The organism is Pseudomonas sp. RIT409 (assembly GCF_003052515.2).
Lineage (GTDB): Bacteria > Pseudomonadota > Gammaproteobacteria > Pseudomonadales > Pseudomonadaceae > Aquipseudomonas.
The window spans coordinates 54658-109859 of the sequence record NZ_QARE02000015.1 but is presented as its reverse complement, the minus strand read 5'-3'; the positions used below and the strand labels follow the sequence as shown (position 1 = coordinate 109859).

Below are 55202 nucleotides of genomic sequence, written 5' to 3'. Positions count from 1 at the left end.
ATCGGTCCGTTGGCAGGGGCCTGGATCGACAAACACGACAAGCGTCGTCTGCTGCTGATTGCACAGACCTTACTGGCCTGCCAGTCACTGTTTCTGGCGGTGATGATCTGGCTGGGCGCCATGAGCACGGGATGGCTCATCGCGATGGCTGCCTTGCTGGGCTTTCTCAACGCGTTCGAAACGCCCTTGCGGCAGTCGCTGATCAGCAGTTTCGTTGCCGATCCGGCCGACCTGCCCAACGCCCTTGCGCTGAATGCGATGTTGATCAACGCGGCGCGGTTCGTCGGCCCTCCGCTGGCGGGCGCGCTGATCGCCTACAGCGGTGAGGCGGTGTGTTTTCTGGTCACGACCGGTGCCTATTCACTGCTGCTGTTTGCGCTGTTCAAGGTCAAAGGTGCGCCTAGCGCACGCGTCGCAGGCAATACCGGGCGGATCTTCCGGGAAGGCCTGAGCTATATGTGGGGCACCCTGGAGGTGCGCCGGTTGTTGCTCGGCGTCGTCGTGGTCAATCTGCTGTCGTCGATCTACGCGGTCTTGCTGCCGGTGATCACGCGGGTGTCCTACCACGGTGACGCCACCACGCTTGGCTGGCTATGGGGTGCGGCAGGCGCAGGCGCATTCGTGGCGTCAGTGGGTCTGGCCCTGGGTGGCTCGCTCACTCGGCTCAGCCGGTTCATCGTGGGTGCCACGGCCTGTTGTGTGCTGGGGCTCGGCGGCATGGCGTTCGACATTCCGTTGAGCTTGGCGATGGTGTCGTTGGCACTGTTGGGGTTCGGCATCACCGTCAATAACGTCAGCAGTAATATGCTCCTGCAAAGCCAAGCACCGGCCGAGTTGAGAGGCAGGGTGATCGCGTTCTACATATCGATGCGCTTTGGCTTCGAAGCGGTGGGAGGGCTGTTGGCCGGCGTCGTTGCGGTGGGTCTGGGAGCACCCGCGACGATGGGCGTGGCGGGTGTATTGCTGGCGGGGTATCTGGTGCTTGACCGCTTCTATGCGAAGAAGCGGTCAAAGGGCGAGAGCACTAGTGCTTCATAGCCGGTTCCGGTGCGGCGGCAGTCAACGCCTGGCGCTTGGCCGGATCGCCCAGCCACAGCATCAGGCAGGCCCCGAGCATCAGGATCGACGCCACGGCATAGAAGGGCACTGAGAACGATTGGGTGGCGTCTTTGATCAGGCCGATCATGAACGGGCCGGCGAAGCCGCCCAGATTGCCGATCGAAACGATCAGCGCCAACCCGCCTGCCGCTGCACGACCAGTCAGGAACGTGGACGGGATCGCCCAGAAGGTCGCCTGGAACGAGAGGTTGCTGGCGACCGCCATGGCCAGGAAGGCAACCTTCAGGACCGGGTGATCGGTCAGCCCGGCGGCGACCAGCGATACCGCGGCCAAGCTCAGTGCACTGACCACGTAGGGCAAGCGCTGCTTGCTGCGGTTGGCCAGCCGTGCCCAGACGGTCATGCAAATGGCGCCCAGAATGTAGGGCAGGGCGGCGACCAGGCCAACCGTGCTGTTTTCCATGCCCAGGCTCTTGATGATCTGCGGCATCCAAATGCCGATCCCGATCGAGCCGACGATGCAGCAGAAGTTGATCGCCGCCAGGACGAAAACCTTTGGATTGGTCAGTGCGCCGCGCAGGGTATTGCCGTGGGATGCGCTGATCGACGCCTGCTCGCTGCTCAGTTTGTTGTCGAGCCAGGCCTTTTCCCGAGCGCTCAGCCAGCGCGCCTTGGCGGGTGAGTCGACCAGCACGAACAGGCAGGCGATGCCAAGCAAGACGGCTGGCAGGGCTTCGGCCACCAGCAGGAATTGCCAGTTTTTAAGACCCAGCACGCCGTGCATATCCAGCAGCCAACCGGAGAGCGGCGAGCCGAAAATATTGGCGGTCGGAATGCCCAGCAGGAACGCGGCCGTGGCCTTGGCGCGCCATTTTCCCGGGAACCAGTAGGTAAAGTACAGGTACACCCCGGGGGTGAAACCGGCCTCCGCCACGCCCAGCAGGAAGCGCATGATACTGAAGCTGATCGGGCCAGTGGCGAACGCCGTTCCGATCGAAATCAAGCCCCAGGTGATCATGATCCGGGCGATCCACACCCGTGCGCCGAAGCGCTGCATCAGCAGGTTGCTGGGAATCTCGAAAATGAAATAGCCGAAAAAGAACAGCCCCGCTGCCCAGCCGAACAGAGTGGCGGTCAGGCCCAGGTCCTTGTTCATGCTGATGGCGGCGAAGCCGACGTTGGTCCGGTCGAGGTAACTGATCACGTAGCAGATAAAGATGAAGGGTACGATGCGCAGCAAAACGCGGCGCAGCAGCTTTTCACCTTCGGCGTCTGTGAGTGGAGCGTTGGTCGAATGTTCCTGGGTCATGGCGTCACTTCTTTTATCGTTGTTTTGGCGGACTGTGTGGGGTGTCGCGGGGCGTGTTCAGCTGTGTGAATACATCTCCAGGCCGGGTGTGGGTGTGCGAACCTGCAGGATCGAACCGGTTTCGGATTCGGTGATGTAAAGCGTGCGGCCGTCTTCGCCGCCGAACGCCAGGTTGGTGTTGCTGATGCCTTCGCACGAGACGTAGCGCTGCAGCGGTTCGCCGACCTTGGACAGGCGCCAGACGGAGCCGAAGCCGGTGTGGGCGATGTACAGATTGCTTTGATCGTCCAGTGCCAGCCCGTCGGGGCCGCCCAGGCCGCCGTGCAACTGCGCGAACACACCCACCTTGCTGACGATCGAGCCGTTGCCCAGCGGGATGCGCCAGATTTGCTGAGCGCGGGTCACGGCGATCAGCAAATGATTGAGCTTGGGGTCGAAGACGATGCCGTTAGGGCTGGGAATGGTATTGATCAGGCATGTCAGGTTGCCAGCGGTGTCCAGTTTGTAGACCCGGCCGGTGGGGTCTTGCAGGCCGGTCTGGCCCTGATCCGTGAAGTACAGATCGCCGGCGGGCGAAAACACCAGGTCGTTCACGCCCTTGAAGCCTTCCGAACCCGCGGACTCCAGCAGCGGCTCGATCTTCCCGGTGCGGGGATCCAGCAGCATGATGCCGCGCTTGTAATCGGTGATGAAAATGCGACCGTCCCTGTGGATCTTCAAGCCATTCGGCCAGCCGTCGTATTCACACACCAGGGTCCACTCGCCCGCGGGTGAGATTCTGAAGATGCGTCCGTAGGGGATGTCGGTGACATACAAGTTGCCTTCGCGATCGAAGGACGGCCCCTCCAGGAACGAATCGATGACCTTCCCCTGGCGATTGGCATTGGCCCATGCCGTCGGACGCGGATTGCGAAAGTGGTCGGGCAGACGGGTGAAGACGGTTGTTTCAGTGATCTGAGGGGCGGGAAAGAAGCTCATGAACGCTCCTGATGCAATCAGCCGGGACGCCGGGTTTTTATTTAAATAGAACTGCATTTCAAAAATAAAGCATTTTGAAAGGCCGCGCGAGTGCTTTTAAGCACTGATCGTCGGGATGCTCGGATGACGCCTAGGGGAGTTTGCGCAGATTTTGCAATTCTGTTCTACAAGCCTAATCCCCGCCAAGGGCGCCTCGGGTTCATCCTGAGGCGCTCGTGGAGCGGTCGGCTGTTTGCAGAGGGTCAATGGGTGATGGCGATCCCTTATTGCACCGGTTTGATCAATTGCAGTTGCTGGCGGTAGTCATCCGTCACCTGTCTGGCCTGGCTGTTGCTGGTCACGACGCGCGGCGTAATCAGCACGATCAACTCAGTCCGCTTCTTGCTTTTGCTGGTGGTGCCGAACAGCCAGCGCAGCCCCGGTATGCGCCCCAGGTAGGGCACCGATGAGGCGGTGTCGCTATTGTCCTGTTTGATCAAACCACCCAGAAGGACGGTTTGCCCGCTCTGCACGGCGACCTGAGTGGACACCGAGCGAGTGGAGATGCGCGGGTTTCCGTTGTTGTCGGTCGTCGCGGTGTTGTCGGCGTCGCTGACCTGCTGCTGGATGTCCATGTACACCAGACCGCCGGGGTTGATGCGTGGAACGACGTCCAGGATGACCCCGGTCTGGACATATTCGACGCTGCTCAGCGTGGTGTTGGACACGTTGGTGTTGACCGTCGTCTGGCTGATGGGAATGTTGTCGCCGACCTGGATTTGCGCCTGCTGGTTATTCATGACCACCAGCGACGGGGCGGACAGCACCTGCGTGCGGCCGTTGGTTTCCAGCGCATGCAGTGCCACCTGCAGGTTGTTGCTGACGAACGAATAGAACAGCGAATCCGTGGCGCCGAGGCCGGCGCCGCCGCCCCCGAGCGCGCCTTGACTGCCGGGGGTGTTGGCGACCGTGGTACTGCCGGAATTACCGGCGAGCTTGCCCAGGTACCATTGCACGCCCAAGTCCAGCTCACCGCTGAGGTTGACCTCGAGAATCCGCGTCTCGATCTGCACCTGCATCGGTGCATTGTCCAGCCGCTTGATCGCAGACTCGATTTCAGCCCATTGCGCGGGACGGGTGCGAATCAGCAACTGGTTGCTGCTCTTTTGCGCGGTGATGCGGGTGCTGTCATCGAGGCGCTGGCGCGCGCCGGATGACGAGTCGGCGGTTTCGCTGTCCGTACCCTCTACGCCGCCGGCGTCATCATCGGTCGGTTCGTCTTCTTCTTCGGCGAGCGGCTGCACGTTACCCTGCCCGTTGCCGTTGAGTGTGCCATTGCCGTTCAACCCCATGCCTGACGCCGTGCCGATTCCTTGTCCGGCCCCTCCGAATCCCATGCCCGTGCCCCCTGAGCTGCCATTGAGCGAAGACAGGGAGCGGGTCCGCAAACCGGGTGCGACCCGGGCCGCGCTGTCGTCCTTGATCTGGCCGTTGCCGTAGATCTGGCGCAGGTATCGGGCAAGGTCCGTGGCCTTCATGTTCCGTACGTCGTAGACGTACATCTGCGGTTCGTTACCGCCGCCTTCGTCGATGGTGTGAATCCAGTCACCGACTTCGCTCAGATAACGAGGCTGCGCGGAAAACGCCACGACCGAGTTGGTGCGCTCAATCGGCAGGAAGCGCACCATCCCCGCCATGGGCATGCCGCTGTCGGGGCCGAACATCTTCTTGAGTTCCGGCATCAGTTCGCCGACGGTCGCGCGCTGCAGGCCGTAGACCCCAACGGACATCCCTTTGAGCCAGTCGACATCGAAGGTGTCGATGGTGTCCTGATAGTTGGCCAGTTCGTCGGGCGTGCCGGCCAGGCTGAGCACGTTGCGTCCCGGGTCGACGAGCAGAAAGGCGTTGTCCCTGGCAAAGGGCTTGAGCAGCTTCTGCATTTCGGTGGCCGAGATGTAATGCAGGGGGAACAGGCGCGCCGAGAGGCCGCTGGACGGTCGCGCCACCGGCATCTCCGGCACCAGTTTGCCGGCCACGGCCTGATTGGCCGGAAGAATTACGTAGCGGTCGCCTTGGCGAATCATCGCGTTGTCAGTCCATGACAACAGGGTTTCCAGGATGGACAGCGCCTGTTGTTTGTTGACTGGCTTTGACGTGGAAAAGCTGACGTCGCCTTTGACGCCTTGGGCAATGCTGTAGTTTTCGTGCAGCAGATCCCCCATCACGCTGTTGATCACCGCTTCGATGGGCTGATTGGTGAAGTTGAAGACGATATCGCCGCTGGGCTGCGCAGCACCGGCCGATGGGGCTGCGGGGCTGTGCACGAATGTTTGGCTTCCCCGAATGATCTGCTGGCGCGGCACCGTCCTGGCGTCCGGATTCGACGGCGCAGATTGCGGGGGCACGTCGGCTACCGGCCCGCGCTGGGAGCCGGTGCCTTGCAATGCTTCGTGCATCAGTGCCGGGTCGTTTTCGAAGTGGCGGGGCGTCTCGGCGCAACCGGCCAGTGCGATGGCGGCGGCCAGGCAAATCATCGGGCTGCGCAAATGGAACACGTGAAGGTGGCGATCGTTCATGGTGTGCGTACGTCTGGAAGGGTAATAGGGGGAACGTTTGAGGGCGGTGGCAGGCGAAGCAAAGGCAGGCGCAGCTCGCGGGTCTGACCCTGATGGCTGAAAGTCGCCTGCTGAGGTGTCGCAGCGGTGAGGGTCCAGCCGTTATCGAGCGTGCTGCCGACGGCCAGTTTCAGGTTGCGTTTGTCTGGCATGCGCAGGAGCACCCATTGAGCTTGTCCTTCGATGATCACGCCGCTGAGGCGAATGCCGTCCAGGGATGAGGGCTGATTCTTGCCGGTTACCAGGTCCGGCTTGCGGTCGGGGCTGAACATCGACTGCTGCCAGACCAGCGCCACGGCCTGAGGGGGTATCGGCTCAATGGTCGGGGGCCTGGCAGCGGGGGCCCATTCACGGGTTTCGCCCGCTGGCAGCCACTCAGGGGTTTGACCAGCGCCCAGGAGCAGACCGACGGTGGTTACCGTCAGAAGGGCGGTCCCTGCCAAGAGCGTCAGGGTCAGGGTATCGAGCCTCATGCTTCGGGGGCCTCGCTGGGTGCGGACTGTTCGCGTTGTGGTCCTGGGGACGATGGAGTCGGTGCCTGTTGCAGGTAGCCGCGCAGCAGCAGGTGCACCTGCAGACGCCCGGCACCGCCCGTGGCGGGAGCCGATGTGGCGCGGCGCAGGCTCAGGGTGTCGACGAATAGAAAGGGCTGGCCGTATTCAATGTCGTGCAGCAGGTTGGCCAGAGGCTCCAACGCGCACTCCAGGGTCAGGCTGACTTTGACTTGGCGGTAGGGCTCGGCGCTGTCGTGCTCCGGGGTGATCGGCATGCGTTGGGTGACTTGGCAGCCCGGGCCTTCCGAGGCATGCGCTTTCACCAGGTCCAGGCTGCGTTGCATCAGGTCTGCGGCCACTGCACCCGGGTCTTCGCCCGGCAACAGGCTGCTGCGGCTGGAAGGGTCCCGGCGCGCAGCCTGCAGGCGCTGTTCCAGGCCGTCGCGTTCTGCCAGGACGGCGGCGTAACGTTGCTGTTGGGTGCGCAGGGCGTCAGCCTGTTCCTCCAGCTCATTCAACGGGTCGAGGAACCAGCTTTGTACCAGCAGCCACCATGCCGCCCACAGCAGCAGGGCCAGGACGATGAGCGCCGCCCCGCGGCGCTCTCGACGAGTCAGTTCACGGCGCATCGACCGCCTCCTTGCGCAGGTGCGCACGCAGCGAAAACCGGTCTTTTCCGGTCTGGGCGTCGGGTTGGATGATGCCTTGGAACTGCGCGTCGCTCAGGGTCTTGCAGTCTTTCATGCGAGCGATCAGCGCGCTGGCCTTGGCACTTTGACCGGAGAGCGATACGCCGCCGCCGTCGCTGATTTCCAGCTGCTCGACCCAAGTGTCGGCACCCAAGCATCCCGTCAGGTCCACCAGTACGCTGGACAGCGTCGGCTGCGCCGCTTTTTGCTGAGCCAGGTAGCGAGCAGCCCCCTGGGTATTGATCAGTTCACGGCGCAGATCCTGGACGGCTCGGACATCATCCCGTTGCGCATCGACGGCGCGCTGCATGGCCTCGACCCTGGTTTGACGCGCATCGAGCCAGAGCACCATGCAGCTCACCACCAGTGCACCGCACACCAGCGTCAGGTAGCCGCTCAACCGTGCGTGGGCCTTGCGTGGCGGGCGCTGATCGACCGGCAACAGGTCGATGCCCAACCGTTGCCCCTGTGCATTGCAGCCATCGACCGCATGCAGCACCAGGCCTTGCGCACGGCAGGCATCGAGTATCGGCTGCAAACGCTCGCGCAGCACGGCCACCAGGAGCACCTGAACCCATGCGCCATCCTTGCCGGTGACGCGGGCGACGTACTGCAGTTGGTCGCGAGGGAAGGGCGTGTACTTGTCGAGCTCGAAACCGATGACGGTCTGCAGATCCCGCATTGCAGCGGCTGGCAGGTTCAGGGTCTGAATCAGCAGCAGATTCGCAGGCAACGTCAGGACCAGGCGATCTTCGTCCGCTGCGTCAACGGGGAGACTGAGCGGCCATTCGATCACGCGTTCACGGGCCTGCGCCAGCCAGCGGTCACGGACAGCGGCAGGGAGCAGCGCCTGCAGCTCATTCAGCCAGGCGCGCCAGGCCTGTTGGGCGAGGCTCCCATCCCACTGGCTGTGCAGGCGGGCCTGGAGCGGGGCGAACCGCTTGGAAAGTAAATGCTTCATTCTTGCCAGCGCAGGACCCGATAAGGCCTGGCACCCTCCTTCGATGGGTTGAGTAACAGCGTGACGATCAGCGTCGCGTTAAAACCGCCGGGCAATGTCGCCTGGCTCTGTACGGTGACGACGGGGCCCGCGTCTTGGGCAGCGGAGCTGGCCTGAGGCAGGTTCAGGACCCGCCGCAACCAGCCCGATGCCAACGCAGCATCCGGTGCTGGCAGCCCGCTCCACAGGGTCAGGTGCGCGCTGGCGCACTGGTAAACCCGTTGATCCATTGCCGGTAATTCCCGGACCTCCTCGACCGTGCGCAGCGGCTGACGGTCTGCGCCCCGTCGTTGGTTCAGTGCGCCCGAAACGGCCTGTGCCTGTGCGTTCGATCCACCACACGCCAGCACCAGACGCATGAACGACTCGACGGGCGCAGCATTCACGTCCAGCTTTCCAGCCTCACTGACCAGGCTGACGGCCAGGGTCGCGTCGTCGAAGCGCAGCGCATGAGGCTGCCCGTCGGCCAGCCAGTGACGATGCGGGTCGCGATCCAACTGTGCGGTCACCGCCATGGCCAGGCCTGCTTCAGCGGCCAGGACGGCCTGGGTATGCTGGCGCTGCCACAGAGCCTGACGGTTCTGCAGATGCACCCACCCCAACAGCCCGGCGAGCAGCGTGCTCAGCAGCGCCAGCACCCAGAGAACGAGCAACAGGGCCACGCCGCGTTGACGCGTCATAACGTTCGGGCCTCTGACGACAAGTCCAGTCGCAGATCGATACTCTGCTGTGGCCAAGGCACGGGGCCCGCCAGTTGCACGTCGATCCTCACGCTCACCGGCAAACGCCCCGGCCACGGCCAGTGATCGAGCCAGTCCGTGGCCACGCCCTGGGGGGAAATCCCGCGATAGCTGAATGCAAGGCTGCTGACCTGGTGCAACAGCACCTGAGGCTCATCCTGTGCAGGCAGCAAGCGTTGGTCACTCAGGCGTTCCAGATTGACTTGCAAGCGATGCCCTGCCGCGAGCGAAACGCTGTAGCGGTACAAACCGCCGCCGAGCCAAGGCATCAACGGCGCATAAAAGCGCAGGCTGTGAGCGTGCCCCTCGAACACCGGCGCTGACGCGGGGCCCTCCGCACCGGCGGCCAGTGGCAAGGCCTGGCCGATGGCAGTGCGCAGAAAATTCTGGGTCGAACGCACTTCGTCCAGTCGTGTACTGAAACGCTCAGCCTTGCCCAGTGCGCGGTTGGCGCCGGTGAGTCCGGCTGCGACCAGCGTCAGCAGCACACCCAGCAGGCTCAGGACCACGAGCACTTCGAGCAGCGTAAAACCCTGGGTGCGGTGCTTCATCGGTCCGCCCTGGTTCCGGCGCTGCGCACTTGCAGCGTGCTGTAATGCACATGTCGGGTCCCCTCGCTGACCTGAAGGTCCAGCCGCCATGTGGCCAGCGGTGCTTGACTCGCCGGCGCGGCGCTGACCTCCAGCCGCCATTTCGCGCCTGACCTGTCGCCCTCTGTCACGCCGGCCCGCAGGCGGCTCGAACGCGCTTCATCCATCAATGACCGGGCGATCAGGCTCAGCCGATCGCTGCGCTGGGTCTGCTGCAGGGCGCGGGCGCTCTGACCGAAGGCGACCACCAGCACGCTGCTGCAGACCGCCAGCACCGCAAGGGCGGCGAGCATCTCCAGCAGGGTGAAACCGCGCTGAGCGCTCAATTGAGCGCCCGCAACTGCACGTTGCCGGTGAGCCAGTTGATATCGACCCGCCATCGCTTGTCATTGCGTGTCAAGAGCACATGCCCGCCGCTGGCTCCGCCGTCCGGATAGAACTCAAAGGCCGAGCCAAGTCCTTCCGCCGTTTGCAATTGCACGTGCATGTCGCTGGGCAGCCGTCGGACTTTTTGCAAGGGACCCTGAAACTGCCCGTCTTTCAGATCGAAACGCGTCTGCGCCGGTTGCCCGGTAACGATGGCCTGAACCCGCGCCGCGCGGAGTGCCTGCACCACTTCACTCAGCGCTCGCCGCTCGCTGGCGGCATGCAGACCTTTGCCCACGCCATAGCCCACCAGCGCGACGCTGATGCCGATCAGTACGATCACCACCAGCAATTCGAACAGGGTGAAGCCGCGGGCGCGGGGCAGGGCACGCATGTTATTCCCAGTTACCGAGGTCGGCTTTGTAGCCATCGCCGCCGGGCTGGCCGTCCTGGCCATAGAAAATCAGATCGAAGCTGCCGTGCTCACCGGGGTAGCGATAGCCGAATGCATGACCGAACGGGTCCTTGAGGTCCGACGACTTCGCGTAAGGCCCTGCCCAGCCAGTGGCATTGGCCGGTTTGGTCACCAGTTGCTGCAGGTTGGCCGGCGGTGACCCGACATCCAGCCCATAGCTTTCGATTTTCATGCTCAAGCTGGCGAGCTGTGCCTTGCCGGCGCCGTATTTGCCTTTATCCACGTTGCCGCCGACCTGACGCACGACGATGGTGGCGACGATGCCCAGCAGCACGATCACCGCGAGCATTTCCAACAGGGTGAAGCCGCCTTGGCGACGGCCAGGCGCTGAGGTGAATCGAGTCATGTATAAGTCCTCAAATGTTACTGGTCAGGCTCATCAGGGGGAGCATGATGGCAAGCATGATCACGGCGACCATGACGGCCATGATCACGGTCAGGCTGGGCACCAGCGCGGCGAGCAGGCGGTCGATGCCACGCTTGGCCTCAAGGTCGAAAACATCGGCGATCTTGAGCAGCATGCTGTCGAGGTTGCCGGCCTGTTCGCCGACCTCGATCATCTGCAGTGCGAGCTCCGGCAGCAGCGGCTGCTCGCCGAACGCCTGGGCGAGGGTGCCGCCGCCTTTGACCCAGTCGGTCGCTTGCTGAACCTGGGCGCGAAGGGCATGGTTGCCGCACACCTGGCGCACGATGTTCATCGCCTGCAGCAGTGCGACGCCGTTGCTCAACAACGTGCCGAGCGTGCGCGCCAGCCTCGCGGCTTCGATGCGTTGCAGCAGGGGGCCAATCACCTTCAGCGAGAGCAGACGACGATCGTGCCGCTGGCGGCGCCGCGGATCCCGTCGCAGCACTGCGATGCCCCATAACGTCGCAACGAGGGCGCCCAACACCATGAGGCCGTACGCGCTGAAAAACTCACCCAGGCCGAGGATGGCTTGAGTAATCCACGGAATGGGTACGCCCAGGTCCCGGAAGATCGGTACGAATTGCGGGACGACATAGGCCAGCAGCAGGGCCAGCGAACCGAGTACCCCCACCACGAGAAAAATCGGATAAATCAGCGCGTTGACTACCTCGCCGCGCAGCTTCTGACTGCGCTCCAGGTAGTCGCCCAGTTGGCTCAAGGTGTGCTCCAGCGAGCCTCCGGCTTCGCCCGCGCGCACCATGCTGACGTACAGACTGGAAAACTGACCGTGCTCCTCTTCAAGCGCCTGGCTCAACGGTTTGCCGGCCTTGACCTGTTCGCGCACGCGTTCGAAGAGTGCCAGACGTTTAGGGTCATGCTTTTGTCTGATCAGGGTCGACAGCGCGCGCTCCAGCGGTTGACCGGCACCGATCAGGGTGGCCAGTTGCTGCGTGAAGCTGACCAGGGCCGGGCCATTGAGCACGCTACGGCGCATGGCCGCACGCAGCCCGACCGGGGCGCCAGCCTCCAGACTCAGCAGTAGCAGATTGCGCTGTTGAAGACTCGCTACGGCGGCATCTCGATCGCTTGCTTCGAGCGTGCCGTTGTGTGCGACGCCATCGGCGTCCAGTGCGCGGTACTTGAAATGGGCCATGGTCATTCGCTGCGCGTCACGCGCAGGACCTCTTCCAGGGAAGTCACCCCGGCCACGGCTTGTCGCAGGCCTTCTTCATAGAGCGTGCGCAATCCACCGCGTCGGGCGGCCTGTTCCAGGGTGGCCGCGTCTGCCTGACGCATGAGCAGGCTGCGCAGTTCTTCTGTCATGACCAGCAACTCGGTGATTGCGCTGCGCCCGTGGTAACCGCCGCCAGGCAGGTCGCTGTCAGGGCGGTACAGCATGATCGGGCGCTGATCGGTAAAGCGCTCCAGGCCGTGCTCCGCCACCAGTTCGGCCGGTGCTTCGAAAGCGATCCTCGTCACGGGGTCGAGTCGGCGCACCAATCGCTGGGCCAGAATACCTTTGACCGTGGAGGCGATCAGGTAGCTTTCCACGCCCATGTCAAGTAACCGGGTGATACTCGCCGCGGCGCTGTTGGTGTGCAGGGTCGACAGCACCAGGTGGCCGGTGAGCGACGACTGAATCGCAATGCGGCAGGTTTCCAGATCGCGCATCTCGCCGATCATGATCACGTCCGGGTCCTGCCGCACGATGGAACGCAGCGCTCCAGCGAAGTCCAGCCCGATGGAGGGCTTGACCTGAATTTGGTTGATGCCCTCGAGCTGGTACTCGACCGGGTCTTCGACGGTGATGATCTTGCGCTCGGCGGTGTTGAGCCGTGACAGTGCGGTGTACAGCGTAGTGGTCTTGCCTGAGCCGGTAGGGCCGGTGACCAGCAGGATGCCGTGGGGGTTTTCCAGGACGTCCAAAAAGCGTTGCAGGCGTTCGCCATCCATGCCCAAGCTGGGAAAGTCGAAGCTGACGTTCTGGCGATCCAGCAAACGCATGACCACGGACTCGCCGAAGCTGGTGGGCACGGTACTGACCCGCAGGTCCAGCTCCTTGCCCTGAATGCGCAGCATGATCCGACCGTCCTGCGGCAGGCGCCGCTCGGCGATGTCCAGCCGCGCCATGATTTTCAAACGGGAAATGATCGCCGCCGATGAGCTCGACGGCGGGGCCTCGGCCTCGTGCAGCACGCCGTCGATGCGATAGCGCACCTTGAGCTGGCTTTCGAAGGGTTCGATATGAATGTCGGAGGCGCGCTGCTCGACCGCGCGTTGCAGAATGAGGTTGACCAAGCGGATGACCGGCGCTTCGGAAGCCAGGTCCTTGAGGTGTTCGATGTCTTCATCGGCCCCGCGCTGATCGTCCATCGTTTCGATCAACGATCCCATGGCTGAGCGGCCCTGGCCGTAGAACCGCTCGATCAATCCGTCGACTTCGCTGGACAGCCCGACCGACACATACACCGGCGTCTGACAGGCGTAGCGCACAGCGTCCAGACCATAGGCATTGGCGGGATTGGCCGCCAGCACATGCACGCCATCGGCGTGGTTGCCGATGGGCAACAGACGGTGGTGGCGCATGAAGCGTTCGCTCAGCGGTGGCAAGGTGTCGTTCGGCGGCGTGACGGCGTCGGCGACCAGCAAGGGCGCCTCCAGGGTGGCGGCCCACGCTCGGGCCAGGTCAAGTTCCGACACCAGGCCAAGGCGTGTCAGCAGTTCGGTCAGCGAACTGCCTGGAGAGTCCTGGGCAAGGCGCTGTGCCCGATCCATGTCTGCCATCTTGAGCCCTGAGTGACTCACCAACCAGGCGCACAGCGCTTCAGCCGAGTGCTCGCTCAGTTCTTCGAGGGGGACGGGATTCAAACGATCGGACACGATTAAAGTTCAAGTAGCGACGCACCGAGGGCTGCCTTTAGTGGCGCCCTCGTGTACGTGATTAATAAGTGTAAGTGATTGATCTTAGTTGCTGGTGTGCGAAGTCTGGTCGGTAGGGCGACCCCGTTTGTTTTCATCGGCTTGAACTTGTTTATGCTGTTTCTTCGCGACTTCCACCGTTTTAGTTTGCGTCATGACCGTCGAGTCCGGTGCGCCGGAAACCGATTCCTGGGTATTTGATTCGGTCGCCATTGCAGCGGTTGATACTGCCAATGTCATTGCGGCCAGTGCACCAATCAGGGGCATCTTCATTCGGTGATTCTCCTATGGGGTTAACGGTAAAAAGGGACTCTCCTGCCTGCCGGAGGTGACGGTCAGAGCCGTCCACCAGGGCGGCTCTCCCCCGTAATCACTGGCGGTCAGGCGCAGTGTCAGGTCATTTTGCTAAACCTACAGACCTATAGGTTTAGTGGGAGTTCAGTGACTGTATCAAAAAATTTCAGCGATTTCTAAGGCGATTATTTTTTATTTGACTTCAACAAAAAACGCCTGTCTTAATTTAAGAAGCGCGGTCCAGTACTGCGTATTTAGCTGGCGCATTGCCAGTAACTTTTGGTCTTACCAAGCCTGTTGCCCAAGTTTCCAGCTTGTTGGCGCGCTCTCCTTTTTTTGCCCGCTGTTTAGTTAATGAGCTGCGGGATAGGTGTTTTATCGCCTTGAAATAAGGGTTTGCGCCTGTCAACTGCGACAATTGCGCACAGGGGCGATCTGGAGATTATTTATGCGAACCCGTAGAACGATCGGTGCCCATTCGGCATTGGCACTTTTGAGTCTGGCCATTGGTCATGCCAACGCGGCGACGACCACCACCCAGGAGCAGTTGGCGGCCAAGGAAGTGCGGGCCGAAAAGGCGGCGGAGAAAACGCTGGCGAAAATGACTCAGGAAGAAAAGCTGGCCTACATCGGTGGCATCGGCGGCTGGGACGTCAAACCACTGCCGCAATACGGCGTTCCGCAAATTCACGGTGCCGACGGCGGCGCCGGTATTCGTTACACCAGCGAGGGCAATGATCCGGGTGTGGTTTACCCCTCCGGTCCGAACCTGGCGGCGACCTTCAACCCCCGTCGCGCCATCGACTTCGGTCGCGCGCTGGGCTACGACACCGCGACCGGTGGCTATCAGTTCGTGACCGGTCCGGGCATGAACCTCTATCGCATGCCCTGGAGCGGTCGTGCCTTCGAATACCTCTCCGGCGAAGACCCGTTCCTCGGTGCCAGCCTCGGCCCTGCGGTGATCAACGGTATCCAGCAGCGCCGCGTCTGGGCCGAAGCCAAGCACTACGCAGGTAACGACCAGGAAACCAACCGCTTCATCCTCAACCAGACCATGCCTGAGCGCGTGCTGCGCGAGATGACGCTGCCACCGTTCGAATCGGCGACCAAGAACGGTACCGTCGCGATGATGATGTGTTCGTTCCAGAAGGTGAACGGCGAATACGCGTGTGAAAACAAGCACTTGATCGCTGACATCCTGAAGAAGGAGTGGGGCTTCAAGGGCCTGGTGCAGAGCGACTACAACGCCATCGTGCATGGGCTGCCGGCGGCCAAGGCCGGTACCGATCTGGACATGATGGGTGGCCAGATGAACAGCTCGGTGCTCAAGCCTTACCTGGACAGCGGTGAGCTGGACATGGCGACTGTGGACGACAAAGTCCGTACGATCCTCAAGAACATCTACCTGTACCAGTTCGACAAGTTCGCGCCGTTGACCGCCCACAACATGAACAGCGCGACCAGCAACAAAGTGGCGTTGAACATCGCCCGTGAAGGCATCGTCCTGCTGAAAAACCAGAACGACGTGCTGCCGCTGGACAAGGCCAAGGTCAAGCGCATCGCCGTGGTCGGCGACCTCGCCAAATACGCGCCGCCAACCGGTTTCGGCAGCGCCCATGTGGACGCGACCCATTACATCAGTGAGCTGAGCGGCCTGCAGCAAATGGCGCCCAACGCCAAGGTCGAATTCCTCGACGGCCTGTCGCTGGACCCTAAGGCTTCGAATTGGACCACCACCGACAGCAAAGGCAACACGGTCGCGGGCCTGAAGACCGAGTTCTTCACCAACGCCAACTGGTCCGGAGACCCGTCGGCCACGCGCATCGACACCCATGTCGACATGGACTGGTCCACCGACGATCTGCCGAGCAATGGCGATACAGCCAACACCTCGATCCGCTGGACGGGCCAGATGAAACCGGTCACCAGTGGCGAGCAAGTGTTCAAGGTGCGCGCCGACGGCGCTGTTCGCCTGTGGATCAATGGCGAGAAGATCATCGACAACGGTGATGGTGAGAACATCACCAACAAGAGCATCCCGCCGACCATTCCGGTGTCGGGCAAGATCAAACTGGAAGCCGGCAAGACCTATGACGTGAAACTCGAGTACTCGCGTCGTGACGGTTACCTGTCCACCATGGGCGGGCTGGTTGGCGTGCAAATGGCCTGGGCTTCGCTGGCTGCGCCTCAGGACCTGTCCCAGTACGACGCGGTCGTGGTGGCAGTGGGTAACAGCAACGAATACGAAGGCGAAGGCTTCGACCATGGGTTCGACCTGCCTGAGTACCAGAGCGAGTTGATCCAGAACATCGCCAAGGCCAACCCGCACACCATCGTCACGATGCACGGCGGTACCGGGCTGAACATGAGCGACTGGATCGATCAAGTGCCAGCTGCGCTGCACGCGTTCTATCCGGGCCAGAACGGTGGTCAGGCCCTGGCCGAGATCCTTTTCGGCAAGGTCAACCCGTCCGGCAAACTGCCGATCAGTATCGAACGTCACATCGAAGACAACCCGCTGTACGCGGACTTCCCGCATTACGACAACACCCGCACGCTCAAGGAAATCAGCTACAAGCACGACCTGACGATGCTCGGCTATCGTGGCTATGACAAGACGGGCACCAAGCCGCTGTTCGCGTTTGGCCATGGCTTGTCGTACACCCGCTTCACCTACAACAACATGTCGGTCACGCCGGGTGTCGCCGTGGGCAACACGCCGATCAAAGTCTCGTTCGACCTGACCAACAGTGGCCAGCGTGCCGGTTCCGAAGTGGCCCAGGTGTATGTTGGCCAGCAGAATCCGAAGGTCGAACGCGCCGTCAAAGAGCTCAAGGGCTACAAGAAGGTGTTCCTGCAGCCGGGCGAAACCCGTCATGTCACCATCGAACTCAATGACCGTTCGTTGGCGTACTACGACGATTCGAGCAAGCAGTGGGTGATCGATCCCGACACCTTCAACATCAGCCTGGGTGCGGCGTCGGACGATATTCGTCTGACCGGCAAGCTGGTCAATCAGTACCGCCAGGAGCTGTCGACCACCACCAGCAACCCATTGCCTCGTTCTGCACTGAACTCGGTCAAGGTCACGCTGCCACCGGTCAAGACTGGCGGCGTGTTCGATCAGGATGAGAACGTCAATGACGGTAACGGTAACGCCGACTACGACGGCAACACCGACTACTGATGGCCGCACGGGGTAGGGGCAGGGCGCGAGCCAGGTCTCGACCTCACCGGAGATGAAGGGAGCGGGGCGATCCAGCGAGTGGATCGCCCCGTTTCATTTCACCTGAATTTCGCGCTTGACCTGCGCCATGTAGCACTCGAAGTCCTTGACCAGATCGACTCGGTCCGGAAACCGCAGCCATTGGAACTGCAGGCCGTCCATCATCGCCAGAATTTGCTGGATGATGACGTCAAGGTCGACGTCTGCGCGCACTTCGCCGGTCGACACCAGGAAGTCAAGGCGGGTACGCATACGTCCGTAGATGCCTTGGTACCGGTTCTGGAACCACTCCCAAGCCGGGTGGCTGTCCACCAGGCTTTCGGCATTGAGAATGCTGAACGCGCGGATCACCCCGGGCGCCGTCGCGTTCGATCGGTTGAGTTTTTGCAACCCGTCGATGAACCCATCCAGCGTCGGTTCGCTTTGGGCCTCGTCGACCACCTTGCGGTTGACTTCGTCCCTGCGCGTCAGGACGGCCATCAGCAGCGCCACCTTGTTAGGGAAGTGGTGCAGCACACCCGCCACCGATATCCCGACATGCTCGGCGATTCTGGCAATGGACGCGCCGGTGTATCCCTCGAGCGAATACAAGGCCAGTGCGGCATCAAGCAATTCTTCACGACGTTTCTCGCCCTTGGGGGCGCGGCGGGTGCGGGCAGGCGCTTGGGGGGTGGCTGACATATCAATCCCTTGGGTTACGACTTGCGGGGGGTCACTGTACGTGAGCCTTCACCCTCGTCGCCAGTGCGATATCGCTCCCGAGCGTCGCTTTGCACACGCCGTCGCCCCGCCTGCTGCCCCGATGGACGTCCGGGCAATGGTTGGGCCATCTGGCTTTCGAGCCCTCAGACCACCAGCACCACCTTGCCCTGAAGGCCCCCTTTAGCGGCTCGACGATGGGCGTGCGCAGCCTGAGCGAGTGTAAAAGTGCTGTCGATCACCACGCGCAAGGTGCCGTCTTCCAGCAAGCGACCGGTCTCCTGCAATTGCGCCCCATTGGAACGCACCTGCATCGATGAGACCGTAATCCCCCGCTCAGATGCTTCGTCATGGCCGGAAAAACCCAGCGGGTTGACTAGAAACAGCCGGCCGCCGGGCCGGATCACGCTCAGGAACCGTTCCATGTTGGGGCCACCCACGGCGTCGATCACAAGGTCCACGTCCTGAGCGACCGCTTCGGCGGCGACCTGAGTGCGGTCGATGAAGGCATCGGCACCGAGTTCGCCAAGTAGACGCTGGTGTTTGCCGGAGGCGACGGCGATGACGTGTGCCCCTCGCCATTTGGCCACTTGGACCGCCAGGTGACCCACGCCGCCTCCGGCACCGTTCACCAGCACGCGTTTGCCTAGGAGTGGGACGGGCTGATGCTGAAAGGCCTGAAAGGGGTTCGGCGTGTCATGGCCAGGATCGACGAGAAATTGCCAGGCGGTGAGCAGCGACATGGGCGCGCCTGCCGCTTCGATGTGATCGATTTTGTCGGGCTTATGGGCCAGCTCGGTCTCGTGGACACGGACGTACTCGGCATAGGCACCACTGCCGGTCATCAGGTCAGCGGGAAAGCGCACCATGGCATAGACCTCGTCGCCGACGCTGAACCGGCTCGCGCCTTCGCCGAGGGCCACGACCTCTCCGGAAATGTCGGTGCCTAACACCAAGGGAAATACGGGGTCCGGGCGCCATTCAGGCGGCAAGGCCCGGTAGCCGTCCCGCAAGTAGAAATCGGGCGGGTTCAAACCCGCCGCACGCACGCGCACCAGAACCTCCCCGCACAGTGCGACGGGGCGCGGCGCGTCCTCGTAGCGCAACACGTCAGGGTTGCCAAATTCGTGCAGTCGCACGGCTTTCATCGTGTCGTTCATCACAGCCTCCTAGCGTCAAGTCGATGGGGTCAGCACAGGCTATGTCCAAACGGTGAGGTTGATAATGAGGCTGTCATTCGTTTCAATGGTGACATGAAGGAACCAATCGGATTCGAACGACTGAGCGGGTTGATCGCCTTTGCCCGCGCGGGCTCTCTGGGCAGCTACAGGGCAGCGGCCCGCTCGCTCTCGCTGTCTCCCTCTGCCATCAGCAAAAGTATTCAGCGGCTGGAGCGGCATTTTGGCGTTTCGCTGTTCACCAGGACCACCCGCTCCTTGGTGTTCACCGCTGAAGGTCGCGACCTGCATGAGCGGGTGCTGCAATTGTTGCGTCAGGCAGAGGAGATCGAGCAGGTCGCCAAATCGGCTCGTGCCGAGCCCGCCGGCACGCTGCGCATCGCAGCGTCACTGCCCATCGGGTTGCACATGATCGCACCCGCCATTGCCGCGTTCCGCAGCCGCTACCCCAAGGTGTTCGTTGACCTGCGGCTGAGCGATCAGATCGTCGATCTGATTGGAGAGGGCATCGACCTGGCAATAAGGATCGGTGAGCTTTCGGATTCTTCGCTGCTGTCGCGGCGACTGATGCCCTACACCTTGGGTTGCTACGCTTCGCCGGACTACCTCGCCCGCTGTGGCACGCCGCAGCATCCCGATGAACTGGCTCGCCACGAGACGGTGAACCTGCGCTATCAAAGCACCGGTCAGGCCATGCGCTGGCCCTTTCGTGTTGCAGACAAAGAGATCGAGGTGGTGCCGGCGTCACCGGTTATCGTCGATGCCAGTGAGGCCGTCGTCGCTGCCGTGGCCGCGGGCGCGGGGATCGGCATGTTGGCGAGCTTCATGGCCGATCCGGGCGTCCAGGCCGAGCGGCTGGTTCCGGTGCTTTCCGAGTTTGCGGTCCAGCGGCAGAACATCACGGCCATCTGGCCAGAGAGCCGACGCACCAACCCCGCCGTCCGTGCGTTTCTGGACATGCTCATCGAGATGGGCTGACGCGGCCCTCCGGTTGGTCAAACACCGGCTTGCTGGTGGCGCCATTCCTGCGTGCGTCCGCCGTAGCCATAGGCCGCTGCACGCGCGTCGATGAGGTGGATATAGGACACCTCGTGCACATCAGGAAGCAGCGCTTTCAGACCCGCATGGACGTCTGCGAGGAAGCGCGCTTTCTCCTTCTTCAGGTTAGTCTCGTCGGTGATGCTGATGTCGAGATGAAAGGCATTGCCGCCGATCTTCGACAGGGGTTGGCCGGCGATGAACCAGTCTTCTTTGGCGATGAACTGGACGGTCGTTGCCATCAATTCGGGCTGTTTGCCCAGCACCTCGGCGGTGAGCTGATTGATCAGCGCCATCGCTTTGTGAGCCAGATCAGGATTGCGCGAACCGGACAGTTGAAGGGTGATTGCAGGCATGAGAGGTATCCTTTGAATGGTTGACGGAGCCATTGTGCGAAGCTTCTTCCTATTGGAAAAGCCGTAAGATACGATGTCATTTATCGTTTTTTCGGATGGATAAAAATGCGCGGATTTGATTTCGAGCAGTTGAAGACCCTTGTGGCGGTGGTCGATGCGGGCAGCATTTCCGCAGCGGTGTCGACGCGCTTTCTGTCGCAGTCCTCGTTGAGCGAGCAGTTGCGCAAACTGGAGGAGGCCGCTGGGGGGCAACTGCTGGTGCGCAGCAAGCTTGGGGTGCAGGCCACGGCGGCGGGCGAGCGTATGGTCGCCCACGCTCGCAAACTACTGGCTTTGTCCGAGGCGGCCTGGCGAGACATGCACGGCATTGCGTTGGAGGGCGAACTTAATCTCGGCCTTTCCGATTATTTCAGACCGAGCCACCTCATGGGGCTGCTGAACCGGATCGCTGAACATCACCCGGGCCTCAGGATTCGCACGCAGGTGGGCAAGAGTGACGACGTGATCGCCGCTTACCGCAACAACGGTCTCGACCTGGCGATCGTCATGCGGATTGCCGGTGCTGCACGGGGGGCATACGGCGACGCACGGGTTTTGCGAACCGAGCGGCTGATCTGGGTCATGGCCAGTCAGAAGAAAATGACCGAGGCACAAAAACCGGTGGAGCTGGCCTTGCTGCCTGAAAGTTGCTCCCTTCATCGTTTGGCACGTCAGCAGCTCGACGCCCATCGGCGCCCCTACGTCATCGCCCACATCGCCTCGGGGGTCGCGGGCCTGCAAGCGGCGGTGGGCGCAGGACTGGGAATCGGTTGCCTCAATGCCTCCGCGTTGATCGAGCCGGGGATGACGGAGGTGCCTGACGGTCTGTTACCCGCGCTGCCGGACGTGGAATTTGTGTTGCTGGAAGCCACACAAAGCGATCCGATGGCCACCGCACGACTGCAGTCGATCACCGAGGTCATCGTCGAGACCTTGGCGACGTGACAGCCTCGCAGATGAGCCGTTCGAGGCCGTAATTCATTGGTTGGGATCATGGTCTTTAATTTAACAGGCATTTCCCAATCCATTTAGATACCGATCAATATATAAATCGTTGACCCCTCGGTTCACTCTCCTTATATTCATATCGATCAGTATATTAGTAAGGAGGAGACGGACATGGCTGTAGGTTCAGGACAGGATGGAAAGCTTCCGCTGGGGGCGTTGCTCGCACTGGCGATGACGGGGTTCATTTGCATCGTGACGGAAACGTTGCCCGCGGGCTTGCTCCCGGAGATAGGACGAGGGCTGGAGGTCTCGCCCTCGCTGGCGGGGCAGATGGTCACGGTCTACGCGCTGGGTTCATTGCTGGCAGCGATCCCCTTGACGATTGCCACGCAAGGCTGGCGCCGCAGGACCGTGCTGTTGCTCACGGTTGTCGGGTTCTTGGTGTTCAATTCCGCGACGGCGTTGTCCTCCAACTACTGGCTGACGTTGATCGCTCGGTTCTTCGCTGGCGTCTCGGCCGGGCTGGCCTGGAGTCTGATCGCAGGCTATGCGCGGCGCATGGTCGCTCCTCGGTTGCAGGGGCGTGCGTTGGCCGTGGCCATGGTGGGTACACCGATCGCCTTGTCACTGGGTGTGCCGTTGGGAACATGGCTGGGCGGCTTCATGGGCTGGCGCATGGCGTTTGCGCTGATGTCGGGCCTGACCTTGGTGTTGATCGCGTGGGTGCTGATCAAAGTCCCTGATTATCCGGGCCAATCGTCCCGCCAACGCTTGGCGTTGCGGCAGGTATTGTTCACGCCCGGCGTACGCTCGGTATTGGCCGTCGTCTTCACTTGGATGCTGGCGCATAACATCCTCTACACCTACATCGCCCCCTTCGTTGCCAAAGCCGGGCTGGCCAGTCAAGTCGACCGGGTGCTCCTGGCATTCGGCGTGGCAGCGCTGGCGGGCATCTGGCTGACCGGTCAATTGGTCGACCGTCATCTGCGTATGGCCGTGCTCGCGAGCCTCGCAACTTTCGCTGCTGTCGCAATCTTCATGGGCCTGTTTTCGGGGTCAGCGGCGGCCGTCTACACGGGCGTTTTCCTCTGGGGGCTGTCGTTCGGCGGCGCCGCCACGCTTTTGCAGACGGCGCTCGCCGATGCGGCGGGCGAAGGCGCCGACGTCGCGCTCTCCATGAACGTCGTGGTCTGGAACAGTGCGATCGCGGGCGGTGGCGTATTGGGAGGTGTGCTGCTTGATCAGTGGGGCGTCGTTGCGTTTCCCAGCGTTTTGCTGGTGTTGCTATTGCTCAGCCTCGCTATTGCGTTTCGGGCACGCGTGCATGGCTTTCCCCGAGGCCACCGGCGCAGCGGGCAGGTGATAGCAGGCCATTGATGGCGTGGATGCGACGCACATTCTCGAAGCGTGAGCGGCTGCAATGCGTCAGCCGCGTTGTGCGATCGCACGATACTTCGGCAGTACCAAGCACGCCGTGATGGGCAACATCCCTCCGCGGACCGGGCGGTTCGCGGAGGGTCGAAGGCATTGCCTAGATAACGCCGCAGGCCACGCGGTCTCCGCCACCGCCCAAGGGCATTGGCATGTCGGAGTGGTTGTCCCCACCTGCATGGATCATCAGGGCGTGGCCCTTCACCTCCGAAATCTTTTTCAGGCGAGGCGCCAACACTGGGTAATTCGCCATGCCGTCGGCCGTCACGTAGACCGCCGGCAAGTCGCCCAAGTGCCCATCGCCATAGGGGCCCAGATGCTTGCCGGTCTTGGCCGGGTCGAAGTGCCCTCCCGCGGCGAGGGCTGCGACTTTCTTGCCGTCCTTGGTGCCTGCATCGCAACTGCCGTTTTCATGCACATGGAAGCCGTGGATTCCAGCGGGCAAGTCGCTCAGTTTGGGCGTGAACACCAGACCGTACGCGGTCTCGCTGATGGTAACCTGACCGATCGGCCGAGGTGCGCCATCCGCGCTGACCAGGTTCATGGGCACATCCAGCGATGCCGCCTGAGCTCCCAGAGAAAGCGTACCGAGAAGACCGAGCCAGACATAACGTTTCATATGCGTTTTCCAATTCAGGTGGATGAAGGGTCAGGATAGTTGAACGACTACAAGAAGACGTTTCAAACGGTGAGCCAGCCTCCTGCGTCGCTGCTGCCAAGGGCCTTGAAGGGCCGTCCCGTGTGAAGGGCCCATGAGAGCCGCTGCGCTAGCCTACCCACGAGCAGCTTCTTGTCATGACCGACGATCGCCATGGTGGTTCCGGCCGGAATGTGTCTTGCAGAAAGCGCATGAAATGTCGGGTTCACTCCGGGTATCCATCGCGCTGATGGGACAGCGCCACGACATCCCCATCGGGCAACTTCCAGCCGGGCAGTGGCCTGAAGGATTTGCTGCCTTTAAACATCGGCCCATAGACCGCCGCACGCTCATGCTCCAGTACGGCGCCTTGGACCCTGCCCCCGCGAGAAATGCCGGTTTCTGTTCGACGGTTTTCCGCGTGTGCGGTGAAGCTGCGAAGCTCATCCCGTTGCCGTTTCATGCCGGCGTTAAACGGCTGGAAAGGGCGTCAGACCAGTTAAAAAAAGAGAAACAGGCAGGATTGAGCCAGGATCAAGCGGGTCAGTGTCAGTGCGGAATATTAACCTGACGGTACTCATCACTACGGAGTCCGTCATGAATGTCATTGTCATTACCGGTGGTAGCCGGGGAATCGGTGCCAGCGCCGCCATCGAGTGTTCCCGTCGCAATTTAGGGGTGGTGCTGACCTATAACCAGAACGCGGAGGCGGCTTTTGACGTCGTCCGACGAATCGTCGACGAGGGCGGCAAAGCTGTCGCGTTGCCGTTGGATGTCGCTGAGGTCTCGACGTTTGGCTCTTTCAAGGACGCATTGGAAAATGCATTAGAGGCCACGTGGGGAGAAGTTGGTCTGAGTGGGCTAGTGAACAATGCAGGGTACGGAATGTATAACCCTATTGTCTCCACGACCGAAGCCGAATTCGATGGCTTGATGAACGTGCATCTGAAGGGGCCGTTTTTTCTGACGCAGGCGCTGCTGCCATTGATGAAAGAGGGGGCATGTATCGTCAACCTCACCAGCGCCACGACGCGTGTAGCGACACCTGGTGTGGCGCCGTATGCCACGTTCAAGGGTGGCCTGGAAGTATTGACCCGCTACATGGCGGCTGAATTCAGCGCACGACGCATTCGCGTCAACTCAGTCTCGCCTGGCCCTATCCGAACAGAGCTGGGTGGCGGGCTGAGCGACGAATTCGAATCGTTGCTGGCTTCTCAAACGGCCCTTGGACGAGTCGGCGAGCCACAAGAGGTTGCTCGTGTCATCGCCTCATTGCTAACCCTCGACGGCGGCTGGATCAATGCTCAAAACATTGAAGTCAGTGGCGGCTACATCATCTGAGGATAAGCACATGATTGACCATATTTTTCTCACCGTTCGTGACATGGATCGCTCCATCGCCTTCTACGACAACGTGCTTCCAATGCTGGGTATCACCAGTCGCCTTGATTACCAAGGGGCATCCGAGGTTGAAGGGCCCATTGAACTCAAGGGGTTTGGCGCCAAAGGCCGTATGTTTTTCTGGTTGCGTAAGGGCACCCCAGCGCCCGGGGCGGTTCATGTCGGGTTCGTAGCGGACTCAGAAGATCAAGTGAACGCAACCCATGCGCAGGCATTGTCCTGTGGCGCGGTGGATGTGCATCCGCCTGGGGCACAGCGTCATTATGATCCCCGCTACTACGCCGCTCAGGTCAAAGACCCTGATGGGTACAGTTTGGAATTCGTGTACAAAAGCTGGCAACACTGAGGTGATGCAATGGACGAGCAGGATAAGCCCGCACTGACCGCAATCCATGCTTTTTTCGCGGCCACGAACCTATTCGATGTACCCGCCGCCTTGGCGGTTTTCACAAACGACGCCGTGATCGACGACCCATCCACAGGGCATATCTTCACGGGGCTGCTAGGTGTTCAAGATTATCTGGAACGGTATTTCGTCGCCTACCAAACGGTAACCCGCATGTTGGAGTGTGAGCTTTTCGAAGCAGGTCGAGCCCATATAAGGGTCGACTTCACGGGTGATTTTGGCCACGAAATTGGGGTGATGGACATCTCCTTGAATGCCGAAGGCTTGATAACGCACATCCACGCCTACTTGGAATGACGTTTACCAAGGTGAATTCATGAAAAAGCTCATGATCTACGGCGCTACTGGTTACACCGGTGCGTTGGCTGCGGAGTATGCCGCATCTATCGGTCTTGATTTAATAGTCGCAGGGCGGGCACGCAACAGACCGGCGCTTGAAGCACTGGCCCGACGGCTCGGTGCCGAGGCGAGAGTTTTCGACCTCCATGGAGGCGACGCTCTGGAAGGATTGTCCAAGGACGTATCCGTCGTACTGAATGCTGCGGGGCCTTTTGTAGAAACCGCCGAATTTCTCATGTCCATAGCCATTCGGGCAAACGTTCATTACCTCGACTTTTCAGCTGAGCTAAGCAGTTATCGACAAGCGCTAGCACTGAGTGATGAGGCGCAGGTTAACGGCGTAATGCTGATGCCAGGAAGCGGCGGCAGCGTAGCAATGCTGGGCAGTCTCGCGGGTCATGCTGCGTCTCGAGTGCCTGAACCGCGTAGTTTGAGCATCGCCCTTGAGGTGACAGGTTCAATGTCAAAGGGGTCAGTTGCCACTGCTGGGATGGGGATGGCGATGAACCCCCTGAAACTGATCAACGGAAACCTCGTAACTCGCAGCCCGGATGAAGTCCGAGACTTCGATTTCGGCCGCGGCCCTCGCTCATCGTTTCCAGTAACCCTACCTGATCTCCTGACGCTGCATCACATGACCGGTATAGGCAACATCGAAACGTTCGTTCATATAAGCGAAGGCGAATTTTCGACGAGTTCGGGCGACGCGCCGACGGCCGGTCCGACACCCGAGGAGCGTGCTGCTAACAGGTACCGAGCGACGGCGGAAGTTACCGGTGCAGATGGTCGAGCGATTCGATCATCACTCTCATCTGTAAACGGCTACACCTTTACCGCCATGGCTTCGGCCGAGGCCGCGCGGCGGGTGTTAGCAGGCGAGTATTTGCCGGGCTTTCGAACTCCTGCTGGATTGTTCGGTTACGGCTTCGCCCTCACGATCGCCGACACGACAATCACCGATTTTGCCAGCCAGGATAGCTAATGACACAGCTAGCTAAGGTGCGTGGCCCTCTGCTTCCTGTGACCTGAGATCGTAAACCGGGAGCGAACATCGGCTTAAGGTGCTAACCATTCGAATCACGCCGCAGCCAACGTGTTTCGGCTCCAAGGCTTGAGCTTTTGCCGCCCTACAGCATGGGCTCAAGACCTTCATGTTGGCGAACCGTCGCAACAAGCTGGCGCAAGCCGGGCGGCGGAAGCCGACGGTTGGAATAGTAAAGGCAGAATGGAGCTCCTGATGAGGCCCACTCTGGCAAAACAACGCGCAAGTGGTCTCGTTCAATGTCGAGATTCACGCGGCGCTCAGGCAAATAGGCGAAGCCTAACCCACTAATGGCTGCGCCCACTGTGTGCTCGGTTTCGTTAGCGCAGATCGGGCCGTCGACGTGGAGTCGAACCGTCGATTCACCGTTGCCCAGCTCCCAAGGGTACAGGCTGCCATCGCCGATTCTCATCTGTATGCAAGGTAGCTGCAGCAGATCCGCGGGCGACTCAGGCAATCCGACTTGGTCGATAAGCATTGGGGCCGCTACCACTACCCAGCGTACTGGAGCCGTGAGCGCTACACACACCATATCGTTCGGCACCTTGTCCCCATAGCGAATGCCAGCATCAAATCCTCGCTGAATAATGTCGACCATCTGGTCATCAACACAGACGTCTAGTTTTACGTCGGGATAGGCTGCGAAAAACGATGTGAGTGCTGGCGCCAGGACAAGCCTGGCACCATCGCGTAATGCGGTAATTTTCAAAATGCCTTTTGGCGTGCCCCGGCTCCCCTCTAACTCATTCAGGGCGCGCTGTATCGACGCGAAACCTACCCCCAGTTGACGCGACAGCGACATACCTGCCTCGGTCACTGTTATCGTGCGACTGGAGCGGTTGAGAAGACGTATTCCCAAGCGTTGTTCTAGCCTGCGCAGCCGATGGCTCAGCGCCGAACGGGTCACATCCAATTCAATTGCCGCTTGGCCAAAGCTGCCATGGCGGACAATTACCTGAAAAACATACAGATCGCCCAGCATTGCACTGTCTGTTTCCGTCATTTGAAGTTTCCTAACGCCGATGTTGAGTAATAGTAAACGATTGTACGCAGCTTCTCGTTGTCAACCGAAAGCGAATCAAGTTCGCGTTTCTAACTATCATGAGTGAGGTTCTATGAAACGTCTAAAAGACACTGTTGCAATCGTGACGGGCGCGGCCACCGGTATTGGGCGAGCGACATCTATTGCATTTGCGCGAGAAGGGGCCCGCGTGGTCGGGGTCGACGTCAATGAAGATGAGCTAAAACGTACTGTGCAGGAGATTGTTAACTCGGGTGGTCTGGCAGAGGGATACACGCTCAATGTGGGAGACGAAGAAAAGATCATTCATTTCACTCGCTACGTCAATGAACATTACGGGAGGGTCGATGTGCTATTCAACAATGCTGGAGTGGATGCAATCGGCGGGAAAGTGCACGATTATCCGACAGAGCTATTTGACAAAATCGTGGCGGTTGATCTTCGTGGTACATTTTTGATGAGTAAATACGTTATACCCCTGATGCTCCAACAAGGCGGTTCAATCGTCAATGTATCTTCAATGTCAGGCTTGGCCGCCGATCTTGATCGGTCAGGCTACAACGCGGCTAAAGGAGGTATTACCAATCTTACGAAAGCGATGGCAATTGATTATGGACGTCAGGGTATACGTGTCAACTCCATTTGCCCTGGGACGATTGAGACGCCGCTAGTGGATACCTTGGCAGGGGCCAAGGAAGACCGTGATGGGCAAGCTTTTCGAGACGCGCAAACATGGGTTACGCCGTTAGGTCGGATCGGGCGACCTGAGGAAGTTGCAAGCGTAGCTGTATTCCTGGCTTGCGATGAAAGCTCTTTCATGACGGGTGAGTCCCTGCTGGTCGACGGAGGAGTAATGGCTTATACATGGCCCGGAAAAATGCTTATCGACGATAGCTGGAAGCATCCCAAGCAGTAGGACGCTCGGCTCGAATGTTTTTGCATGAAAACGTGGAGGGGGGTTGATTATCGCCAAACAAATGACTAGCGCTTAATTTTTTCTTACTACACAGGAATCAACAGATGGCTTTCAACAAATTGATAGAGTACGACGATGCATCTCCAGAGGTCAGAGATGTCTACGACGATATCATGTCTCATCGAGGCGTCGAAGATGTCAACAATTTTTGGAAGTGTGTTGCTGCTCACCCACCGACACTTCGGGATACTTGGCACTCTGTCAAGTCAATCATGGACGAAGGGGCGCTGAGTCCACTAGTCAAGCAAATGATCTACATGGCTGTCAGCATCACCAACGCCTGCGCTTACTGCACAGCTTCTCACACCGCTGCAGCGAAGACCTCCGGAATGACCAGCGAAATGTTTGGTGAATTACAAGCAGTTATCGCATTGGCGAATGCAACCAACCGCTTGGCGCTCGGCTATGATGTGCCGGTGGATGATCAATATTTATCAAAATAGTCTAACTGCTGACCCGCGTGAAATGACGGGGCCATCGTTGGCCCCGTTTGTGGGTGGCAAATGCCAAAGCGCTGCGAGTGGGCAACGTGGCGAGTTCTAATACCTAGGCTTTCGGTTTTGGTGGCAAGTGGGCACCTGCTGCGATGAGCTTTTCATGCAACAGCTCCTCCCAGAACTCAGAGGGAATCTTCGCCTGCATCGAGTTATAGTCCTCTAAAATTTGCTGATCGCTATGAGCTCCCACCACCAGTGCAACCGCCTCGGACGCGGAAGCGGAAAATTGCAGGGCGGCCGTGCGCAGGTCTACGCCATGCCGCGCGGCAACTGCCCGGAGACGGTCACGTTTAGCGAGAACCGCTGCTGGAATCATGAAGTTTTGCTTTCCATAGTTATAACGCGAGCTGCCGGAAATAAAGCCGGCGTTTAGCGAGGATCCCATCACTAGAGAAACCTGCTTGGCTCGAACAGCCGGAAAGAGCCTCGTAACAGTATCTTCATGATCAATAAGCGAATACTGTCGCGCGCACAGGCATACATCCGGATCCGCATCTTCTATCACTTTCAGTATGGCGTTAGGGGTATTTACCCCAACGCCCCAACCTCGGATGATGCCTTCATCTCGCATCTTGGATAGCGCGGGGAAGGCCCCTTTGCGTGCGATCTCGTACTGCTCTTCCCATCCATTCGGGAAGTAGGCGAAATCGGGTGACAAATCATGCACAAAGGCTATATCCAGATGTGATACACCCAAGCGTTGGAGACTGTCCTCAATGGAGCGGCGCACCCCGTCGGCTGTGTAGTCGATGATCAAATCATTTGGGGAATCGGACAGCGGAAAAATTTCTGCATGTTTATTATTCTCGGATGCTTTGAAAAGTTTCCCTACTTTTGAGGACAGTAAGTATTGGTCGCGGCGTTTGTTGTGAAGGAAGCGACCAAAGCGCCGCTCTGCCAATCCGAACCCATACCACGGAGCGACATCGAAGTAACGAACGCCCGCATCCCAAGCTGCTTCCAACGTGGCATCTGACTGCTTATCAGTATGCTTATCGAATTCGTTGCCCAGGGGAACGCCCCCCAAGCCAAATTTGAATTCAGGCTTGAATATCTGGTGCGCGCGGGTCGTCATGGTGTGTTCTCCGTGATTCGTTTGGCTCGATTCGTCGCCGAAGGCAGGCAGCAATGTCGCGCCCGCTGCAGCGGTCGCGGACATGGCTAAGAATCTTCTCCGTGTACTGTTGTATTCGGTCATAACAACCCCTTTACCGAGAACGGTCTCTATTGAAGACGACCGACCGAGTTCGATGGTCATGGTTAGCGTTAGCGACACCTGATAGTCGATGTATTCCCATCGCGGCCTGAAGCTGCACACTGTTCTGACCCCAAGGGGCAAGGAGCGCGTGACCAGGTTCAGCTTTAGAAATATCTGTTTGGGTGGTGGCGCATTAAAAGAGATAGTTCCACGGATGATTTGGTTCGATGAGGAAACCTCATCCTAGCGACGAGTATTTTGATCACCGGTTACACAACGGCGATCGGCCAAGCCTGCTCATCGCCGAGTTGAATTTCTTTCATCAAACATCTTCCTGTTCAATCGCTCAATAGAACACCTCCATACGACGATTTCAAAGTTCAAATGGAGATCGGCGCAGGGGACGTGAAGAATCCCTGCGGCTGCAACCCATCAACTATCAGGGAGTGCCAGCATGCACAGCCTAGTTTCACTCGAACTGACCGATGCGAAGTCGCTTATTGCTGCCGCCGAGACAGAAGCAAACAGGCTTTCCAGTCCAAGCAATATCGCAATTGTGGATGTCACAGGTTACTTAATAGCTCATGTTCGGATGGATGGTGCTCAATTGGGCAGCGTACATCATTCTATTGATAAGGCTTTTACGAGCTGCGTACTGCGTTCAGATACAGGCGTGCTAACTGATCAGGCGCAACCCGGAGGTTCGCTGTACGGGCTTGCAGGCAGCATCAATGGAAGAGTAATCACGTTCGCAGGTGGAGTTCCTGTCAAATCAGATGGCTGCGTCATCGGAGCCATTGGGGTCAGCGGCGGCACGGCCGAGCAGGATCATCAAATCGCGCTAGCGGCGGTGGGTGCGTTTGAAAAAAACGCACTGCCAAAGTCAATGCATTCTCAAAAAAACTGAGGCGGACTTATATCTATGTCATCCAAAACTATCCTTATTACGGGCGCTGGAACTGGGTTCGGGAAAGAAATCGCGTTACAAGCCTCGGCTGCGGGGCATCATGTGATTGCCGGGGTTGAAATCACTGCACAGATCGCAGACCTCAGCAATGAAGCCAAGCGCCGAGGGTTGGATCTTCAGCTTGAGAAGTTAGACGTGACCGATGCTCAGGACAGGGACCGAGCACAGCTGTGGCCAATAGACATTTTACTGAACTACGCTGGTATTTCTGAGGGCGGAAGCGTCGTGGATATTCCATACGCACAGCTCCAGCGTCAGTTCGAGGTTAATGTATTTGGGCCTGTTTTGTTGACGCAGGGAATCGCGAAGAGCATGGCCAGGCGGGGTCAAGGAATGGTGATCTTCATGTCGTCTGTGGCCGGCCTGACCGTTGACCCCTTTACCGGTGCATATGCGGGATCTAAGCACGCTGTGGAAGCTTTCGCGGAGGCCCTTCGAAAGGAGATGCTCGAATTCAACGTCCAGGTCGCTACCATTAATCCAGGCCCGTTTTTGACCGGATTCAATGACCGAATGTTTGAAACTTGGCAGACATGGGCCAGCGACCCTAAATCTCGATTGTTTGATTACAGTTCAATTGCCTTTCCCCACAAGCAATTTGATTTCAAACCGGTGGTCGACGCGGTCCTCGATGTAATTGAAGGCCGTTCGAAGCGCTATCGAAATGTCGTGCTCAAGGCCTTTGAGACGCAGGTCAAAGATGAACTGCAAGCGGTCTGGGATCGTTCGTTTCAGGACGGACTTGGTACCCGACATGAGCTCGTGCAGGCCGCATACGACCTGAAGCCCGCAACGCCAGTCGAGTGAGTAAAGGTTCCTCAAAAAAGCACCTAAGTTGTGTTCATCCTTCGAGCCTACCCTGGCACCTAAGCTGAAGTTGTATCAAGGCCGTCGGTGCCATGGGAGGCAGCTATGAAGGACATACAGCCTCCGTGCCTAATGAACCGATATCACAGTGCGCCTTGCTGTGCTGCGGGATAAGCAAGGCGAGCGTTAATCGCTGCTCACCGTGCTTATGTGCAGCGGTATTTACTGGATTGATTCAGTGCCAGATCATGCGGCGCTCGCTTGTCCTAACGAATGTGGCGGCGTGACACAAATAAATTAAATCTGAGTCATACCGCCATCGGCAACCAGATCGATGCCGGTGACGAAGCTTGAGTCGCTAGAGGCGAGGAAAAGAGCTGCCTTCGCCATCTCCTCGGGCCGACCCATGCGGCCGAGGGGCACATTCGCCACTATTTGCTGCATAAACTTCTCGACCTCATCGGGAGTGAGCCCAGATGTGCCCATGATCGGTGTATCGATAGGACCAGGGCTAAGGGTATTGACGCGGATGCCTCGATCTTTGAATTCAGCGGCCCACGTACGAGCAAATGAGCGAACGGCTGCTTTGGAGGCGGAATAGGGGGCGAAACCGGGAATACCCAGATAATGGGCGTTCGACGCAGTGAGGACGATAGACGCTCCATCGCTTAGTAGTTTGACGGCCTTCTGCACGGTAAAGAAGACGCCTCGGGTGTTCACGTTGAAAACTCGATCGAAGTGATCCGGCGACGCGGCGGCACCTGGCGGAGCCAACCCCCCAACGGCAGCGTTTGCGACGATAATATCGACGCGGCCTTTCTCACGCTCAACGATGCCGTAAAGCCTCTCGAGGTCTTCTAAGTCAGCGACATCACCCTGAACAGGGGTGACATTCCGTCCTATTTCCTTAGCCGCTTTTTCAAGTTCAGCGGCGCGGCGGCCGGTGATGAATACGTAGGCGCCTTCAGCGACAAATTCATTGGCGATAGCGAGACCAATTCCGCTCGACCCGCCTGTGATAACAGCGATTTTATTGGAAAGTTTGCCTGACATTAGTTGATCCTTTCGTTTAAATGAGACTGCGACATTCACAGTTGTTCAGGGTGAGCCAACGTTATGCCTAAGCTGTGGCCCTCCACCATGAGCATTTTGGCTGCCAGATTCTTTCAATGTATTTACAGTGCTCGCGGGTGACGCCCGCCATACGGCCACGAGTTACCCGTTCAACAGAAACTTATCTGGCATTCTGGACAACTTTACTCTAATGGGGTCTGAAGAAACTTCAGGAAACGCGGCTCTGACAGAGTTCGTACTCATGGACCGAGCGTCATAGTTTTCTTAGTTCTTACCCAGCATCCGTTACCACGATCGGAACTGGCGTTTGCCCGGAACGACGGCCATGGCTTCTACTTCCACCAGATACTCCGGTTGGGCCAACGCTTGGACCCCGATCCACGAGGAGGCCGGTGGGTTTTCGGAGCCAAAAATCTCAACTAAAACCTTTGCAAGCACATCGGCATCCGCACCCGATCGGAAGTTTGGAACGTAGATTCGCAGGTTCTGAATATCATCCGACACGCCGCCAGCCGCCTCGACAGCGATAACGACCTGCTTCAATACCTGGCGAAACTGGCCCTCTAATCCTTCTGCGTTTCGCGTACCCGTAGCGTCCCAAGCGACTTGCCCGGCGATGGATACAATGTTTCCTGGCCCACAGACCACGACTTGCGAAAATCCCCACTCAAGACTCGAAAACAAAGAAGGCGGTTGGATAGTCAGTCTAGGCATTTAATGGATCCTCTAATGCTGTGTCCTGGGTGCTTTGGCAAACCACCTCAATGTTAAAGCCATCCGGATCCAGCACATAAGCGGCGTAGTAGTGGGCGTGGTACTGGTTGCGCACGCCCGGTGGTCCATTGTCCGTCCCTCCAGCTTGTAAAGCCGCTTTGTAAAAGGCGTCGACCAAGTCTCTTGAGTGTGCGGCAAATGCGATATGGATGCCGACGTTGGGCTCTTCATTGTCGTGGACCCACAGACTGGGGTACCCCTCCCTGCCAAAGCCATGTCGCGTCCCGCCCGTACGTGTCCGCGAAGGTTCGATCGTGATGATGCGACAGATGCCCAAAGGTTTCAGGGCTCGTTCGTAAAAGTGCCGCGACGTCTCAGCGTCACTTACTGCCACTTCGATGTGGTCTAGGACTGTCATGGATGCGAGCCGCTCGTGGGGGCGAGTAAAGCCTCGAAGCTCTGGCCAGCAAGGCTCGCGACTTTCGTGAGGCGAGGCCGGGACAATCCTGATCGAGCCGCCGCCGAAAAGCCCTGCAATGTGGTCACAACGTAATCCGCCAGCTCGCGAGAGCGTTGCGGCTGAGTTTGGCGGATATAGCGCTCGATGAACGAAGCGGCAGCGTCTCCATAGCCGTTAGCAAGTGCACGTACCTGCGGATCAGCAGAACGCATGCCTTCCGCGGCCATGCAGCCCCGCTTGACCTTTGACCGAGTGTAGAGCGCGGCTGCATTAAGAAATAAGTCGGTCATCGCTTCATGCAAGGGGCGATCATCCGTCAGGATTTTATCCGCCGGCAGGTTTGCTTCTTCGACGTAAACTGCGAGACATCGCTCAAATAACCCGGCCTTACTGCCATAGGCAGCATAGAGGCTGGGTGGATTGATGTTCAGAGCACGCGTCAGCTCCGCGATACCAACAGCATCAAACCCTCGTTCGTGAAACAGATCCTTCGCGATGAGTATTCCCGCCTCTCGGTCCAGGGATCGCCTTTGCTTACGGACAGCCAAGTCCTCAGCGCCTTGTGGTGTTGCTTGCGAACGTTGATTTTTCATATTGGATTCGCCTGTCCAAAATTTATTCGGAGCCAATGCAACGGTAATCGAGCGATGGACGCAAGCTTTGGGGTGTCATTCGCACCGCTGAAACAGCCTCGACCGCGAGGATGGGTCTCATGCGATACACAGGAATGTTTCGTCACCAAGGCTGCACACCCTCGTGCCCGAAAAAGCCTCCCGTCGGACCGTCATCCCCTATAGTGGCCAGCCGTATCGCTACAGATGCACCTTCGTCCGGCGTCAGCGCGCCTTGATGCTCATTCAAATCGGTTGCCACACTTCCCGGCTCAATGACATTGACCTTTATGCCGTCTGGCGCCAGCGCTTTTGCAAAAGAAACGGCAACGGCATTAACGGCTGTCTTCGATGAGTTGTAAGCCAGAAAATTGGCCGTCGAGTAAATAGACGCTGCGTTATTTACAAGACCCAACGAGCCCAAGCCGCTGCCGATAATCACAACCCTTGCGCTCTTCGACTTGCGAAGTGCTGGCACAAAGGCCTGCGTCACCCGGATAACTCCAAATACGTTGACTTCATACACGGCCTTGACCTCGGCAAGCGATTGCTCCAAAGGCGAGGCATCCGCTCCTAATATGATGCCCGCGTTATTCACCAGGATGTCGAGGTGCCCGGATTCCTTTAGCACTCGCCGCGCCGCGGCATTGACGCTCTCATCGTCGGTGACGTCAATGAGGAGGAGGCGAGCATTTATGCCCATTGCCACCAACTGCCCGACCGCCCGCTGACCTCTGCGAACATCGCGAGCGCCGACCCACAGGCTGTATCCCTGCTTGCCTAGCCCGGTGGCGATGGCAAAGCCAATGCCTTTATTGCCACCGGTGATCAAAGCCGTCTTACAGGCGGTAGCCGTTGCGTTCACGACGCTGTGTCGCTGCTGAGGCCGCCAACATGAAACTTCAAATCACCCATCAAGTGGGCGGTAACAGCCCTTCGCACAAAGTGCCAGCTGCCGTTGAGCTTGCAGAAAGTGTCGTGGTAATGGCCCGCACAAATGGCTTGCAGCGGGAAACCCTTGAGTTCCTGATGAACCGTGAAGTAGCTCTTTGACGTGGCTGAGCCCTGCTCAACATCGACATCAATGAGCATATTAGAGACCGCGTGCCAGGTGCGAGGGGTACCGTCTTCATGGCGCTGAACTCCCGAGATCAGAAACTTTTCGATATCGGCCTCTCCTTCAGCAGTCGCCCCTGGCACTTCGAGCGTGGCATGTTTCAGGAGCTTGGCTACCTCGTCGAATTTTCCGCTGTCGAGAAGGTAGGAATAGGTCGAGATCAAACGACCGATCTCACGCTCGGCCGAGATCGAAGCGTTAACGTTGGCATCAGCAAAAGAATTCATTGCGCATTCCGTGTTGGATCGATGTTGGATGAATGGCTAATGGGTAGGGTCAGTGCACATTCATGCTTCCTGTAGTGACCACTATATTTATATGTATCGATCACTACAAGTGCAATGTGAAAATTTAAGCATTTGAGGGCGAGCTCACCCCCGTACCTCGCGTAGGATGGTCAAGTCATCGCTGCTCCCCTTGGGCGGTTTCGCGGATGCGACTACCGCCAGTTGGGACGCGATCTTCGCTGTCCACGCCCGCGCGCCATTCTTCGTGCTCCAAAACGCATTGAGTCGGCTTGCAGAGGGTGGACGGGTGATCAATATCTCTTCAGCGCTTGGCACTCGCCCACTGCCGGTTGTACCGATTTACGCCATGGCGAAGGCGAGCATCAACAACCTCACGCATTCGCTTGCTATGGAACTGGGGCCACGGGGTATCACCGTGAACGCCGTTGCACCGGGCTGGGTAAAAACCGACATGAATGCGGCTGTTCGTGAAAATCCCGACACGGTGAAAGCAATCGAGGCCGATACCGCCCTGGGGCGTTTTGGAGATACTGCAGACATCACATCGGTCGTTGCTTTTCTGGCCTCTGATGCAGAGCGCTGGATAACCGCACAAGTGATTGAAGCGAGTGGTGGCTACAAGCTCTGACCCGTCGGGTGAGAATTGGCAACGGTTTGAAGCCGTTGCTTGCGATCGACCGGTTCTAACCGAGCGATTGCGTGCGGACGCTGCCGAACTTCAGCGTGCGCTTCTGGCCGCTTGCTCGGTCGGCAAAATGACTCGACGTTGGTTTCCATGCCCGCGACGTTGGACCTTACTGACGAGTTGGCGAATATTCCGTTGGGCTTACCGGAAAGCATGGCGCATGATGACTGGTCGTAGAAGAGGAGACACGTCATGGTCAACGTAGCGTTGTTCGTTCGTCTCGAAGCAAAACCCGGGAAAGAGAAAGAGGTGGAGCGTTTTTTAATGAGTGGTCTCGCTATCGTGGAGGAGGAGCCAGCCACCACGGCCTGGTTCGCCATCCGCTTGGGGCCTTCCAACTTTGGCATCTTTGACGCCTTCCCGGATGAAGCAGGCCGACAGGCTCATCTTTCGGGCAAGGTCGCCGCCGCGCTTATGGCAAAGGCTGCTGAATTGTTTGCCGAACCGCCGTCAATCGAGAAGGTTGACGTCCTTGCGGCTAAGCTGCCCGGCTAAGCACGCTCGACAAGGCACTCCAACTCGTCCCTGCCACTTTTTACGCGGCGGAGTTCGGACGTACCGCAGGTCTCTTTTCGGTCGGCAGGTGCCAACAGCGACTATAGTCATGGGTGCGCCAGATCAGATCAGCCATTGTGCTGCCAACCTGGCCTCAACCCCCATTCCGCAAAAGCACGGCGGACCTCCTCATGCTTGTCGATGCGGCCCCTAACCTCGCAGCCGAAGACACTCAGGCTTGTATCGAGGCATCTTCGCCATTTTGAATCCCTTGACGGTGGATGGAGTGATCCCGCCGGGTGAGTCGTATCCGGCTGAGCAGAACCCACCTCCACCTATCAGGGCTCAAGCAATGAACACCTCAGCATTGGATGATGCAAAAGAAACGACCGACAGCCTGATTCAAGAACCCCTTTCAGCCAGCACTGTCGCTCCCGATTTCTCCCTGTACGCGACCCCCGATCAGCGGCTGTCCCTGCACGAGCTGAAGGGAAGTCCCGTCATACTGGCGTTCTATCCCGCCGACTGGAGCTCGGTGTGTGGCGACCAACTGACTTTGTACAACCAGGTGCTCCCCACATTCAGAGAGTACGGCGCGACGCTGTTGGGTATTTCCGTCGACAGCGCCTGGTGTCATCAGGCCTTCGTCAAAGATCGTGGTTTTCACTTCAGCCTGCTTGCCGATTTCGAGCCCAAAGGGGCAGTGGCGCGACAGTATCGTGCGTACGATGCCCACCTTGGAGTGTGTAAGCGAGCGTTGTTCGTGATTGACAAGGAGGGGGTGATCGCCTGGAGCTACGTTTCACCAATGGCAATCAACCCTGGAGCGGACGGCATTCTGGATGCGCTGGATGCTCTGGCAGATTCCCCACACAGCACGCCCGCCAAAAACCAGTAGGTGATCACATGGCCACTCTCAAAGTCCCGGTAACTGCAAACGATCATCGCCAGGGAAGGGCGGATGCCAAGGTCACTCTGGTGGAATATGGCGACTATGAATGCCCCTATTGCGGTTTGGCGTACTGGGTCGTCAAGAAGCTGCAGCAGCATTTTGGCGGGGACCTGTTGCTTGTGTTCCGCAACTTTCCACTGACCACCGCTCACCCGCATGCGCTGAGCGCAGCTGTCACCGCGGAATACGCCGGAAGTCGAGGGTTCTTTTGGGAGGCCCACGACGAGTTGTATGAACATCAGGATCGATTGGGTCTGCCGTTGTATGACGCCATCGCGCTGAGACACGGCCTTTCCAGCGATGAACTCGCGGTTGCCATGCAAACCGATATCTACCTGCCCAAAATACAATCCGATTTCAATGGCGGCGTCCGTAGCGGGGTAAACGGCACGCCCGCATTTTACATCGACGGTCTTCGTTATGACGGGCCCCCCGAGGTCACCGAGATGAGTCAGGCGATCGAGCTTGCCTCAATGCGTGGGCTCAATCGCTAGAGAGCACGTGGGTGGATAGGTGACGACAGGTCATTTTGTAAACGAGCTGTCTTGGGGTCGTTCGTCGGTAATCGGGTCGACGAGGCGCACATTGATGAGATCGCGACTATGTTGATCGGGTGGCGTCGCTTCCCAAGGCCGCCATTCCCTCCCACGCAATCGTATTCCCGACCACGCTCAGCGTATTGCTGGTCTCATGCCCCTGTTTCTTGAGCATCGCTTACGGGCACGTAGATCCATCTGTATGAGTCCGTGTTATCCATTTTTGGAGACAACTCATCATGGCTACTCTCTGTGAAATATGTAATGCCAGACCGGCCGTCGCGCGAGTGACTGTATCGCAAAATGGCCAGGCCAGAACGATGTCCATTTGCGACCACGATTACCGTCGACTTTTACGCCATCAAAGCATGTTGAATCCCTTCGACTCTTTGCTGGGCGGTGGCGTGTCACGCTTTTTCGACAGCATGGGAGGTGCAGCGGACCCGGGAGGGGACGAATTCAGGCTCTCGGCGCATGTGCCTCGCGAATCTGTCGATGCAACCGATGCCTTCAGCTCCCAGACCCTGGAAATCCTGCAACGCGCTGCAGAGAAAGCCCATGAGTTGAACCGCAGCGAGCTCGATACCGAGCACCTGCTGTATGTGCTTGCCGACACCGACGTTGGCACCGCCTTGCTCAAGGAATTGAAGCTTTCAGCCGACGACATCAAAGGCTACATCGATCAACACGCTCAAAGGGGCGCAGCGGAGGCGCAGGCCCCGGTGGATCAGATGAGCATCTCGCCTCGCCTGAAAAAAGTGTTCAATTTTGCATTCCAGGCATCTCGTGAGTTAGGGCACTCGTACGTTGGGCCCGAGCATCTATTGATCGGGCTTTCCTCGGTGCCCGAAAGCATCGCCGGAACGCTGCTCAAAAAATACGGCGTAACCCCTGAGGCCTTGCGGCAGAAGGTGGTCAAGGTGGTGGGCAAGGGGGCTGAGGACGGGAGAGTCGATACCCCGACGGGAACACCGACGCTCGACAAGTTCGGTCGCGACCTGACGTCATTGGCTCGCGAGGGCAAGCTGGATCCCGTATTGGGCCGCGCGCAGGAAATCGAAAATACCATCGAGGTGCTCGCCCGCCGCAGGAAGAACAATCCGGTCCTGATCGGCGAACCCGGCGTCGGTAAGACAGCCATTGTCGAAGGGCTTGCACAGCGCATAGTCAAGGGCGATGTCCCGGAAATTCTACGTGGCAGACGACTGGTTGAAGTCAACCTGAACTCAATGGTCGCGGGCTCCAAATACCGGGGCGAGTTCGAGGAACGCGCCAAGCAACTGCTCGATGAAGTGGCTGCAAAGAGCTCGGAGCTGATTCTGTTCATCGACGAGCTGCACACGATTGTGGGCGCGGGGCAGGGAGGCGAAGAGGGCGGCCTGGATATTGCCAACGTATTGAAACCCGCCTTGGCGCGCGGAGAGCTCAGCCTGATCGGTGCGACGACGCTCAATGAGTACCAAAAGCACATCGAAAAAGATGCGGCGCTCGAAAGGCGTTTTCAGCCTGTCCTGATAGCCGAGCCCACCGTAGAACAGACCATCGTTATCCTGCGTGGACTGCGGGACAAGCTTGAGGCGCATCATCAGGTGACGTTCGCCGACGAAGCATTCGTGGCCGCCGCGGAACTGTCGGACCGTTACATCACGTCGCGCTTTCTGCCGGACAAGGCCATCGACCTGATCGACCAGGCCGCGGCCCGCGTGCGCATCAGCGCCTCCTCAAGGCCTGCTGGGATTCAGGAACTGGAAGCGGAAATCACCCAGCTCAAACGCGAACAGGACTATTCATCCTCGCGCAAACGCTTTGATGAATCCAAAGGCTTCGAAGAGCGCATCGGTCAAAAACAAGCCCAGTTAGGAGAGGAGACAGAAGCCTGGGAGCGCAAGACGGGTTCAGAAACCCTTGAGGTGACCCTTGAGTCGATTGCCGAAGTACTGTCCCGTCTGACGGGTATTCCGGTGACCGAACTCACCCAGGAAGAGCGTCAAAAGCTTCTGAACATGGAAGACACGCTGCGCGATCGGCTGGTGGGGCAGGAGGACGCCGTGCTGGCGGTCAGCGATGCCGTTCGTTTGTCTCGGGCCGGCCTTGGTCAGCCCAATCGACCCATTGCCACGTTTCTTTTTCTTGGCCCGACCGGCGTCGGAAAAACCGAGCTGGCCAAGGCGTTGGCGGAAGCGGTATTTGGTGACGAGCAATCGATCATTCGGATCGACATGTCGGAGTACATGGAGCGTCATGCGGTGGCCCGGTTGATCGGCGCCCCGCCCGGTTATGTCGGATACGACGAAGGCGGTCAGTTGACAGAGCGCGTCCGCCGCAAGCCCTACAGCGTGATTTTGCTCGACGAGATTGAGAAGGCGCACCCCGATGTGAGCAACGTATTGCTGCAGGTGTTCGATGATGGTCGTCTCACGGACGGGAAGGGACGCGTTGTGGACTTCAGCAATACGATCATCATCGCCACCAGCAATCTGGGCTCTTCCATCATCATGCAGAATCTTGAGCGGCCAGAAGATGATCGCCTTACGGATAAAGCGTTACGTGATGAATTGATGGGCGTCTTGAAAGGGCATTTCCGTCCCGAATTCCTGAACCGCATCGACGACATCATCGTGTTCCATGCCCTCACTCGGGACAACATCCGATCGATTGTGGGCATTCAGCTTGATCGGGTCATTCGAACCGCGGCTGCCCAAAACATCACGGTGAAAGTGGCTGACACGCTCATTGATCACCTGGCGGAGGTTGGCTATCAGCCCGAGTTTGGCGCGCGGGAATTGAAACGTCAGATTCGCCAGACCGTCGAAACGCGTCTTGCCAAGGAAATGCTCGCCGGCAAGCTCCAGGGCGGCGACAGCGTTGAGCTGAGTTACGACACAACGCGTGACGAGGTGATGTTCAACAAGCTGGACGCGCCAGCGACCTCAGCAACTGTGAGTCCGCCTGACCGGCCTGATGATCGCGTGCCTGTAACGGGGACAGGGACTTAACGCAACCCACTCCCGTCATTGGGCAGCGGCGTTGTCGATCACGTCGTGAGATGAAGCATTGGATCTTTGGACGCCTGGCCGAGCCCGGCGGACGACGATTCGCCCTTGCTGCACGCTCCGGAGGGTGCCGGGTCCTGAAGCCTTTTTCAGGGCCGGGCACTTTTTTCATCGCTCTGTTCAGCACGCCTGCCTGCGGATGCCTTACGGTCCTGATGTGGGATGAGGGTCAATGCCATGGTCGTTGAAGGCAATGCGGGCCAACTATTCACTGTCGTCACTTTGCTTGCCGCTGCGGTGGTGGCAGTGCCATTGCTCAAGCGCATCGGGCTCGGCTCAGTGGTCGGTTACCTGGCAGCGGGGCTGATCATTGGCCCTTTCGGGCTGCAACTGATCAACAACCCCCACACCATCATTGATATCGCCGAGCTGGGTGTGGCGATGTTTCTCTTTGTGATTGGCCTGGAGATGAAACCCTCGCATCTGTGGGATTTACGCCGGCAGATCTTTGGGTTGGGCAGCCTGCAGGTGCTGGTCTGTGCTGCGCTGCTCACCCTGGTGGGCATGGCCTTCGGGTTTCCATGGCAGGTCTCGTTCGTGAGCGCGGCGGGTTTTGTCCTGTCGTCCACGGCCATTGTTACCCAGGTGCTCTCCGAGCGCGGTGACATCACCGAGCCAAGGGGACAGCACATCGTGTCCATCTTGTTATTCGAAGACCTGATGATTGCGCCGTTACTGGCAGTAGTCGCCTTCCTGGCGCCCCCTGAATGGGCGCATGAACCTGCATCCCCTCTCTGGCAACGCGTCGGTATCGCCGCGCTCTCCCTGGGCGCATTAACCGCCATCGGTCTGTGGTTGCTCAATCCGATGTTTCGGGTATTGGCCCAGGCCAAAGCGCGCGAAGTCATGACGGCTGCGACGCTGCTGGTGGTGTTGGGCGCGGCGCTGCTGATGGAAGTTGGCGGTCTTTCAATGGCGATGGGCGCTTTCGTGGCGGGCGTGTTGCTGTCGGAGTCGACCTTCCGCCACCAGTTGGAGGCCGACATAGAACCGTTTCGTGGCCTGCTGCTGGGGTTGTTCTTCCTCGGTGTCGGAATGACGCTGGATCTGCAAGTCATGGCCAGAAACTGGGCACTCATCACCTCCGGCGTGCTCTCGCTGATGGCGGTCAAGGCGCTGTGTATTTATGGCGTCGCTCGCTTCGCGAAAAGCAGCCATAGCGACGCACTGGATCGCGCCATGCTGATGGCACAGGGGGGCGAGTTTGCGTTTGTATTGTTTGCCGAAGCACTCAAACTCAGGGTCATCAGTGCGGAAGTCAACGCCAACATGACCGCTATCGTCGTGCTGTCCATGGCGCTTACCCCCGTGACGCTGCTGCTGTCTCGACGGTTTGCTCCCGCGCGACCCGTTTCCCTGGACGGGGTGGAGGCCGCACACAATCTGCGATGCAATGTGCTCATCATCGGTTTTGGGCGTGTAGGGCAGATTGCCTGCCAGGCGCCGCTCTCCCAGGGGGCGAACATTTCCATCATTGATATCGATCCGGAGGTCATCCGCGCCGTGACACCGTATGGGTTCAAGGTCTATTACGGCGACGGCGCGCGCCATGAAATCCTGCACGCGGCCGGGGCGCATCACGCTCGCGCCATCATTGTCTGTGTTGATGACAAAAAAGCAGCGACACGCATTGTGGAAAGCACGCGGCACTACTGCCCGCACGTGAAACTGGTGGTGCGGGCCTTTGACCGTGAACACGCGCTCGAGCTGATCAAACACAATGCGGACTACATTGTGCGAGAGACGTTTGAAGCTGCCCTGTTGCTCGGTCGTCAGGCAGTGTTGACGCTCGGTGCGTCTGAGCGAGAAGCCGACGCATTGGTCGACGAAGTTCGCAAACGCGATGCCGAACGCTTTGCCCTGGAGACGGCGGGCGGCCTGTTTGCCGGCCGTGCGCTGGTGCTGGGAAATATTGATCGCATCGATCCGCCGAGCGGATAGCGCATCGAGATCGCCAGGATTGTTTCCGATGTACCCCTGAAACTCTGCTTCACTCAACCCTCCGGCGCGCTGGATCAGCGGCTACAGGCGGGCCATGCCGACGGCTAAAACCACACGAGCTGGAGAAAAAACTAATGAATAATCCGGACCCCTCAGCGCCACTGCCTTCGAGGTCGACGTTCAAAAACCTTCGTGTCCAGTGGTCACTGATGAACGCCTATGAGCGATTCGAGCAAATCATCGTGCTGGCGCTCGGTGTGATCATCTCGTGCGTCATCGTCATTGCTTTGATTCAGCTCTACAGACGAGTGCTGCCGCTGGTGGTGGGGGGCGCGATTGATCCCTTGGATCACGGCGACTTCCAGGTACTCTTCGGTTCGATATTCACCGTGTTGATCGCTCTGGAGTTCAAGCACTCCATCATTCGTCCAGCGTTCAGGCAAGGCAGTATCGTGCAACTGCGGACAGTGATTCTGATCTCGCTCCTGGCCCTGAGCCGCAAGTTCGTGATTCTTGATTCCGCTTCGACGCCCGCTGCCACTATCGCTGCAATGGGGTTTGCAACGCTGGTCTTGGGTATCATCTTTTGGTTGTTTAGCAAACAGGGCAGATTGTCGGAGGAAAAAAAGTCGTGACACTCAGCCCAGCTTCGTCAGGGCGTGTCGACCACGCCCCAGCACAAGACGCCGTGGGCGTTTGACGACTAAGGCGTGGTTGCCATTAATCACCCTGACGGTCGATGACCTCAATGAAATTTCTGATCAGGGGGGACTGCTGGTTCTTTCTCCAGACGAAGTAGATATCGCTTGAGTCCAGACTGGGCGCCTGGTCAGCCTGAAACGTGTGCGCCTGACTGGCAAAACGATCCACGTAACTCTCCGGTACGCAGGCGAAACCTATCCCTTGCGCGATACAGGCGAAGATGGTCGGATACGATTCGATTTCCAGAATAGCCCTAGGCTGGATGCCGCTGCTTTCCAACCAGTCATCGACCTGTTGTCTGTAGTGACACGTGCGACCGAATACATACAGTTCGAGCCTCGACAGGTCTTGAGGCGTGGGCGGGGAAAGCGATTTGGGCACTACTCTGAGCAAGCGCTCACGAAACGCTAATCGGCTATCCAGCAAAGGATGCTGAATCGGGCCGTCAGTAAGAATCAAATCAAGCTCGCCATCCATCAAAAGCCGCTCAAGGAATAGCGAGTGCTCCGGGCGAATGTGAACTTCGACCCCCGGTGCCTCAAGGCGATAGCGAACCAGGCGTTCTGGTAAATGATTGGCCAGCGCTACATCGAGCGCTCCGACGCGAAGCACTCCCTGGATGGAATCGTTTGAGAAGAGCGAGCGCGTTTCAGCTGCCAGGTCAATGAGCTGTTTGGCTTTTCGGTAGACCAGCCTGCCCTCGGGAGTGACCAGCAATCGGTTGTTTTCGCGGTTGAACAAAACGACGCCAAGTTGACTTTCGAGCTCTCGCAGTCTGGCCGTGATGTTCGAGGGCACACAATGCAGCGATGCGGCTGCTGCGGCTATCGTGCCGTGCTCGACGACGGCGCAAAAAAAGCCGAGCTGCGAAAGCTTCAAGAGAATCTCCTTTTGTGATGGTCTGGCTCACATATAGTCACTTTTAGTGATTGAGTGGGCAGCTTAACATTCTCCCATCAAGGGCTTCCAGCGTTGAACAGCCTGGCTGTTTGCGCAGAAATAGGCCTGGAATCGGGCCACGTGAAGCCTTTCAAGAGATGTTGGCCATGCAATGGGCCAACGCTGCCGTGGAGAAATAGATGCGCATACTGCATACCATGTTGCGTGTAGTGGACCTGGACAAATCCATTCACTTCTACACGAGGCTGCTTGGCATGAGCCTCTTGAGACGCAAAGACTATCCAGAGGGCAAGTTCACACTGGCTTTCCTGGGTTATGGTCCGGAGACCGAGACGGTTGCATTGGAGCTGACGCGAAACTGGGGTCAGCACAGCTACGAGCTCGGGGATGCTTACGGGCATGTCGCTATCGAGGTTGAAGATGCGGAAGCGTTATGCAGCCGTGCTGCGATCATGGGATATCGCGTTCCGCGACCTGCAGGTGTTATGAAACATGGGCGCACGATCATCGCGTTCATCGAGGACCCCAATGGCTATAAGGTTGAGTTGATTCAAAAAGGTACACAATTCGACTGAACGGGCGCCGCGAACGCGAATAGGATCATTGACGTCCACCCATCACCACTCTCATTTTGAGGGGCTTGAAGTTTGAAGGCCTTTGCCGGATGAAGGGATACGGTGGACAGGATGCACTCTGATCTGCTGCAGCTTTATGTGAAAGCGACGCCCCTGTCCGGGGGCAACGAACCTGATTGATCTGCAGTTCAACTGACACGTTCCGGCTTCTTACACCATCCGGCGGGTTTCATCGTGCCGGCACGGTTGCTTTCTTCAAACGGGGTGGGTCGCGACCCACTCTTTGAGATGAGCAACGAAGCTGAGCACAGTCGGAGAGATGTTCTCTCTTGAAGGGTAGACCGCATACATTCCCACCGGCGCCTCAATGGTCCAATCGGACAACGCCTCGACCAGTGCTCCTGAATCGAGATCATCTCGGACGTGCCAGTCCATGAGCAGCGCTACGCCGTGCCCATCTATCGCCATCTGGCGAACCACTTCCCCAAGACTGGATGAAAACCGTTTGCGTATTTTGCAGGTTTTTTTGATGCCTCCGCGGGACATCGCCCAACTGGAATCCTTTCCGATGATGAGGCCATCCAGTGTGGCCAACTCCTTTGGCGAGACAGGCATGCCCTGTTTTTCCCAATACTGGGGAGCGGCGCAAATCAGGCGTCGGGAGTCAGCGATTCTTTGCGCAATCAGGGACGAATCGGCCATCACGCCGTGTCGAATCGCGAGATCAGTACCATGGGCAGCGAGATCAACCAGTTGATCCGTCGGATGGAGGTCAACGATGACACCAGGGTAGCGTTTGAGATAGCTGCTCACGACGCTCGATAAATAAGCTTGGGCGAATGTCGCGGAAGCGGTGACGCGCAGATGACCGGTCATCTCAGTCTTTTGAAAGAATCCTCGCTCGGCCTTCTCGACACTTTCGAGGATGCTCAAGGCATGCTGATACAGCTTCTCGCCGTCCGAAGTGGGGCTGAGTTTGCGGGTGGTGCGGTTAAAAAGTCTCCGACCGACGCTGTCTTCAAGGGCCAGAAGACGCTTACTTCCACCTGCAGCCGTCATCCCCAGTCGTTCGGCAGCCGCTCGGATTGAGCCCTCCTCGAAAACGGCAGTAAACAAACGTAACTCATCGATGGAATCCAGCACGATTACCAACCAAAAGGACCGAAAGATTCAACGATCTTAGCGTATTTATCCTGTTTTATTGATGATAATTTATTCGCCTACAGTTCCTCGGAGTTAAGCACTTGAAAGCCATAGTGATAAATCAGCATGGTGGCTCGGACCTCTTCGTCGAAGTTCAGACGGACGATCCCGTTGCCCGAGCGGGGCATGTGATTGTCGACGTGCAAGCGACAAGCGTAAATCCAGTGGACACGAAAATTCGTCGAGGCAGCGAAGGTACGGCCGGTCTGACGTTTCCGGCTATTCTTCACATTGACGTTTCAGGGGTAATCCGCTCCGTCGGCGCTGGCGTAACGCGCTTCAACCCAGGCGATGAAGTCTACGGTTGTTTCGGCGGCATCGTGGGGATTCCCGGCGCGTTGGCAGATCAGATGGAAGTCGATGCCCAGATGCTCGCGCTAAAGCCCAAGTCGCTCTCGTTTGGCGAAGCAGCAAGCTTGCCGCTCGTGGCAATTACGGCATGGGAGGCGCTGATCGACCGTGCTTCGATCAAACCCAATGACAACGTCCTTGTACATGGCGGCACCGGTGGTGTCGGGCACATAGGCATCCAGTTGGCCAAGGTCCTGGGAGCCAGGGTATCGACGACGGTTTCCACGCAGGTAAAAGCGGATATAGCCCGTCGATTGGGCGCCGATGACATTATTTTTTATGCCACCGAGACGCCTCAGGAATACAGTCAGCGAATCACCGGAGGACAGGGGTTCGATACGGTCTTCGATACCCTGGGCGGCGAGGTCTTACAGAATTCCCTCAAGGCTGCGAAGCTCAAGGGTCATGTCGTCTCGATCATCGGTTACGACACTTACGATCTGACCGAAATGCACTTCAAGGCATTGAGACTCGACTTGGTATTCATGGCTGTCTCGATCATTCACAACCAAGGCCGCAAGCACCATGGGGAGATCCTGGAAAGACTGGCTGCCTTGGTTGATCGCGGCTTGGTCAAGCCTCTGATCGATGAGCGCCATGATTTCACTGCAGCGGGTGTCAGTGCCGCACATGCTCGCCTGGAGTCAGGTCGTGCGATTGGCAAAGTCGTCATTGAGCGAAAGGCTTGATCGCGCCCACACAGGTTCGCGTCCACAGCGCCTGGAACACGGTGATTCAACTCTTCTCCAGCCATGAGGTCATGCCTGCCGTGTCCATGGTCTGGATTTCGACCAGGCAGGCACCTCGCAATACCCCGGATTCAAGTTTGTCGGCCCCACGGCCGCCAGCGGGGTTATCGTCGATAAAGCCGTGCCAGCCAGCGCGCTCTTTTTCTAACGCTCATCAGGAGGTTTGATGACCCCCCCTCTGACACTGATTGCCACTTTGATCGCCAAGGGCGGACTTGACGGCGAGCTGGAGCAGACGCTGCAGGGCCTGCAAGGCCCGAGCCGAGCCGAAGCGGACTGCATCCAGTACGACTTCCATCGTGATGCCGAGCAGCCTCGCACCTTCCATATGATCGAACAGTGGCGCACTGAAGCGGCGCTGACGGCACACGAAGCGACACCGCATTTTCAGGCAGCGCTCCCTATCATCGAGCGTGCTGCTGAAAAGCTCACCTTCACAAAAATGTATCGCATCTCCTGAGGTCCTTCGAATGAAAGCCATTGCACACTTCAAATGCCTGCCTATCGAACATCCCGATGCCTTGGTGGAGATCGATATGACCGAGCCAGTGCCGAAGCCGCGCGACTTGCTCGTAGAGGTGAAAGCCGTATCGGTCAATCCTGTCGATACCAAGGTGCGACAGGGCTACGTACCGCATGAAGACGAAAGCCAGCCCCGTATCCTCGGATGGGATGCTGCCGGCGTGGTCAAGTCGGTTGGCAGCGACGTGACGCTGTTCAAGCCGGGTGACAGGGTCTGGTACGCCGGGTCGTTGATCCGCCCAGGCAGCAACAGCGAGCTGCAACTCGTGGACGAGCGTATCGTCGGTTCGATGCCCCAGTCGCTGGATTTCAGCCACGCAGCGGCATTGCCACTGACTTCCCTGACCGCTTGGGAATTGCTGTTCGATCGCCTCGGTGTTGCGCGTGATACCACCGACCGGGGCGAAACCCTGCTCATCGTCGGCGCTGCGGGCGGGGTGGGTTCAATCCTGACTCAGTTGGCGCGTCAGCTGACTGGGCTGACAATCATCGGCACGGCTTCGCGCCCGGAAACCCAAGCCTGGGTCACCGAGCTGGGTGCGCATCACGTCATTGACCATACCAAGCCACTCAGCGAAGAGCTCAAGCGCATTGGCATCGGACAAGTCAGCTATGTCGCAAGTCTGACCCAGACTGATCGGCACTACGAGCAAATCATCGAATCTCTGAAGCCCCAGGGCAGGCTGGGCCTGATCGACGATCCGGCCACGCTTGACGTCGTACCGCTGAAGCGTAAGAGCCTGTCGTTGCACTGGGAACTGATGTATACCCGCTCGCTTTACGAAACCGAGGACATGCAGGAGCAGCACAACATCCTCAACGAGATTGCGCGGCACGTTGATTCGGGTCTCTTGCGCACCACGGTCGGCGATAACTACGGACGCCTCAGCGCAGAAAATCTCCGTCGTGCCCATGCGCTACTGGAAAGCGGCAAGGCGAAGGGCAAGATCGTTCTCGAAGGCTTCTAAGGGCTGCCACAGAGACGGTTCGGTAGTCTCTACCTGGAGCAACCGTGCGGTTGCTGGATTGATGACGTGGCGGCGGGGGCCATGAACCCCCGCTTTCACGCTTCCATCGATCAGATATCGGATGTCGATCTGCAATGGCGTGGGCTCACCCGCCAGATCCCGAGTTGCCCCAGGGCTATTCATCGGACGGGTCGAGCTTATTGCCCAGGCAGTTCGCTGCCGTGGCGGTTGACGAAGCGCAGGCCTGGTTCCCTTGGTTGTCCGTCAGCCGCTGGAGCATCCGCTGCCAACGATCGTGTAATCGAGAGTATGAACCAGGCCCTCGGAGTCCTTGTACACCAGGTGCATCGGTACGAGGCCACAACGGCCATCGTCAGTGGTCTGGCTGATGACTTGGACAATGTCCAGTGATCGTGCCGAGGTAGGCGAAGCCTCCTGAGCGAAGGCATTCGCCGCGAAACATGCAAAGACGAGCGCAAGTGCGGAGGTTTTCATCAGACGCTCTGAGCTTCGTAAGCCTGTCGAGCCGATTTTTCCTGAAGCAGTTGGCGAGCCGAATCCGCAATCATGACCACCGCTCCCGCCAGCATCAGCACATCCTTGAGCACAAGCCGTCCACCTCCCGACAGATAGGGGAAGCCGAAGTCCGCATCTCCAAGGTTCGATACCCAGGCTTCGGGTGTGGTGATCAGGAATGACAGCGTCACCAGCGGCGTCAGAAATGCGAGAACGGAACCGACCATGCCCAGGCGTCTTGAGAAGGCGTACGACAGTACCAGCAGGCCAATCAGAATTTCGATTGTTCCCAAGCCGTCGGAGAACGCGTAGGTATGGTTGTCGGTCTGCCATTGGCGCTGCACGGGGTCGAGTTGGCCTTCGTGAGTCAGGTGAGCCTTGTATTGCTCGGGGTGTGCGTAGAAGAACGACATGAAAGGACTGTTGGCCACGAACGGCGTAATACTGTCGGCTTCGTACGGCACGAATTTCAGCGCGCCAATCCAGATGAAAATGATCGCGACCCCGATACGGATCAGATGTACGCCGAGTTTATCGAGCTGGGTTGCCTGGATTAGAAGCTTTTGAATCAGGGTATTGGGGGAGGTCATGATGATGAGCCCTTAAGTTGGTGTGGGCTCAGATTAAGGGGAGGGGCGAAGCCGATTATTCGCGATGGGATCATTTCTTTGTGCGATCTGCTCAATCTTGCGATGGCTTTTTTCTTGAGGGTCGCTGACAGGGGCTCAAACGAAAACCGCCGTCACCGAGGTGATAGCGGCCGTGCCGGAAAGTGCCAGAGCAGATCGTCGATCATGCGTCCCGCCTGATCGTTCTGTGCCTCCAGCGCTGCCTCGGTTTCATCGGTTTTGCCTTGGAAATGGTCGTAGATCGCCCACAGGGAGTGGCACTCAGCGCTGCCCACATCGATGCTGGACACTTGAAGGAAGTGCTCCCTGATTACACCTCAGGCGCACAAGGCGTGCATCTTGTCTATCACAGTCGCCGTCAACTGCCTCGTGGGGTATCGCGTTCATCGAATTCGCAGCAAACACCCTCAAGGAAATGGGTTGATGGACCTCGGCCAGCGTAGCGGGAGAATCGCTTGATCTCCCGCTTGTGGGGCAGCTATCGACCCAAAGCGGACGCTCGGGTCGCAACCGCGGCTGTCCGGTTACTTTTCAGTAAGCGCATGGTATTTGTCGCTCTGCCCATGTGAACTCTGACGCGACTTGCGGAATGGGCCAACCTGAGGGGGGCGCTATGTCATCGCGATAAGCTAAGTAACTGGGAAACGCTCATTTTGAAAAAGCTGCATGTAGGCTGTTACCAATACGCGTCCCCACTCTGCAAGATTTCACCGGGCTGCTGAAATAAAAGACAGTGCTCCTATAAAAAACTGTGCAAAAAACCGTATCATTCAGCGACTTTTAGCTGAGCTTGCTCAGTAGAGTCGCGTTTTGCGGAGCATGAGTTGAAATATCTAATGGGTTCGGGGTATTTTGCTTCTGGCATTGTTGTGCAATGTACATGGTTTCGGTGATGGGTCGTTAATTTCTTCGTCTTTGGAGCGGTTATGTATATCAGTGATTTCCAGTATTCGTCGCCTGCAATGTTCACTACTGAGTTGCAACGAAAGGTGTATGAGGTCTTAGAGATTTTAAAAATTCCATTTGTGCGCGTAAGTACTGACGCGGCTATTTCTATGAGTGATTGTAAGCTCATTGATGAAAAGCTAGACATGCAGATGGTTAAGACGCTTTTTCTGACCAATGCGCAGAAGAGCCGTTTCTATCTCTTTGTTACATGCGGCCAAAAAGCATTTGATTCTAAAGCTTTCAGCCAGGCACTAGGGTGCTCTCGCGTATCTTTCGCTCCAACAGCTTTCATGGAGGAAAAAATGGGCGTCACGGTGGGGGCTGCCACCGTCTTCTCAAAGCTTCTCGATGACGTTGACGCTGTGCAGGTAGTGCTGGATAAGGATGTAGTATCAAATCCTTGGTACGGTTGCAGTGATGGCACCACCACAGGCTATATGAAGCTCAGAACGCTAGACGTTGTCGAGACGTTTCTTGACCATATCAAGCATGTACCGAAGGTGATCACGGTTTGATCGTTACCTTTCGTCCACCTAAGTCGCTGAAAATTTAATCCGCGAATATATATTCCCGAACGGGCTGGCAACTGCACAGTGCTAGTGTGAGAGTATTTGAACTCTGTTTCTTGGCAGGGCTGAGCAAGTTTAGTCAATTGCGAAATGGCTTATAGAAGCAGCCGAATGGGCGAACATGTTCAGTGTCGTGGGTGATAATCTACCTGCGGCATACTTCAGTGCCTCCTAACCTCTGCGGCTGTATTACCCCCCCTTTAAGATGTATGCTTGCAGTCAAAAGCGAGATTGTTAGACATTATGTGTGAACCGTGTGGGCACTACGTTTCTTAGGATGAGGCTGAATAGGAGCATAGTTTAAGCGGATTTGGAATTACGGTAATCGCGCGGAGTGAAATGCGTCGCCACTTTAAACTGGCGGGAGAAAGCGCTGTGGTCCGAGTAGCCGCATTCTGCGGCGACCTCGGTAACGTTCAAGTTTGTCGTTTCAAGTAGCATGCAGGCTCTGTCTATTCGCATTTGCAGAAGTAATTGCTTGGGGGTTAGATGAAATATCTCTTTCGATAGCTTTTCGAGTATGTCAACGGAAATGCTCACGCGTTTGGCTACTTCACTGATGAGAATCTTGCGACTGCAGTCCTCGCCTAGAATTTTCAGGAACTCATCCAACCGCTTGTAGTTAAGGTGGTTTTCATCAGGGCGTGGGAGTCGCCTGGATATTCCGATAAGGCCTTGAATCTCGCCATCGTCTCCACGAATGGGATACTTTGTACTAAGGCACCACTGCCGGCCGCCATCAGCAGAAAAGTAGAGACGCAGTAGGTCAATAATCTCCTTCCCACTGTTGATCACTTCCATATCCTGCGCCCAAGTGCTATACCCCGTGACGGGAAACAGCTCATCAGCGGTTCTGCCGCAGACATTTTCCTTGCTTTTGACACCACTCTGTTGCACGACAGCCCAATTGACGACTACATACCGAGATTCTCGATCCTTGATGTAAAACAGCACATCTGGGAGTCGGTCAAAGATGTGTTCAAGTAATGCGACGTCGCGTCCCGCAGCGCGAAACAATCCTTCGCAGTCAGTCATCATCGCTTGTATTCCTCATAACCATCGCACCCAGTCGGGTTCTCACCGATCCTGAGACTGGCTGGAACCCGAGCGTTACGCAGATGCTTCGTGACTATTTGTTGAGCACATCGAGCGCTTGCTCTAGGTCACCGATCAGCGCCTGAATCGGTTCGATACCAACCGAGAACCGGAGCAAATTCTTCGGCACTACGCTATCAGGCCCTTCAACCGACGCACGATGTTCGACCAGGCTTTCAACACCGCCAAGTGATGCGCCAATAATGAACACCTTCAGCGCGCAAGCGACCCGTTGCACGTCTTCTGGCGACCCGTCGAACAGAATAGACATCATCCCGCCGAAGCCATTGGTCATCTGCCGCTTTGCTACTTCATGACCTGGATGAGACTCAAGGCCGGGGTACAGTACGCCCTGTACCTTAGGGTGCTTGAGGAAGTGCTTGGCTAACGCTAGGGCGTTGTCGGATGCGCGCTCAAAGCGTACCGACAACGTACGCATACCTCGAATCAGTAGCCACGATTCGAAAGCCCCAAGGACCGCTCCCGATAAATTGCGAATGACGTTAACTTCATCCCAGCGTGCGTCAAGCGTATTGGTAACCAGAACTCCAGCCAATACGTCACTGTGCCCATTCAGGTATTTGGAGCATGAGTGGAAAACGATATCCGCGCCTAGCTCCAGTGGGTGTGAGGTCACAGGAGGCGAAACGCTGCCGTCTACGCACAGAATGCCGCCAACCGCGTGCACCGCGTCTGCGGCTTCTTTGATATCGATGATATCCCACGTTGGATTGACTGCGGCTTCGATCCACAACAAGCCGGTGTTTGGGCGGATTGCCTTACGCATCGCGCCTGGCTTCGATTGGTCGAAAAAGCTGAGTTCGATACCCCGGCGCTCGGCAATCCGGCGCATCCATTTTTGGGCGCCGTGATACATAACCTGCGGCGCGAGGATATGCTGACCGGTTTTGACCGTTTCTAGGATGGCGGTTGTGGCCGCTAAACCTGAGCCGAACAAGCGAGCTTCTCGTCCACCTTCCAGCTTCGCAAGCAGCTCCTCTGCCAGAATGGTCGTAGGATTGCCATATCTGCCATAGCGGATGTTGCCGATCAGCTCGTAATTCTCGTCGCGCGCGAAGACAGTAGAAGTGTGGATAGGAGGCACAAGTGCGCCGGTGCGATCGTCTACAAAGTGATCAGCCTGGATCAGCAGCAAGCTTCTGTCGTCATCGGTAATCGGCAAATTCTGGTCGTTCATGTGCAGCTCTCGCTCTGTTGTTCGCGGGAAATGGATCGTTGTTATCGCGTATTCAGCCGTGAATTGTTTTCAGTTGTTTGAGACTGTTCTCAAGAGACTGGGCTTGTGCGGCATCGTAGAGTTCGAACTCGTCCAGCACTGGCAGACCCAGAGCAGCTTCGAACGTGGTTTGGTTGGACGGGATGCCATAGTCGCCGTGAACCGCTTCTCCCAGGTTTGACTGGAAGATGCCCGCCGCGCTGACTGGCAAGAAGTCTTCGTAGATCAGTGGA

At 58.2% G+C, this 55202-nt stretch carries 60 protein-coding genes (2 of these 60 only partly in view); 26 read left to right on the top strand and 34 right to left on the bottom strand.

Annotated elements, in window-relative coordinates:
• On the top strand, positions 1 to 1038 hold the 3' portion of the coding sequence (locus DBP26_RS18740; RefSeq protein ID WP_108238927.1) for an MFS transporter. 216 nt of this gene lie to the left of the window's left edge; only the last 1038 of its 1254 coding nucleotides appear in the window; its start codon lies off the left edge, out of view; the stop codon is at positions 1036 to 1038.
• Here DBP26_RS18740 and DBP26_RS18735 read toward each other — a convergent pair.
• From DBP26_RS18735 to DBP26_RS18670, 14 genes are all read right to left on the bottom strand, one after another.
• Positions 1025 to 2368 (bottom strand): MFS transporter, encoded by a 1344-nt coding sequence (locus DBP26_RS18735; protein ID WP_108238928.1) that lies wholly within the window; start codon positions 2366 to 2368, stop codon positions 1025 to 1027. The genes DBP26_RS18740 and DBP26_RS18735 overlap by 14 nt on opposite strands.
• Positions 2369 to 2425: 57 nt before the next feature.
• A complete protein-coding gene (locus tag DBP26_RS18730; protein WP_108238929.1) occupies positions 2426 to 3346 on the bottom strand; it encodes an SMP-30/gluconolactonase/LRE family protein in 921 nt (306 codons plus the stop codon).
• Between the two features lie 263 nt (positions 3347 to 3609).
• On the bottom strand, positions 3610 to 5901 hold the full coding sequence (gene gspD, locus DBP26_RS18725) for a type II secretion system secretin GspD (RefSeq protein WP_158541389.1): 2292 nt from the start codon (positions 5899 to 5901) through the stop codon (positions 3610 to 3612).
• A complete protein-coding gene (locus tag DBP26_RS18720; RefSeq protein ID WP_108238930.1) occupies positions 5898 to 6413 on the bottom strand; it encodes a DNA utilization family protein in 516 nt (171 codons plus the stop codon). Before DBP26_RS18720 ends, gspD begins: the two co-directional genes overlap by 4 nt.
• Positions 6410 to 7063 carry a type II secretion system protein GspM gene (gspM, locus tag DBP26_RS18715; protein ID WP_108238931.1) on the bottom strand — a complete coding sequence of 218 codons (654 nt, stop codon included), beginning with the start codon at positions 7061 to 7063 and terminating at the stop codon, positions 6410 to 6412. Before gspM ends, DBP26_RS18720 begins: the two co-directional genes overlap by 4 nt.
• The gene (locus DBP26_RS18710; RefSeq protein ID WP_108238932.1) at positions 7053 to 8084 is read right to left on the bottom strand and encodes a general secretion pathway protein GspL; all 1032 of its coding nucleotides are present in this window, start codon (positions 8082 to 8084) and stop codon (positions 7053 to 7055) included. The genes gspM and DBP26_RS18710 overlap by 11 nt, the downstream gene beginning before the upstream one ends.
• Positions 8081 to 8803, bottom strand: coding sequence for a general secretion pathway protein GspK (locus tag DBP26_RS18705; protein ID WP_108238933.1), 723 nt, complete (start codon positions 8801 to 8803; stop codon positions 8081 to 8083). Before DBP26_RS18705 ends, DBP26_RS18710 begins: the two co-directional genes overlap by 4 nt.
• Entirely contained in the window at positions 8800 to 9414 is a 615-nt protein-coding gene (locus DBP26_RS18700; protein WP_108238934.1) for a prepilin-type N-terminal cleavage/methylation domain-containing protein, read from the bottom strand. Before DBP26_RS18700 ends, DBP26_RS18705 begins: the two co-directional genes overlap by 4 nt.
• Positions 9411 to 9833, bottom strand: a complete 423-nt coding sequence (locus tag DBP26_RS18695; protein WP_108238935.1) for a type II secretion system protein — start codon at positions 9831 to 9833, stop codon at positions 9411 to 9413. Before DBP26_RS18695 ends, DBP26_RS18700 begins: the two co-directional genes overlap by 4 nt.
• Positions 9776 to 10213, bottom strand: coding sequence for a GspH/FimT family pseudopilin (locus DBP26_RS18690; protein WP_108238936.1), 438 nt, complete (start codon positions 10211 to 10213; stop codon positions 9776 to 9778). Before DBP26_RS18690 ends, DBP26_RS18695 begins: the two co-directional genes overlap by 58 nt.
• A gap of 1 nt (position 10214) precedes the next feature.
• Positions 10215 to 10640: a type II secretion system major pseudopilin GspG gene (gene gspG / locus DBP26_RS18685; RefSeq protein ID WP_108238937.1), complete on the bottom strand. Its 426-nt coding sequence runs from the start codon at positions 10638 to 10640 to the stop codon at positions 10215 to 10217.
• 10 nt (positions 10641 to 10650) lie between these two features.
• Positions 10651 to 11853: a type II secretion system inner membrane protein GspF gene (gspF, locus tag DBP26_RS18680; protein WP_108239031.1), complete on the bottom strand. Its 1203-nt coding sequence runs from the start codon at positions 11851 to 11853 to the stop codon at positions 10651 to 10653.
• A 2-nt stretch (positions 11854 to 11855) separates the two neighbouring features.
• A complete protein-coding gene (gspE, locus tag DBP26_RS18675; RefSeq protein ID WP_108239032.1) occupies positions 11856 to 13484 on the bottom strand; it encodes a type II secretion system ATPase GspE in 1629 nt (542 codons plus the stop codon).
• 180 nt (positions 13485 to 13664) lie between these two features.
• The gene (locus DBP26_RS18670; RefSeq protein ID WP_108238938.1) at positions 13665 to 13892 is read right to left on the bottom strand and encodes a hypothetical protein; all 228 of its coding nucleotides are present in this window, start codon (positions 13890 to 13892) and stop codon (positions 13665 to 13667) included.
• Positions 13893 to 14361: 469 nt separating this feature from the next.
• Here DBP26_RS18670 and DBP26_RS18665 point away from each other — a divergent pair, with 469 nt between their 5' ends.
• Positions 14362 to 17100: a glycoside hydrolase family 3 C-terminal domain-containing protein gene (locus DBP26_RS18665; RefSeq protein ID WP_108238939.1), complete on the top strand. Its 2739-nt coding sequence runs from the start codon at positions 14362 to 14364 to the stop codon at positions 17098 to 17100.
• A gap of 93 nt (positions 17101 to 17193) precedes the next feature.
• Here DBP26_RS18665 and DBP26_RS18660 read toward each other — a convergent pair whose 3' ends face one another.
• The gene (locus tag DBP26_RS18660; RefSeq protein ID WP_108238940.1) at positions 17194 to 17820 is read right to left on the bottom strand and encodes a TetR/AcrR family transcriptional regulator; all 627 of its coding nucleotides are present in this window, start codon (positions 17818 to 17820) and stop codon (positions 17194 to 17196) included.
• A gap of 164 nt (positions 17821 to 17984) precedes the next feature.
• A complete protein-coding gene (locus DBP26_RS18655; protein WP_108238941.1) occupies positions 17985 to 18998 on the bottom strand; it encodes an NADP-dependent oxidoreductase in 1014 nt (337 codons plus the stop codon).
• Positions 18999 to 19091: 93 nt separating this feature from the next.
• Here DBP26_RS18655 and DBP26_RS18650 point away from each other — a divergent pair, with 93 nt between their 5' ends.
• Complete coding sequence (locus tag DBP26_RS18650; protein ID WP_108238942.1) at positions 19092 to 19994, top strand: LysR family transcriptional regulator; 903 nt, start codon at positions 19092 to 19094, stop codon at positions 19992 to 19994.
• A 17-nt stretch (positions 19995 to 20011) separates the two neighbouring features.
• Here the strand turns inward: DBP26_RS18650 and DBP26_RS18645 are convergent, their stop codons facing one another.
• Positions 20012 to 20410 carry a 4-oxalocrotonate tautomerase gene (locus tag DBP26_RS18645; protein ID WP_108238943.1) on the bottom strand — a complete coding sequence of 133 codons (399 nt, stop codon included), beginning with the start codon at positions 20408 to 20410 and terminating at the stop codon, positions 20012 to 20014.
• A 105-nt stretch (positions 20411 to 20515) separates the two neighbouring features.
• Here DBP26_RS18645 and DBP26_RS18640 point away from each other — a divergent pair, with 105 nt between their 5' ends.
• Both DBP26_RS18640 and DBP26_RS18635 read left to right on the top strand, forming a co-directional pair.
• Positions 20516 to 21394 (top strand): LysR family transcriptional regulator, encoded by an 879-nt coding sequence (locus DBP26_RS18640; RefSeq protein ID WP_108238944.1) that lies wholly within the window; start codon positions 20516 to 20518, stop codon positions 21392 to 21394.
• 174 nt (positions 21395 to 21568) lie between these two features.
• Positions 21569 to 22774, top strand: a complete 1206-nt coding sequence (locus DBP26_RS18635) for an MFS transporter (RefSeq protein ID WP_108238945.1) — start codon at positions 21569 to 21571, stop codon at positions 22772 to 22774.
• A gap of 154 nt (positions 22775 to 22928) precedes the next feature.
• Here DBP26_RS18635 and sodC read toward each other — a convergent pair whose 3' ends face one another.
• Positions 22929 to 23447 (bottom strand): superoxide dismutase family protein, encoded by a 519-nt coding sequence (gene sodC / locus DBP26_RS18630; RefSeq protein WP_108238946.1) that lies wholly within the window; start codon positions 23445 to 23447, stop codon positions 22929 to 22931.
• Positions 23448 to 23664: 217 nt separating this feature from the next.
• Between sodC and DBP26_RS27505 the strand changes: the two genes are divergently transcribed.
• From DBP26_RS27505 to DBP26_RS18605, 5 genes are read left to right on the top strand one after another with little or no spacing between them, the layout of a single operon-like run.
• On the top strand, positions 23665 to 24036 hold the full coding sequence (locus DBP26_RS27505) for a hypothetical protein (protein WP_158541390.1): 372 nt from the start codon (positions 23665 to 23667) through the stop codon (positions 24034 to 24036).
• Between the two features lie 26 nt (positions 24037 to 24062).
• Positions 24063 to 24806, top strand: a complete 744-nt coding sequence (locus tag DBP26_RS18620) for an SDR family oxidoreductase (RefSeq protein ID WP_108238947.1) — start codon at positions 24063 to 24065, stop codon at positions 24804 to 24806.
• A 10-nt stretch (positions 24807 to 24816) separates the two neighbouring features.
• On the top strand, positions 24817 to 25212 hold the full coding sequence (locus DBP26_RS18615; RefSeq protein ID WP_108238948.1) for a VOC family protein: 396 nt from the start codon (positions 24817 to 24819) through the stop codon (positions 25210 to 25212).
• Positions 25213 to 25221: 9 nt separating this feature from the next.
• Positions 25222 to 25569, top strand: a complete 348-nt coding sequence (locus tag DBP26_RS18610) for a hypothetical protein (RefSeq protein ID WP_108238949.1) — start codon at positions 25222 to 25224, stop codon at positions 25567 to 25569.
• 19 nt (positions 25570 to 25588) lie between these two features.
• Complete coding sequence (locus DBP26_RS18605; protein ID WP_108238950.1) at positions 25589 to 26593, top strand: saccharopine dehydrogenase NADP-binding domain-containing protein; 1005 nt, start codon at positions 25589 to 25591, stop codon at positions 26591 to 26593.
• 145 nt (positions 26594 to 26738) lie between these two features.
• Here the strand turns inward: DBP26_RS18605 and DBP26_RS18600 are convergent, their stop codons facing one another.
• Positions 26739 to 27656, bottom strand: coding sequence for a LysR substrate-binding domain-containing protein (locus tag DBP26_RS18600; RefSeq protein ID WP_108238951.1), 918 nt, complete (start codon positions 27654 to 27656; stop codon positions 26739 to 26741).
• Between the two features lie 112 nt (positions 27657 to 27768).
• Here DBP26_RS18600 and DBP26_RS18595 point away from each other — a divergent pair, with 112 nt between their 5' ends.
• Both DBP26_RS18595 and DBP26_RS18590 read left to right on the top strand, forming a co-directional pair.
• The gene (locus DBP26_RS18595) at positions 27769 to 28590 is read left to right on the top strand and encodes an SDR family oxidoreductase (RefSeq protein ID WP_108238952.1); all 822 of its coding nucleotides are present in this window, start codon (positions 27769 to 27771) and stop codon (positions 28588 to 28590) included.
• Positions 28591 to 28694: 104 nt separating this feature from the next.
• Positions 28695 to 29093 (top strand): carboxymuconolactone decarboxylase family protein, encoded by a 399-nt coding sequence (locus tag DBP26_RS18590; protein ID WP_108238953.1) that lies wholly within the window; start codon positions 28695 to 28697, stop codon positions 29091 to 29093.
• A gap of 103 nt (positions 29094 to 29196) precedes the next feature.
• Here DBP26_RS18590 and DBP26_RS18585 read toward each other — a convergent pair whose 3' ends face one another.
• A complete protein-coding gene (locus tag DBP26_RS18585; protein ID WP_218565083.1) occupies positions 29197 to 30345 on the bottom strand; it encodes an aldo/keto reductase in 1149 nt (382 codons plus the stop codon).
• A 454-nt stretch (positions 30346 to 30799) separates the two neighbouring features.
• Here DBP26_RS18585 and DBP26_RS18580 point away from each other — a divergent pair, with 454 nt between their 5' ends.
• Both DBP26_RS18580 and DBP26_RS18575 read left to right on the top strand, forming a co-directional pair.
• The gene (locus DBP26_RS18580; protein ID WP_108238955.1) at positions 30800 to 31252 is read left to right on the top strand and encodes a heme-binding protein; all 453 of its coding nucleotides are present in this window, start codon (positions 30800 to 30802) and stop codon (positions 31250 to 31252) included.
• A 15-nt stretch (positions 31253 to 31267) separates the two neighbouring features.
• A complete protein-coding gene (locus DBP26_RS18575; protein ID WP_108238956.1) occupies positions 31268 to 32119 on the top strand; it encodes an SDR family oxidoreductase in 852 nt (283 codons plus the stop codon).
• Positions 32120 to 32416: 297 nt separating this feature from the next.
• Here DBP26_RS18575 and DBP26_RS18570 read toward each other — a convergent pair whose 3' ends face one another.
• From DBP26_RS18570 to DBP26_RS18545, 6 genes are all read right to left on the bottom strand, one after another.
• Positions 32417 to 33172 (bottom strand): glucose 1-dehydrogenase, encoded by a 756-nt coding sequence (locus DBP26_RS18570; RefSeq protein ID WP_108238957.1) that lies wholly within the window; start codon positions 33170 to 33172, stop codon positions 32417 to 32419.
• Positions 33173 to 33478: 306 nt separating this feature from the next.
• Positions 33479 to 33907 (bottom strand): RidA family protein, encoded by a 429-nt coding sequence (locus DBP26_RS18565; protein ID WP_108238958.1) that lies wholly within the window; start codon positions 33905 to 33907, stop codon positions 33479 to 33481.
• Positions 33900 to 34325, bottom strand: a complete 426-nt coding sequence (locus tag DBP26_RS18560; protein WP_108238959.1) for a VOC family protein — start codon at positions 34323 to 34325, stop codon at positions 33900 to 33902. The genes DBP26_RS18565 and DBP26_RS18560 overlap by 8 nt, the downstream gene beginning before the upstream one ends.
• A complete protein-coding gene (locus DBP26_RS18555; protein WP_108238960.1) occupies positions 34322 to 34960 on the bottom strand; it encodes a TetR/AcrR family transcriptional regulator in 639 nt (212 codons plus the stop codon). The genes DBP26_RS18560 and DBP26_RS18555 overlap by 4 nt, the downstream gene beginning before the upstream one ends.
• A 142-nt stretch (positions 34961 to 35102) precedes the next feature.
• The gene (locus DBP26_RS18550; RefSeq protein WP_108238961.1) at positions 35103 to 35843 is read right to left on the bottom strand and encodes an SDR family oxidoreductase; all 741 of its coding nucleotides are present in this window, start codon (positions 35841 to 35843) and stop codon (positions 35103 to 35105) included.
• Positions 35840 to 36322: a nuclear transport factor 2 family protein gene (locus tag DBP26_RS18545; protein WP_108238962.1), complete on the bottom strand. Its 483-nt coding sequence runs from the start codon at positions 36320 to 36322 to the stop codon at positions 35840 to 35842. Before DBP26_RS18545 ends, DBP26_RS18550 begins: the two co-directional genes overlap by 4 nt.
• 166 nt (positions 36323 to 36488) lie before the next feature.
• Here DBP26_RS18545 and DBP26_RS18540 point away from each other — a divergent pair, with 166 nt between their 5' ends.
• The 7 genes from DBP26_RS18540 to DBP26_RS18510 all read left to right on the top strand — a co-directional run bounded on the left by DBP26_RS18540 (position 36489) and on the right by DBP26_RS18510 (position 44640).
• Positions 36489 to 36971, top strand: a complete 483-nt coding sequence (locus DBP26_RS18540) for an SDR family oxidoreductase (protein WP_256600524.1) — start codon at positions 36489 to 36491, stop codon at positions 36969 to 36971.
• A 249-nt stretch (positions 36972 to 37220) separates the two neighbouring features.
• Positions 37221 to 37523: an antibiotic biosynthesis monooxygenase gene (locus DBP26_RS18535; protein WP_108238963.1), complete on the top strand. Its 303-nt coding sequence runs from the start codon at positions 37221 to 37223 to the stop codon at positions 37521 to 37523.
• Positions 37524 to 37875: 352 nt separating this feature from the next.
• Positions 37876 to 38421, top strand: coding sequence for a redoxin domain-containing protein (locus tag DBP26_RS18530; RefSeq protein WP_108238964.1), 546 nt, complete (start codon positions 37876 to 37878; stop codon positions 38419 to 38421).
• Between the two features lie 8 nt (positions 38422 to 38429).
• Entirely contained in the window at positions 38430 to 38969 is a 540-nt protein-coding gene (locus DBP26_RS18525; RefSeq protein ID WP_108238965.1) for a DsbA family protein, read from the top strand.
• A 281-nt stretch (positions 38970 to 39250) separates the two neighbouring features.
• On the top strand, positions 39251 to 42007 hold the full coding sequence (locus DBP26_RS18520; protein ID WP_108238966.1) for an AAA family ATPase: 2757 nt from the start codon (positions 39251 to 39253) through the stop codon (positions 42005 to 42007).
• A 234-nt stretch (positions 42008 to 42241) separates the two neighbouring features.
• Positions 42242 to 44005: a monovalent cation:proton antiporter-2 (CPA2) family protein gene (locus DBP26_RS18515; protein WP_108238967.1), complete on the top strand. Its 1764-nt coding sequence runs from the start codon at positions 42242 to 42244 to the stop codon at positions 44003 to 44005.
• Between the two features lie 134 nt (positions 44006 to 44139).
• On the top strand, positions 44140 to 44640 hold the full coding sequence (locus DBP26_RS18510) for a phosphate-starvation-inducible PsiE family protein (protein WP_108238968.1): 501 nt from the start codon (positions 44140 to 44142) through the stop codon (positions 44638 to 44640).
• Between the two features lie 85 nt (positions 44641 to 44725).
• On the opposite strand, the gene DBP26_RS18505 is transcribed toward DBP26_RS18510, so the two are convergent.
• Entirely contained in the window at positions 44726 to 45586 is an 861-nt protein-coding gene (locus tag DBP26_RS18505) for a LysR family transcriptional regulator (RefSeq protein ID WP_108238969.1), read from the bottom strand.
• 200 nt (positions 45587 to 45786) lie between these two features.
• Between DBP26_RS18505 and gloA the strand changes: the two genes are divergently transcribed.
• A complete protein-coding gene (gene gloA, locus DBP26_RS18500) occupies positions 45787 to 46182 on the top strand; it encodes a lactoylglutathione lyase (RefSeq protein WP_108238970.1) in 396 nt (131 codons plus the stop codon).
• A 255-nt stretch (positions 46183 to 46437) separates the two neighbouring features.
• Here gloA and DBP26_RS18495 read toward each other — a convergent pair whose 3' ends face one another.
• A complete protein-coding gene (locus DBP26_RS18495; protein ID WP_146749632.1) occupies positions 46438 to 47325 on the bottom strand; it encodes a LysR family transcriptional regulator in 888 nt (295 codons plus the stop codon).
• Between the two features lie 101 nt (positions 47326 to 47426).
• Between DBP26_RS18495 and DBP26_RS18490 the strand changes: the two genes are divergently transcribed.
• The 3 genes from DBP26_RS18490 (at position 47427) to DBP26_RS18480 (ending at position 49975) form a co-directional block, all read left to right on the top strand.
• Positions 47427 to 48425 (top strand): zinc-dependent alcohol dehydrogenase family protein, encoded by a 999-nt coding sequence (locus DBP26_RS18490; RefSeq protein ID WP_108238972.1) that lies wholly within the window; start codon positions 47427 to 47429, stop codon positions 48423 to 48425.
• A gap of 226 nt (positions 48426 to 48651) precedes the next feature.
• Positions 48652 to 48945, top strand: coding sequence for a putative quinol monooxygenase (locus DBP26_RS18485; protein WP_108238973.1), 294 nt, complete (start codon positions 48652 to 48654; stop codon positions 48943 to 48945).
• Positions 48946 to 48955: 10 nt separating this feature from the next.
• Complete coding sequence (locus DBP26_RS18480) at positions 48956 to 49975, top strand: zinc-binding alcohol dehydrogenase family protein (protein ID WP_108238974.1); 1020 nt, start codon at positions 48956 to 48958, stop codon at positions 49973 to 49975.
• Positions 49976 to 50239: 264 nt separating this feature from the next.
• Here the strand turns inward: DBP26_RS18480 and DBP26_RS18475 are convergent, their stop codons facing one another.
• From DBP26_RS18475 to DBP26_RS26985, 3 genes are all read right to left on the bottom strand, one after another.
• Positions 50240 to 50470 (bottom strand): DUF2790 domain-containing protein, encoded by a 231-nt coding sequence (locus DBP26_RS18475; protein ID WP_108238975.1) that lies wholly within the window; start codon positions 50468 to 50470, stop codon positions 50240 to 50242.
• Positions 50470 to 51081 (bottom strand): reactive chlorine resistance membrane protein RclC, encoded by a 612-nt coding sequence (gene rclC, locus DBP26_RS18470; RefSeq protein ID WP_108238976.1) that lies wholly within the window; start codon positions 51079 to 51081, stop codon positions 50470 to 50472. The genes DBP26_RS18475 and rclC overlap by 1 nt, the downstream gene beginning before the upstream one ends.
• A gap of 152 nt (positions 51082 to 51233) precedes the next feature.
• Positions 51234 to 51410 carry a hypothetical protein gene (locus DBP26_RS26985; RefSeq protein WP_158541391.1) on the bottom strand — a complete coding sequence of 59 codons (177 nt, stop codon included), beginning with the start codon at positions 51408 to 51410 and terminating at the stop codon, positions 51234 to 51236.
• 636 nt (positions 51411 to 52046) lie between these two features.
• On the opposite strand from DBP26_RS26985, the gene DBP26_RS18465 reads away from it, so the two are divergent.
• Complete coding sequence (locus DBP26_RS18465) at positions 52047 to 52583, top strand: YbaK/EbsC family protein (RefSeq protein ID WP_108238977.1); 537 nt, start codon at positions 52047 to 52049, stop codon at positions 52581 to 52583.
• Between the two features lie 354 nt (positions 52584 to 52937).
• On the opposite strand, the gene DBP26_RS18460 is transcribed toward DBP26_RS18465, so the two are convergent.
• The 3 genes from DBP26_RS18460 to DBP26_RS18450 all read right to left on the bottom strand — a co-directional run.
• Positions 52938 to 53675, bottom strand: coding sequence for an AraC family transcriptional regulator (locus DBP26_RS18460; RefSeq protein WP_108238978.1), 738 nt, complete (start codon positions 53673 to 53675; stop codon positions 52938 to 52940).
• A 91-nt stretch (positions 53676 to 53766) separates the two neighbouring features.
• Entirely contained in the window at positions 53767 to 54930 is a 1164-nt protein-coding gene (locus DBP26_RS18455; protein ID WP_108238979.1) for a PLP-dependent aspartate aminotransferase family protein, read from the bottom strand.
• 52 nt (positions 54931 to 54982) lie between these two features.
• Positions 54983 to 55202: the end of a VOC family protein gene (locus DBP26_RS18450; protein ID WP_108238980.1), read on the bottom strand. The gene runs 1169 nt beyond the window's last position; the window shows 220 of its 1389 coding nt (coding positions 1170-1389); its start codon lies off the right edge, out of view; it ends in the stop codon at positions 54983 to 54985.

Coding starts and splice junctions, on each gene's coding strand:
- gspF (WP_108239031.1), bottom strand. CDS start 11,853: ATGGCCCATTTCAAGTACCGCGCACTGGACGCCGATGGCGTCGCACAC.
- DBP26_RS18480 (WP_108238974.1), top strand. CDS start 48,956: ATGAAAGCCATTGCACACTTCAAATGCCTGCCTATCGAACATCCCGAT.
- DBP26_RS18635 (WP_108238945.1), top strand. CDS start 21,569: ATGGCTGTAGGTTCAGGACAGGATGGAAAGCTTCCGCTGGGGGCGTTG.
- DBP26_RS18645 (WP_108238943.1), bottom strand. CDS start 20,410: ATGCCTGCAATCACCCTTCAACTGTCCGGTTCGCGCAATCCTGATCTG.
- DBP26_RS18580 (WP_108238955.1), top strand. CDS start 30,800: ATGCACAGCCTAGTTTCACTCGAACTGACCGATGCGAAGTCGCTTATT.
- DBP26_RS18455 (WP_108238979.1), bottom strand. CDS start 54,930: ATGAACGACCAGAATTTGCCGATTACCGATGACGACAGAAGCTTGCTG.
- DBP26_RS18565 (WP_108238958.1), bottom strand. CDS start 33,907: ATGCCTAGACTGACTATCCAACCGCCTTCTTTGTTTTCGAGTCTTGAG.
- DBP26_RS18575 (WP_108238956.1), top strand. CDS start 31,268: ATGTCATCCAAAACTATCCTTATTACGGGCGCTGGAACTGGGTTCGGG.
- DBP26_RS18640 (WP_108238944.1), top strand. CDS start 20,516: ATGCGCGGATTTGATTTCGAGCAGTTGAAGACCCTTGTGGCGGTGGTC.
- DBP26_RS18535 (WP_108238963.1), top strand. CDS start 37,221: ATGGTCAACGTAGCGTTGTTCGTTCGTCTCGAAGCAAAACCCGGGAAA.
- DBP26_RS18730 (WP_108238929.1), bottom strand. CDS start 3,346: ATGAGCTTCTTTCCCGCCCCTCAGATCACTGAAACAACCGTCTTCACC.
- DBP26_RS18650 (WP_108238942.1), top strand. CDS start 19,092: ATGAAGGAACCAATCGGATTCGAACGACTGAGCGGGTTGATCGCCTTT.
- gloA (WP_108238970.1), top strand. CDS start 45,787: ATGCGCATACTGCATACCATGTTGCGTGTAGTGGACCTGGACAAATCC.
- DBP26_RS18660 (WP_108238940.1), bottom strand. CDS start 17,820: ATGTCAGCCACCCCCCAAGCGCCTGCCCGCACCCGCCGCGCCCCCAAG.
- DBP26_RS18670 (WP_108238938.1), bottom strand. CDS start 13,892: ATGAAGATGCCCCTGATTGGTGCACTGGCCGCAATGACATTGGCAGTA.
- gspM (WP_108238931.1), bottom strand. CDS start 7,063: ATGCGCCGTGAACTGACTCGTCGAGAGCGCCGCGGGGCGGCGCTCATC.
- DBP26_RS18530 (WP_108238964.1), top strand. CDS start 37,876: ATGAACACCTCAGCATTGGATGATGCAAAAGAAACGACCGACAGCCTG.
- sodC (WP_108238946.1), bottom strand. CDS start 23,447: ATGAAACGTTATGTCTGGCTCGGTCTTCTCGGTACGCTTTCTCTGGGA.
- DBP26_RS18620 (WP_108238947.1), top strand. CDS start 24,063: ATGAATGTCATTGTCATTACCGGTGGTAGCCGGGGAATCGGTGCCAGC.
- DBP26_RS18600 (WP_108238951.1), bottom strand. CDS start 27,656: ATGACGGAAACAGACAGTGCAATGCTGGGCGATCTGTATGTTTTTCAG.
- gspG (WP_108238937.1), bottom strand. CDS start 10,640: ATGACTCGATTCACCTCAGCGCCTGGCCGTCGCCAAGGCGGCTTCACC.
- DBP26_RS18540 (WP_256600524.1), top strand. CDS start 36,489: ATGGTCAAGTCATCGCTGCTCCCCTTGGGCGGTTTCGCGGATGCGACT.
- DBP26_RS18610 (WP_108238949.1), top strand. CDS start 25,222: ATGGACGAGCAGGATAAGCCCGCACTGACCGCAATCCATGCTTTTTTC.
- DBP26_RS18585 (WP_218565083.1), bottom strand. CDS start 30,345: ATGACCGAATACAACAGTACACGGAGAAGATTCTTAGCCATGTCCGCG.
- DBP26_RS18590 (WP_108238953.1), top strand. CDS start 28,695: ATGGCTTTCAACAAATTGATAGAGTACGACGATGCATCTCCAGAGGTC.
- DBP26_RS18515 (WP_108238967.1), top strand. CDS start 42,242: ATGGTCGTTGAAGGCAATGCGGGCCAACTATTCACTGTCGTCACTTTG.
- DBP26_RS18545 (WP_108238962.1), bottom strand. CDS start 36,322: ATGAATTCTTTTGCTGATGCCAACGTTAACGCTTCGATCTCGGCCGAG.
- DBP26_RS18560 (WP_108238959.1), bottom strand. CDS start 34,325: ATGACAGTCCTAGACCACATCGAAGTGGCAGTAAGTGACGCTGAGACG.
- DBP26_RS18605 (WP_108238950.1), top strand. CDS start 25,589: ATGAAAAAGCTCATGATCTACGGCGCTACTGGTTACACCGGTGCGTTG.
- DBP26_RS18615 (WP_108238948.1), top strand. CDS start 24,817: ATGATTGACCATATTTTTCTCACCGTTCGTGACATGGATCGCTCCATC.
- gspE (WP_108239032.1), bottom strand. CDS start 13,484: ATGGCAGACATGGATCGGGCACAGCGCCTTGCCCAGGACTCTCCAGGC.
- DBP26_RS18485 (WP_108238973.1), top strand. CDS start 48,652: ATGACCCCCCCTCTGACACTGATTGCCACTTTGATCGCCAAGGGCGGA.
- DBP26_RS18690 (WP_108238936.1), bottom strand. CDS start 10,213: ATGCGTGCCCTGCCCCGCGCCCGCGGCTTCACCCTGTTCGAATTGCTG.
- DBP26_RS18570 (WP_108238957.1), bottom strand. CDS start 33,172: ATGTCAGGCAAACTTTCCAATAAAATCGCTGTTATCACAGGCGGGTCG.
- gspD (WP_158541389.1), bottom strand. CDS start 5,901: ATGAACGATCGCCACCTTCACGTGTTCCATTTGCGCAGCCCGATGATT.
- DBP26_RS18595 (WP_108238952.1), top strand. CDS start 27,769: ATGAAACGTCTAAAAGACACTGTTGCAATCGTGACGGGCGCGGCCACC.
- rclC (WP_108238976.1), bottom strand. CDS start 51,081: ATGACCTCCCCCAATACCCTGATTCAAAAGCTTCTAATCCAGGCAACC.
- DBP26_RS18475 (WP_108238975.1), bottom strand. CDS start 50,470: ATGAAAACCTCCGCACTTGCGCTCGTCTTTGCATGTTTCGCGGCGAAT.
- DBP26_RS18520 (WP_108238966.1), top strand. CDS start 39,251: ATGGCTACTCTCTGTGAAATATGTAATGCCAGACCGGCCGTCGCGCGA.
- DBP26_RS18465 (WP_108238977.1), top strand. CDS start 52,047: ATGTATATCAGTGATTTCCAGTATTCGTCGCCTGCAATGTTCACTACT.
- DBP26_RS18655 (WP_108238941.1), bottom strand. CDS start 18,998: ATGAACGACACGATGAAAGCCGTGCGACTGCACGAATTTGGCAACCCT.
- DBP26_RS18700 (WP_108238934.1), bottom strand. CDS start 9,414: ATGAAGCACCGCACCCAGGGTTTTACGCTGCTCGAAGTGCTCGTGGTC.
- DBP26_RS18710 (WP_108238932.1), bottom strand. CDS start 8,084: ATGAAGCATTTACTTTCCAAGCGGTTCGCCCCGCTCCAGGCCCGCCTG.
- DBP26_RS18460 (WP_108238978.1), bottom strand. CDS start 53,675: ATGATGACTGACTGCGAAGGATTGTTTCGCGCTGCGGGACGCGACGTC.
- DBP26_RS18705 (WP_108238933.1), bottom strand. CDS start 8,803: ATGACGCGTCAACGCGGCGTGGCCCTGTTGCTCGTTCTCTGGGTGCTG.
- DBP26_RS18510 (WP_108238968.1), top strand. CDS start 44,140: ATGAATAATCCGGACCCCTCAGCGCCACTGCCTTCGAGGTCGACGTTC.
- DBP26_RS18695 (WP_108238935.1), bottom strand. CDS start 9,833: ATGGCGGGTCGATATCAACTGGCTCACCGGCAACGTGCAGTTGCGGGC.
- DBP26_RS18665 (WP_108238939.1), top strand. CDS start 14,362: ATGCGAACCCGTAGAACGATCGGTGCCCATTCGGCATTGGCACTTTTG.
- DBP26_RS18555 (WP_108238960.1), bottom strand. CDS start 34,960: ATGAAAAATCAACGTTCGCAAGCAACACCACAAGGCGCTGAGGACTTG.
- DBP26_RS18525 (WP_108238965.1), top strand. CDS start 38,430: ATGGCCACTCTCAAAGTCCCGGTAACTGCAAACGATCATCGCCAGGGA.
- DBP26_RS18720 (WP_108238930.1), bottom strand. CDS start 6,413: ATGAGGCTCGATACCCTGACCCTGACGCTCTTGGCAGGGACCGCCCTT.
- DBP26_RS18735 (WP_108238928.1), bottom strand. CDS start 2,368: ATGACCCAGGAACATTCGACCAACGCTCCACTCACAGACGCCGAAGGT.